The sequence below is a fragment of the Paraburkholderia phenazinium genome (assembly GCF_900100735.1).
GTDB classification, from domain to species: Bacteria; Pseudomonadota; Gammaproteobacteria; order Burkholderiales; family Burkholderiaceae; genus Paraburkholderia; species Paraburkholderia phenazinia.
Map to the genome: position 1 here is coordinate 768452 of NZ_FNCJ01000001.1, position 56458 is coordinate 824909.

General features: G+C 61.9%; 53 protein-coding genes (2 of these 53 cut by a window edge). 42 read left to right on the forward strand and 11 right to left on the reverse strand.

Annotation, left to right across the window (positions count from 1 at the left end; genetic code table 11):
- Together BLQ92_RS03465 and BLQ92_RS03470 are read left to right on the forward strand one after the other, a co-directional pair.
- A protein-coding gene (locus BLQ92_RS03465) for a mannose-1-phosphate guanylyltransferase/mannose-6-phosphate isomerase (protein WP_090681903.1) crosses the window boundary here: on the forward strand, positions 1-1066 show its 3' portion. It extends 431 nt beyond the left edge of the window; the window shows 1066 of its 1497 coding nt (coding positions 432-1497); its start codon lies off the left edge, out of view; it ends in the stop codon at positions 1064-1066.
- A gap of 331 nt (positions 1067-1397) precedes the next feature.
- Entirely contained in the window at positions 1398-2477 is a 1080-nt protein-coding gene (locus BLQ92_RS03470; protein WP_090681692.1) for a sugar transferase, read from the forward strand.
- 84 nt (positions 2478-2561) lie between these two features.
- On the opposite strand, the gene BLQ92_RS03475 is transcribed toward BLQ92_RS03470, so the two are convergent.
- Positions 2562-2837, reverse strand: coding sequence for a hypothetical protein (locus tag BLQ92_RS03475; protein ID WP_090681693.1), 276 nt, complete (start codon positions 2835-2837; stop codon positions 2562-2564).
- Positions 2838-3199: 362 nt separating this feature from the next.
- On the opposite strand from BLQ92_RS03475, the gene BLQ92_RS03480 reads away from it, so the two are divergent.
- The 10 genes from BLQ92_RS03480 (at position 3200) to BLQ92_RS03525 (ending at position 15765) form a co-directional block, all read left to right on the forward strand.
- On the forward strand, positions 3200-4309 hold the full coding sequence (locus BLQ92_RS03480) for a polysaccharide biosynthesis/export family protein (protein WP_244106124.1): 1110 nt from the start codon (positions 3200-3202) through the stop codon (positions 4307-4309).
- Positions 4309-4764, forward strand: a complete 456-nt coding sequence (locus tag BLQ92_RS03485) for an arsenate reductase/protein-tyrosine-phosphatase family protein (protein ID WP_090681695.1) — start codon at positions 4309-4311, stop codon at positions 4762-4764. Before BLQ92_RS03480 ends, BLQ92_RS03485 begins: the two co-directional genes overlap by 1 nt.
- A complete protein-coding gene (locus BLQ92_RS03490) occupies positions 4761-6977 on the forward strand; it encodes a GNVR domain-containing protein (protein ID WP_090681905.1) in 2217 nt (738 codons plus the stop codon). Before BLQ92_RS03485 ends, BLQ92_RS03490 begins: the two co-directional genes overlap by 4 nt.
- A gap of 6 nt (positions 6978-6983) precedes the next feature.
- Positions 6984-8261: a glycosyltransferase family 4 protein gene (locus tag BLQ92_RS03495; protein ID WP_090681696.1), complete on the forward strand. Its 1278-nt coding sequence runs from the start codon at positions 6984-6986 to the stop codon at positions 8259-8261.
- Complete coding sequence (locus BLQ92_RS03500) at positions 8252-9691, forward strand: O-antigen ligase family protein (protein ID WP_175772172.1); 1440 nt, start codon at positions 8252-8254, stop codon at positions 9689-9691. The genes BLQ92_RS03495 and BLQ92_RS03500 overlap by 10 nt, the downstream gene beginning before the upstream one ends.
- A complete protein-coding gene (locus tag BLQ92_RS03505) occupies positions 9688-10977 on the forward strand; it encodes an oligosaccharide flippase family protein (protein ID WP_090681698.1) in 1290 nt (429 codons plus the stop codon). The genes BLQ92_RS03500 and BLQ92_RS03505 overlap by 4 nt, the downstream gene beginning before the upstream one ends.
- A gap of 9 nt (positions 10978-10986) precedes the next feature.
- Positions 10987-11916 (forward strand): glycosyltransferase family 2 protein, encoded by a 930-nt coding sequence (locus BLQ92_RS03510; RefSeq protein WP_090681699.1) that lies wholly within the window; start codon positions 10987-10989, stop codon positions 11914-11916.
- Positions 11913-13214 (forward strand): polysaccharide pyruvyl transferase family protein, encoded by a 1302-nt coding sequence (locus BLQ92_RS03515; protein ID WP_090681701.1) that lies wholly within the window; start codon positions 11913-11915, stop codon positions 13212-13214. The genes BLQ92_RS03510 and BLQ92_RS03515 overlap by 4 nt, the downstream gene beginning before the upstream one ends.
- Positions 13211-14473: a glycosyltransferase family 4 protein gene (locus BLQ92_RS03520; RefSeq protein ID WP_090681702.1), complete on the forward strand. Its 1263-nt coding sequence runs from the start codon at positions 13211-13213 to the stop codon at positions 14471-14473. Before BLQ92_RS03515 ends, BLQ92_RS03520 begins: the two co-directional genes overlap by 4 nt.
- Before the next feature lie 98 nt (positions 14474-14571).
- Positions 14572-15765: a glycoside hydrolase 5 family protein gene (locus tag BLQ92_RS03525; protein WP_090681907.1), complete on the forward strand. Its 1194-nt coding sequence runs from the start codon at positions 14572-14574 to the stop codon at positions 15763-15765.
- Positions 15766-15909: 144 nt separating this feature from the next.
- Here the strand turns inward: BLQ92_RS03525 and BLQ92_RS03530 are convergent, their stop codons facing one another.
- A complete protein-coding gene (locus BLQ92_RS03530; protein ID WP_090681704.1) occupies positions 15910-17310 on the reverse strand; it encodes a GntP family permease in 1401 nt (466 codons plus the stop codon).
- 312 nt (positions 17311-17622) lie between these two features.
- On the opposite strand from BLQ92_RS03530, the gene BLQ92_RS03535 reads away from it, so the two are divergent.
- The 9 genes from BLQ92_RS03535 (at position 17623) to BLQ92_RS03575 (ending at position 26423) form a co-directional block, all read left to right on the forward strand.
- Positions 17623-19149, forward strand: a complete 1527-nt coding sequence (locus BLQ92_RS03535; RefSeq protein ID WP_090681705.1) for a sigma-54 interaction domain-containing protein — start codon at positions 17623-17625, stop codon at positions 19147-19149.
- Positions 19150-19233: 84 nt separating this feature from the next.
- The gene (locus tag BLQ92_RS03540) at positions 19234-19791 is read left to right on the forward strand and encodes a BON domain-containing protein (protein ID WP_425194901.1); all 558 of its coding nucleotides are present in this window, start codon (positions 19234-19236) and stop codon (positions 19789-19791) included.
- 65 nt (positions 19792-19856) lie between these two features.
- Positions 19857-20168, forward strand: a complete 312-nt coding sequence (locus tag BLQ92_RS03545; protein WP_090681707.1) for a hypothetical protein — start codon at positions 19857-19859, stop codon at positions 20166-20168.
- A gap of 561 nt (positions 20169-20729) precedes the next feature.
- Positions 20730-20957 carry a hypothetical protein gene (locus BLQ92_RS03550; RefSeq protein WP_090681708.1) on the forward strand — a complete coding sequence of 76 codons (228 nt, stop codon included), beginning with the start codon at positions 20730-20732 and terminating at the stop codon, positions 20955-20957.
- A gap of 146 nt (positions 20958-21103) precedes the next feature.
- On the forward strand, positions 21104-22303 hold the full coding sequence (locus BLQ92_RS03555) for a serine hydrolase domain-containing protein (protein ID WP_090681710.1): 1200 nt from the start codon (positions 21104-21106) through the stop codon (positions 22301-22303).
- Between the two features lie 117 nt (positions 22304-22420).
- The gene (locus BLQ92_RS03560) at positions 22421-22711 is read left to right on the forward strand and encodes an H-NS histone family protein (protein WP_090681712.1); all 291 of its coding nucleotides are present in this window, start codon (positions 22421-22423) and stop codon (positions 22709-22711) included.
- A 621-nt stretch (positions 22712-23332) separates the two neighbouring features.
- Positions 23333-23857, forward strand: coding sequence for a formaldehyde-activating enzyme (fae, locus tag BLQ92_RS03565; RefSeq protein ID WP_090681713.1), 525 nt, complete (start codon positions 23333-23335; stop codon positions 23855-23857).
- A 92-nt stretch (positions 23858-23949) separates the two neighbouring features.
- Positions 23950-24987: an aldo/keto reductase gene (locus tag BLQ92_RS03570; protein ID WP_090681715.1), complete on the forward strand. Its 1038-nt coding sequence runs from the start codon at positions 23950-23952 to the stop codon at positions 24985-24987.
- Positions 24984-26423 carry an NAD-dependent succinate-semialdehyde dehydrogenase gene (locus BLQ92_RS03575; RefSeq protein WP_090681717.1) on the forward strand — a complete coding sequence of 480 codons (1440 nt, stop codon included), beginning with the start codon at positions 24984-24986 and terminating at the stop codon, positions 26421-26423. Before BLQ92_RS03570 ends, BLQ92_RS03575 begins: the two co-directional genes overlap by 4 nt.
- A 249-nt stretch (positions 26424-26672) precedes the next feature.
- On the opposite strand, the gene BLQ92_RS03580 is transcribed toward BLQ92_RS03575, so the two are convergent.
- Positions 26673-27161 carry an alkyl sulfatase C-terminal domain-containing protein gene (locus BLQ92_RS03580; protein ID WP_341806641.1) on the reverse strand — a complete coding sequence of 163 codons (489 nt, stop codon included), beginning with the start codon at positions 27159-27161 and terminating at the stop codon, positions 26673-26675.
- A 258-nt stretch (positions 27162-27419) separates the two neighbouring features.
- On the opposite strand from BLQ92_RS03580, the gene BLQ92_RS03585 reads away from it, so the two are divergent.
- The 7 genes from BLQ92_RS03585 (at position 27420) to BLQ92_RS03615 (ending at position 36038) form a co-directional block, all read left to right on the forward strand.
- A complete protein-coding gene (locus BLQ92_RS03585; RefSeq protein WP_090681720.1) occupies positions 27420-27983 on the forward strand; it encodes a fimbrial protein in 564 nt (187 codons plus the stop codon).
- 80 nt (positions 27984-28063) lie between these two features.
- Positions 28064-28804 carry a fimbria/pilus periplasmic chaperone gene (locus tag BLQ92_RS03590; RefSeq protein WP_090681721.1) on the forward strand — a complete coding sequence of 247 codons (741 nt, stop codon included), beginning with the start codon at positions 28064-28066 and terminating at the stop codon, positions 28802-28804.
- 133 nt (positions 28805-28937) lie between these two features.
- Positions 28938-31649, forward strand: a complete 2712-nt coding sequence (locus tag BLQ92_RS03595) for a fimbria/pilus outer membrane usher protein (protein WP_090681910.1) — start codon at positions 28938-28940, stop codon at positions 31647-31649.
- A gap of 4 nt (positions 31650-31653) precedes the next feature.
- Complete coding sequence (locus BLQ92_RS39190; protein ID WP_175772173.1) at positions 31654-32781, forward strand: fimbrial protein; 1128 nt, start codon at positions 31654-31656, stop codon at positions 32779-32781.
- Positions 32781-33086, forward strand: a complete 306-nt coding sequence (locus BLQ92_RS03605) for a FimD/PapC C-terminal domain-containing protein (RefSeq protein ID WP_090681723.1) — start codon at positions 32781-32783, stop codon at positions 33084-33086. Before BLQ92_RS39190 ends, BLQ92_RS03605 begins: the two co-directional genes overlap by 1 nt.
- Before the next feature lie 59 nt (positions 33087-33145).
- On the forward strand, positions 33146-34207 hold the full coding sequence (locus tag BLQ92_RS03610; RefSeq protein WP_090681724.1) for a fimbrial protein: 1062 nt from the start codon (positions 33146-33148) through the stop codon (positions 34205-34207).
- A 229-nt stretch (positions 34208-34436) separates the two neighbouring features.
- Positions 34437-36038 (forward strand): peptide chain release factor 3, encoded by a 1602-nt coding sequence (locus tag BLQ92_RS03615; RefSeq protein ID WP_090681726.1) that lies wholly within the window; start codon positions 34437-34439, stop codon positions 36036-36038.
- A gap of 104 nt (positions 36039-36142) precedes the next feature.
- Here BLQ92_RS03615 and BLQ92_RS03620 read toward each other — a convergent pair whose 3' ends face one another.
- The gene (locus BLQ92_RS03620; protein ID WP_090681727.1) at positions 36143-36517 is read right to left on the reverse strand and encodes a hypothetical protein; all 375 of its coding nucleotides are present in this window, start codon (positions 36515-36517) and stop codon (positions 36143-36145) included.
- A gap of 173 nt (positions 36518-36690) precedes the next feature.
- Entirely contained in the window at positions 36691-37560 is an 870-nt protein-coding gene (locus BLQ92_RS03625; protein WP_090681729.1) for a LysR family transcriptional regulator, read from the reverse strand.
- Between the two features lie 449 nt (positions 37561-38009).
- On the opposite strand from BLQ92_RS03625, the gene BLQ92_RS03630 reads away from it, so the two are divergent.
- Positions 38010-40376 (forward strand): bifunctional acetate--CoA ligase family protein/GNAT family N-acetyltransferase, encoded by a 2367-nt coding sequence (locus BLQ92_RS03630; RefSeq protein ID WP_090681730.1) that lies wholly within the window; start codon positions 38010-38012, stop codon positions 40374-40376.
- On the opposite strand, the gene BLQ92_RS03635 is transcribed toward BLQ92_RS03630, so the two are convergent.
- On the reverse strand, positions 40373-41950 hold the full coding sequence (locus BLQ92_RS03635; protein WP_090681732.1) for a tetratricopeptide repeat protein: 1578 nt from the start codon (positions 41948-41950) through the stop codon (positions 40373-40375). The genes BLQ92_RS03630 and BLQ92_RS03635 overlap by 4 nt on opposite strands.
- A 290-nt stretch (positions 41951-42240) precedes the next feature.
- Between BLQ92_RS03635 and BLQ92_RS03640 the strand changes: the two genes are divergently transcribed.
- The 4 genes from BLQ92_RS03640 (at position 42241) to BLQ92_RS03655 (ending at position 44482) form a co-directional block, all read left to right on the forward strand.
- Complete coding sequence (locus BLQ92_RS03640; RefSeq protein ID WP_090681734.1) at positions 42241-42600, forward strand: hypothetical protein; 360 nt, start codon at positions 42241-42243, stop codon at positions 42598-42600.
- Between the two features lie 147 nt (positions 42601-42747).
- Entirely contained in the window at positions 42748-42981 is a 234-nt protein-coding gene (locus BLQ92_RS03645) for a hypothetical protein (protein ID WP_090681735.1), read from the forward strand.
- Positions 42982-43026: 45 nt separating this feature from the next.
- The gene (locus tag BLQ92_RS03650; RefSeq protein ID WP_244896614.1) at positions 43027-43821 is read left to right on the forward strand and encodes a peptidoglycan DD-metalloendopeptidase family protein; all 795 of its coding nucleotides are present in this window, start codon (positions 43027-43029) and stop codon (positions 43819-43821) included.
- 166 nt (positions 43822-43987) lie between these two features.
- Positions 43988-44482, forward strand: coding sequence for a septal ring lytic transglycosylase RlpA family protein (locus BLQ92_RS03655; protein ID WP_090681736.1), 495 nt, complete (start codon positions 43988-43990; stop codon positions 44480-44482).
- Positions 44483-44522: 40 nt separating this feature from the next.
- Here BLQ92_RS03655 and BLQ92_RS03660 read toward each other — a convergent pair whose 3' ends face one another.
- The 4 genes from BLQ92_RS03660 to BLQ92_RS03675 form a co-directional block, all read right to left on the reverse strand.
- Positions 44523-45065 (reverse strand): hypothetical protein, encoded by a 543-nt coding sequence (locus BLQ92_RS03660; protein ID WP_090681738.1) that lies wholly within the window; start codon positions 45063-45065, stop codon positions 44523-44525.
- Between the two features lie 173 nt (positions 45066-45238).
- Entirely contained in the window at positions 45239-45481 is a 243-nt protein-coding gene (locus BLQ92_RS03665; RefSeq protein WP_090681741.1) for a hypothetical protein, read from the reverse strand.
- Positions 45482-45585: 104 nt separating this feature from the next.
- Positions 45586-46053 (reverse strand): DUF3761 domain-containing protein, encoded by a 468-nt coding sequence (locus BLQ92_RS03670; protein ID WP_090681915.1) that lies wholly within the window; start codon positions 46051-46053, stop codon positions 45586-45588.
- A 206-nt stretch (positions 46054-46259) separates the two neighbouring features.
- Positions 46260-47045, reverse strand: coding sequence for an IclR family transcriptional regulator (locus tag BLQ92_RS03675; RefSeq protein ID WP_090681743.1), 786 nt, complete (start codon positions 47043-47045; stop codon positions 46260-46262).
- Positions 47046-47338: 293 nt separating this feature from the next.
- Here BLQ92_RS03675 and BLQ92_RS03680 point away from each other — a divergent pair, with 293 nt between their 5' ends.
- From BLQ92_RS03680 to BLQ92_RS03720, 9 genes are all read left to right on the forward strand, one after another.
- Entirely contained in the window at positions 47339-48388 is a 1050-nt protein-coding gene (locus BLQ92_RS03680; RefSeq protein WP_090681744.1) for a sugar ABC transporter substrate-binding protein, read from the forward strand.
- An 8-nt stretch (positions 48389-48396) separates the two neighbouring features.
- Positions 48397-49974 carry a sugar ABC transporter ATP-binding protein gene (locus tag BLQ92_RS03685; protein WP_244106127.1) on the forward strand — a complete coding sequence of 526 codons (1578 nt, stop codon included), beginning with the start codon at positions 48397-48399 and terminating at the stop codon, positions 49972-49974.
- Positions 49964-51007, forward strand: coding sequence for an ABC transporter permease (locus tag BLQ92_RS03690; protein WP_090681746.1), 1044 nt, complete (start codon positions 49964-49966; stop codon positions 51005-51007). Before BLQ92_RS03685 ends, BLQ92_RS03690 begins: the two co-directional genes overlap by 11 nt.
- A gap of 24 nt (positions 51008-51031) precedes the next feature.
- Complete coding sequence (locus tag BLQ92_RS03695) at positions 51032-51355, forward strand: UxaA family hydrolase (protein ID WP_090681748.1); 324 nt, start codon at positions 51032-51034, stop codon at positions 51353-51355.
- A gap of 28 nt (positions 51356-51383) precedes the next feature.
- Complete coding sequence (locus BLQ92_RS03700) at positions 51384-52706, forward strand: UxaA family hydrolase (protein ID WP_090681750.1); 1323 nt, start codon at positions 51384-51386, stop codon at positions 52704-52706.
- 148 nt (positions 52707-52854) lie between these two features.
- Positions 52855-53895, forward strand: a complete 1041-nt coding sequence (locus BLQ92_RS03705; protein ID WP_090681751.1) for an aldo/keto reductase — start codon at positions 52855-52857, stop codon at positions 53893-53895.
- A gap of 6 nt (positions 53896-53901) precedes the next feature.
- On the forward strand, positions 53902-54732 hold the full coding sequence (locus BLQ92_RS03710) for an amidohydrolase family protein (protein ID WP_090681753.1): 831 nt from the start codon (positions 53902-53904) through the stop codon (positions 54730-54732).
- Positions 54733-54755: 23 nt separating this feature from the next.
- A complete protein-coding gene (locus BLQ92_RS03715; protein ID WP_090681755.1) occupies positions 54756-55499 on the forward strand; it encodes an SDR family oxidoreductase in 744 nt (247 codons plus the stop codon).
- A 94-nt stretch (positions 55500-55593) separates the two neighbouring features.
- Complete coding sequence (locus BLQ92_RS03720) at positions 55594-56442, forward strand: ureidoglycolate lyase (protein WP_090681756.1); 849 nt, start codon at positions 55594-55596, stop codon at positions 56440-56442.
- Positions 56443-56457: 15 nt separating this feature from the next.
- Here the strand turns inward: BLQ92_RS03720 and BLQ92_RS03725 are convergent, their stop codons facing one another.
- Position 56458, reverse strand: a 1-nt sliver of a protein-coding gene (locus BLQ92_RS03725) for a PaaI family thioesterase (RefSeq protein ID WP_090681758.1). Its footprint extends 434 nt past the window's final position; a 1-nt sliver of its 435-nt coding sequence is all that appears in the window; its start codon lies off the right edge, out of view; its stop codon straddles the right edge of the window (only 1 of its three bases is visible, at position 56458).

The window sequence follows — 56458 nt, forward strand, 5'->3', positions numbered from 1 at the left end:
TCGTCACGCGCTAGGCGCCGCGACCCGCTACGCGGCGCAAGGCAACATCGCGACGCTGGGCGTGGTGCCGACGCATGCGGAAACCGCTTACGGATACCTCAAGCTCGGTGAGCCGATGAGCGGTGCATTCGGCGGCTTCAGACTCGACGGCTTTGTTGAGAAGCCCGGCATCGAGCTAGCGCAACGCTATGTCTCCAGCGGCACGCATTGGTGGAACAGCGGGATCTATGTGGTCCGGGCAACGACCTGGCTGGCCGCGATTGGCGAACTTCAGCCGGCAATCTTCGCTGCGTGCAAGCACGCGGTCGAAGGCCTGGAGATGGATGGGGAATTCTGCAGGCTCGACGCGGCCGCATTTGCTGCCTCGCCCGCCGATTCGATTGACTACGCCGTCATGGAGAAGATCGGCAATCTGACGAAGGAAGTTTCCACCGTCGTGATCCCGCTCGATGCAGGCTGGTCCGATGTCGGATCCTGGGATTCCGTGGCGAATGCGCTTCCCAAAGACGAAGCGGGCAATGGGGGCCGTGGTCAGGTCGTGCTGGAGCGGACGTCATCCACCTTCGTTCACGCCGAAGGGCGACTGGTTGCCTGCGTGGGGACGCGTGACCTCGTTGTGGTCGAGACCTCGGACGCCGTGCTGGTGGTGGCGAGGGACGCCGTGCAGCATGTCAAGGGGCTCGTTGCGCAACTGAAGGCAAAGCAATGTCCGCAGGCGGACGCGCATCGCAAGGTTCATCGACCGTGGGGCACGTACGAGTCGGTGGACAACGGTGAGCGCTACCAGGTCAAACGGATCGTCGTCCGTCCGGGCGCTTCACTGTCCCTGCAGATGCATCACCACCGCGCAGAACACTGGATCGTCGTACGCGGCACGGCGCTCGTCACGCGGGGCGAAGAAACATTCTTGTTGAGCGAGAACGAATCGACTTACATCCCGCTTGGCGTCAAGCATCGACTTGAAAACCCGGGAAAGCTTTCTCTTGAGCTGATCGAAATCCAGTCCGGTTCGTATCTCGGTGAAGACGACATTCAGCGTTTCGAAGACCACTACGGTCGTTCATGAGGTGTCGCTGGCCTGTTCGTTGCTTACCAGTTAGCAGATTAAACAGCGAGCAGTTGCATCGAAACGCGAGATAGCGCTGAAACCGGCGTCAGGTGGTGTTTCTGGCGGACCCGGCAGTTGCTCGGGGCGATGCAGTGGAACGTGACGGGTCATGCGCGTTACGTAACGCTCAGCCGGGCGGAATGTGGGAGGCGGCACGATGGCGACGCTCGATCGCCCGGTGTGCCGCCGTATAACCGCAGAGCAGAACGATTCATCAAAAAATGCACTTGCAGATAAGCACTACTAAGTTAGCGATCAATTGTCTTGCAATTGAGGACGGGGGTTAAAAATGTCGGGGATCATCACACGCCTGCTGGATGGCGCTCTCATTGTGCTGGGCGCCTTGGGGGCGCTTCATCTCAACGTTGCAAATACCGAGAGGCTGCTGGGCTTCGACGGCTCGCTCGTGGCGTTCGCCGTCGCGCTGGCCCTGTCGGTCTTTCCTGCCTGCGGTACCTATCGGCCGTCGCGCACACAGTCGCTTTTGAACGTGATGAGCCGGACGATTCTCGCCTGGCTGCTGGTGCAGGCCTGCGGCTATGTGCTCCTCTACGTCCTGCATCGTGCGCATCTCGTTTCGCGCCTGTGGTTCCTCTACTGGACCATTACCAGCGGACTCGGTTTGCTGATTGCCCGCACGCTCGCCCTCGGCGTGCTCACGTTGTTCTGGCGTATTGGCAAGCGCGCGCACCGCGCCGCCTTGCAGGGTATCGGCGCACACACCGCCTCGCTCACAGACGATTCGACGGCCGCGGGTTCTGTGCGGCGCGCCGTGAAGCGCGGCTTCGACGTGGTCTGCGCCGTGTCGCTGCTGGTTGCTCTGGCGCCGCTGTTTGCGTTCGTTGCCGTGCTGGTGCGGCGCGACGGTGGCGCGATTACTTTCGGGCACGAGCGCATCGGCCAGCACGGGCGGAAATTCCGCTGTTTGAAATTCAGAACGATGGTGGTGAATGCCGACATCGTACTGAAGGAATTGCTCGCCAACGACCCGGAGGCCCGTGCGGAGTGGGCACGAGACTTCAAGTTGAAAAACGACGTTCGCGTGACCGCTATCGGCCGTTTCCTCCGGCGCACGAGTCTCGACGAATTGCCGCAGCTCTGGAATGTCCTGCGCGGTGACATGAGTCTCGTTGGCCCACGTCCGGTAGTGGAGCAGGAGCTCGAACGATACGGCAACGACGTTCGCTACTACCTGATGGCGAAGCCGGGAATCACCGGTCTATGGCAGGTCAGCGGACGCAACGATATCGACTACGCAAAGCGTGTGTCGCTCGATGTGTCGTATGTGCAGCGCTGGTCGCTTTCGCAGGATGTGGCGATTCTTGTGAAGACGATCGGTGTGGTGATGCGGCGTGAAGGGGCCTACTAGATCTTTGGCACGGGCAGGCGCGATGCACCCGTCCTGTCGGGCAAGCGCTAACCGTTAGATCGGCATAAGCCGACCCTGGCAGGACTAACGAGCGGTGTTCGAATCGGGCGACTCCGGGCTTGTGTAGCGCTGCTTGTTGCTCCATCCGTCGTACTGGTAGGGGTCGTTGGCATTCTCTGCTGCCGTGCTTTTGCTGTCGCTGTGTTGTGTGCTGAAGCGGGCGAGCTTCTGGCGGTTGGTGAGCTGTTTGCCGGAACTCACCGCATACGGATCGCGTGGTTTGGCGGCGACGCTTGAAGCGGCATTGGCGTGATCGGCCGCGCTAGCCGGATCCGCTGCGCTGGCGGGATGGGGCGTCATGGCTTCGATCTGGGAGCGAGCCTCGGTATGACTGGCAGGGGCCGGATAAGAGGCCGAATTAGCGCCGACGGCTTGTGGGGATTGTGCAGTGGCAGTGACAGCAGTGAACGATAAGAGGGCGCTCAGGCGAACAAGTGTTCTCATGTCGAGGCGAAGAAGTTAGGGCTACGGAAGAGCCGGAAAGCCATCGAAATAGTGGTGACCGGAACAGAGTTAAAAGGCGGGATCAACAGCTTTTTTGTTGAAGTCCTGCCCCAGATACTAGTGGGCCAGATGCGATGTTACGTAAACAATACGAATTGCGAAAGATGGGTCTTGTGCTGCTAGCAATGGTCCTCTCGGGCTGTGCGTTCGCACCCGGTATGACCTTTAAGGCAACTGGCGGGGATGGGCGGGCCGCCGCGGCACTCTCTCACGACACCTCCGGCAAAGCGGCGAGCACCGCCGCAAGCCCTGATGCGGCCGCCGCGAACGATGCACCGCCCGCCGGCGCAATGGTGGAAATCAGCAATGACTTGATTGCGGACCAGCGGGCAGCCGAAGTGCCGGGTATCCCGAAGGATGTGCAGGACCTGTTTGCCAAAGCAGGCCCCTATACCCTTGGCCCCGCTGACGTGCTGAGCATCATCGTATGGGATCACCCGGAGCTCAATATGCCCGTGGTCAGTACCCCCGCCGGGATTGACACGTCGGGCTCGAACGCGGTGGTTTCGGGGTACACGGTCGATTCAAACGGCTTTGTGCAATTCGCGTACGTCGGCGCCCTCAAGCTCAGCGGCTTGACGGAAATGGAGGCGCGCGATTTGCTGGCGAAGCAACTTGCGCGATACATACGCAACCCTCAAGTGACGTTACGCATTGAGGCCTACCGCAGCAAGCGTATCTATCTTGACGGGGAGGTTCGCATCCCGGGATTGCAAGTGATGAACGACCTCCCCATGACGCTGCCTGAAGCGATCAACCGTGCGGGGGGCTTCACACCGCAAGGCGACCGTTCCGTAGTGGCCGTGACGCGTGGCGACAAGACGGTAGTGGTCAACCTTGCAAGCATGATCGAGCAGGGCATCAATCCCGACAACATCATCCTGCGTGACGGCGATCTCGTGCGGGTCTTCTCCCAGAACGACAGCAAGGTATTCGTGCTCGGTGAAGTGGGGCATACCGCCACCCTCACTTTGAACAATGGGCGTCTAACGCTCAATGAAGCGCTAGGCGACGCCGGCGGGATCAGCCCCTACTCGGGCGATGCGGGCCAGGTGTACGTGGTACGCAGCCCGAAATCAGGCAAGCCAACGGTGTTTCATCTGGATGCAACGTCACCAGCGGCGATGGCGCTCGCGAATAACTTCGAATTGCAGGCGAACGATGTGGTGTTCGTCGACGCCTCATCCCTAGTGCGCTGGAGCCGGGTGGTCGGCATGTTCTTGCCGAGCGCCCAGACCCTGGCTACCGGCCGGAGCATAGCTTACTGATGAATACCATCCTGGTGATTTGTACCGCGAACGTCTGCCGCAGCCCGATGGCCGAGGCCCTTTTCAAGCAGGCACTCCCCAGTCTCCGGGTGCTCTCCGCGGGGATTGACGCCGTACCGGGGATGCGTGCGGATCCTCGTGTGGTCGCGTTGCTGGAGTCCGAGGGGCTCTATGTGGGGGAGCACCGGTCCCAGCAACTTTTCTCGTGGATGATCGAAGCGGCCTATCCGGTGCTCGTGATGAGCGAGCGCCAAAAGCGCGTTGTCGAGCACCGGCATCCGGCTGCGCGTGGCCGGGTGTTCCGCCTGCTGGAAGAGTGCGACATCAGCGACCCGTACAAGAAGGGGGCTGAGGCCTATCGAGTCACGCACAGCAACATTTGCGAAGGAGTCGAGCGCTGGTCATGGCATCTGTCACGTCTTGAGGCCGAAGCGAAGTCAGGGGTATGCGCATGAACCAACTCAATGGGCCGATCGACTACGTGGACGCGGATGAGCGACCACCGGAGCATCTCGGCAAATACCTGGACGCGTTGTTCGACAACCGAAAGCTGATCGCTGCGGTGACCGGATGTGTTTTGCTGATCGGCATCGCGTACGCCGTGCTTGCAGAACCGGTCTATCGGGCTGATATCCTGATCCAGGTCGAGGAAAATCCGAGTTCGACGAAGAATCTGTTCGGTGATGCGTCGTCGATGTTCGATGTAAAGACCGCAGCATCCGCCGAAATCGAAGTGCTTCGTTCGCGCACGGTGGTCAGCCGGGCGGTGGACAATCTCGGCCTGTTCATTCACGCGTCGCCGCGCTACGTTCCGGTGATCGGGCGCTGGATCAGCGACCATTCTGAGGGTTTGTCGACGCCGTGGCCCTTTGGTTATGTATGGGGTAAGGAGCGTATCGACGTGCCGGTGTTCGAGGTTCCGGCGGATCTCTATGAACGTAAATTCACCGTGACCAAGGGGGCCGGGCGCGACTACGAACTCGTCTACGGCGATATCAAGCTGCGTGGCGAGATTGGGCAAACACTGAAAGCAACGACATCATTCGGCCCGCTTGAGTTGCTGGTGCAAAACATCCAGGGGAATCCGGGCGCGACCTTCGAGTTGCGCAGGTATTCGCGCCTCTTGACGATCGAGAAATTGCAAGAGGACCTGACGATTGCGGAAAAGGGCAAGCAATCGGATGTGATCGGCGCGACGCTTGACGGCACCGATCCCAGGCGGACCAGCGACATCCTGAACGCGATCGGGACTGAGTATGTGCGGCAGAATGTGCAGCGCAAGTCGGAGGAGGCGGAGCACTCCATTCACTTCCTCGAAGGGCAATTGCCGGAACTGAAAGCGCAACTGGAGACATCAGAGAACCGCTTCAATACCTATCGTGCGAGTCACGGCACGATCGATCTGGGTGAGGAGGCAACCTCCTTGCTGCAGCGTTCGGTGGAGGCGCAATCCAGGCGCGCGGATCTCGAGCAGAAGCGCGAGGATCTGCTTGCGCGCTATACCGCAGAGCATCCCGCCGTACTCTCGGTTGACGCACAGTTGCAGACGGCACAGACGGAAATCGATCGTATCGAGGGCGAGACGCGTGCCTTGCCGCCTCTCGAACAGGGCGTGTTGCGCCTGCAACGCGACGTGCAGGTCGACACCGATCTATACACGAGCCTGCTCAACACAGAGGAGCAGTTGCGGCTCGTCAAGGCGGGTAAGGTCGGCAATGTACGGCTAGTCGATGCGGCCGCGATGCCAGAGGAACCCACCAGACCGAAACGAGCGCTCGTCATTGCCGGGTCGCTGCTCTTGGGTCTTTTTATTGGCGTGGCTTGGGCGTTGACGCGGCGCAAGCTCTTTGACGCCATTGACGATCCGCACGAGATCGAGCGACGCACGGGCCTGCCTGTCTACGCAACCGTGCCGCACAGTCGGAATGAGGAACTGCTGACGCGTTCGCGCCGGGCGTCGCCCTCAAAAGCTTTGATTCTGGCGGGCTCGGCGAATGCCGATCCGGCGATTGAAAGCCTGCGCAGCTTCCGCACGGCGCTCGAATTCACGATGCACGAAGCGCGCAACCGCTTCGTGCTGATCACCGGACCGACTCCGGGCATTGGCAAGTCGTTCATCTCGCTCAACCTGGCGGCTGTGGTTGGCGCATCCGGCAAGCGTGTGCTGCTGGTCGATGCCGATCTGCGCAAGGGGTTCTTGCATCGACACATTGGCGTCGAACGCGGGCTGGGCTTATCGGATCTCGTCTTGGGCACGCATCGCGCAGACGAGGTGGTGCGGGCGAATGTGTTGCCCGGGGTCGACTTCATCTCGCGGGGTAGCTATGTGCCGAATCCGAGCGAGGTGCTGTCACATGCCAATCTGCATGTGTTGTTCACACGTCTGGCGGCAGGTTACGACGTGGTGCTGTGCGATGCGCCGCCGATCCTGCCGGTTGCCGAAACCACAGAACTGGCGCGTTTGGCCGGGACGATGTTTCTTGTTGCACGACAAGGTGTGACGGGTATCGGCGAAATACGGGAGTCCGTGCGCAGGCTTTCGCAGATCGGTGTGGAGATTCGCGGTGTCATCTTCAACGGCCTGCGACTGCGGCCAGGGCGGTACGGTTACGGCTATGGGCGGTATCGGTATTCGAGTTACAGCTACGAACCCTACGCTCAGGACTGACACGTTATGGACACGATAGAAGATCAGGTGGGTTCGTGCGCCGACCCGCCGCAGCCTTGTGGCAAGCACCGCCGTCGGGACTTTGGCCGCGTAGCCGTCGTGCACGACTGGCTGACCACCTACGCCGGCTCCGAGAAGGTGCTCGCGCAGATTTTGCAGATATGGCCGGACGCCGACCTGTTCACGGTGGTCGATTTCCTGACAGACGAAGATCGCGACAAGCTGCTCGGCAAACGCGCGACGACCTCGTTCATACAGCGCTTGCCGCGTGCGCGAACGGCATACCGCACCTACCTGCCGTTGATGCCGCTCGCGATCGAGCAGCTCGATGTGTCCGGCTACGACCTGGTGATCTCGTCGAGCCATGCGGTTGCCAAGGGAATTCTCACCGGACCGGACCAGTTGCACGTCAGCTACGTGCATTCGCCGATCCGCTACGCGTGGGATCTGCAGCACCGCTACCTGAGCGAATCAAGGTTGACGTCAGGCCTGAAGGGCGGGATCGCGCGCGTGCTGCTGCATTACATCCGCATCTGGGACCAGCGCACGGCGCATGGGGTCGATGCGTTCATCGCGAACTCCAGCTTTATCGCGCGGCGCATCCGTAAGGCCTACGGGTACGATGCGACCGTCGTCTATCCGCCCGTCGACATTCGGAGTTTCGCGCTGCATACGCAAAAGGAAGATTTTTACCTGACCGCGTCGCGTATGGTGCCCTACAAACGCGTGCCGCTTATCGTCGAGGCGTTCGCGAACATGCCGGAGCGCAGGCTCGTCGTGATCGGCGACGGGCCGGACTTCGAACGGGTGAAGGCCGTTGCGACGCCTAACGTCACGCTGCTCGGCTACCAGTCGGATATCGAGCTGATTGATTACATGCAGCGCGCCAAGGCCTTCGTGTTTGCCGCCGAAGAGGATTTCGGCATCACACCGGTCGAGGCCCAGGCATGCGGGACGCCCGTGATCGCATACGGGCGCGGTGGCTCGCTAGAGACGGTGGTCGGGTCCGACGATGCGCGCACACGTACAGGTTTGTTCTTTGCACAGCAGTCTGTCGCCGACGTGATCGATGCGGTGGCGCGTTTTGAGGCGATGGGCGCGTTCGATCCGCTCGTGTGCCGCGCGAACGCTCTGCGCTTCACGGCCGAGCGTTTTCGCGACGAACTGCTGGACGTCGTAGCGAAGGCGGTCGGGCACCGGGTGTCGAATGAGTTGCCGCACACGGCGGCAAGTAGCGTTGCTGCTGCGGGCAGCGCCAGACGGAGTGAGACGTCATGGATCTGAGCCTGGCTGGTGGCATCATCATCGGGCTCGGGGTGTTGGCACTCTTGCTGCCTTATCAATGGGCGATCTACGTGATGGTGGCAAGCACCCTGTTCGGCGCGACCGAGGCAGTGGCGTTTGGTGGCATCGGCGTGTTGCCGGCGAGCCTGTTCATGGTGTTTTTCATCGCGCGAAGCATCGTGCGCGAGGATTCGCGTGCCATCTGGGCCAGCATCCGCATCGGCTCGCCCGGATTCTGGCTGCTGTTGCTGGTGGGCTACGGGTGCGTATCGGCCATGGTATTCCCCCGCGTTCTGTCGGACTCGACGTTCGTGTACGCGATCGATCGTTCCGCTACCGCTAGCGCTACCACGCAACTCACGTTGCAACCGCTCGGGCCGGTGTCCGGCAATCTTAGCCAATCCGTCTACCTGGCCGGAGAGTGCTTCCTGTACATCGCCGCATCGATGACGTTGTGGCGCCGGGGCGCGAGCCGGACGATCGCCGATGCGTTCCTGTTCCTGGCAGTGTTGAACGTCATGGCGGCAAGCATCGACCTGCTAAGCGGTGCCGCGGGCATCGATCTGCTGGATGCGATCAAGACGGCGCAGTACACGATCATGGACGATGCCACGATTGGCGGCGTGCGGCGCATCAGCGGCACGTTCTCCGAGTCGTCCGCGTTTGCCGGTTTTTCGTTGCCTCTGTTCGCATTCACCGCAAATCTCTGGTTGCTCGGGTATCGCCGCAAGCTGTGCGGGTTGCTGGCGGCGCTGACGGCCGGCTTCGTACTGTTGTCGACCTCGAGCACCGGGTACGTCGGATTGGCTGCTTATCTGATCGTTTTTATGGTCAGTCGGTCTGGTTCGATCGTGCGCGCCAGCCGGGCAAGAAAGTTTCAGGTGATCGCAATAGCGAGCCTCTTGATGGTGCTCGTCGCTGGCGTGCTGGTGGCGATCGATTCGCCGGTCGTCACAACCGTATCCGACGTGATCGACCGTACCCTGACGAACAAGATGGACAGCGATTCCGGCATTGAGCGCAGTGCATGGAACCTGCAGGCGCTGGTGAATTTCGTCGACACGTTCGGACTGGGCGTCGGACTCGGCAGCGCCCGCGCGTCCAGTTTCATCGCTGTGACGCTCGGCAATCTCGGTCTGCCTGGTGCTGTGCTGTTTGGTCTGTTCTTTTATCGGATCATCGATCGCCGGGCGCGCGCTTCGACCTGGGCATCGGATCGGATCGTCAGCTTTGCTGCCGCGCAGGCGGTGTGCGCCTCGCTGATAGGCGCGACCCTGTCCGGGACCGTGGTCGATCTCGGACCTTGCACGTATCTGCTTGCGGCAGTTGCATTCGGCACACTCGATGTCCGGCGCGCACCGGTTTTGACACGGGTGAAGCATCTCGGCGCAGGCAGTCGCGCCATGGACGGGCGGGGGGCAGCGTCGTGAAAGGTCCGTCTTCGCGCACCCAACTGGCGGCGGTCTACCTCGCGTATGCGTTCCGTTACCTCTATCCACTGGTTATGTTGCCCTACTACGGGCGGGTGCTCGGTCCGAACGGGTACGGAATCGTACTGGCGGGCGCGTCCCTGTCGAATTCGCTGTGGCTTTTCGTGGGCTTCGGCTTTCCGACGGTCGGATCCCGCGACACCGTGCATGCACGGGATTCCGCGGAGCGGGCGGAGATTCTGAAAGCCCACGTGACAGCGAGGCTACTACTTTGCGTGCCGGCGATGATCGCCGGGTTGGTCGCCATCTACCTTTCGTTGACGTTCCGCAGCCGTCCGCTGACCGGGGCGATCGTGATAGCGATGGGCTTGACGGCGGCATTCAATGTCGGATGGTACCTGGTCAGCACCGGCCGTGCTTTGGCGAGCATCCGGATCGAGGTCGTTGGCTTCGTCCTGTCCTTCTTGCTGATCGTCGGCTTCGTGCATCACTCGTCCGATGTCAAGCGCGTATTTCCGTTGTTGCTGGCGTCGTCCGGCATCCAGCTCGCGATGGCCTACTGGCTGATCCGCAGCGAGTTCCGCGGCATCCTTGGACGCCTGCAGGACGCGGTGGATCTGATTCGCAGATCGACGACCATTTTCATCTACGGCGGCACGTCGGTGTTGCTGGCGGGGGCGTCCACCTACCTGTTGTCAACGATGGCGGGTCCAGCCGAGGTCAGCTCGTTTGGGGTTGCTGAGCGATTGATTGCGGCGGGCTTGAGCCTGATGTCGCCGGCCGCGCAGATCCTCGTGCCGAAAGTGACCTACATGATCGGCAGGGAGACATTCCGGGCGAATCGCCTGACGCGACGGATCTTCGTGTTGTTCTTTTCAGGCGCGGCAATGAGCGTGCTAGCGACCGTTTCGCTGTCGGGATGGCTCATTCCGCTAGTGTTCGGGGTTGGCTTCGAGCATAGCGTCGCGGTGTTGAATCTGATGGTATTCGTGCTGCCCGTCAGTGTTTGTACACAGGTGCTCGGCATGTATTTCCTGGTTCCGCGCAAGCTCGAACGCCTGCTTGCGCGGGCCGGGGTGCTGAGCGCGATCGTGAATCTCGCTTGCGCGGTCCCGCTCGCGAGCCATTGGGGGGCGCTCGGCATGGCGAGCGCGCGCCTGATTGGGGAACTGACCATGCTCGCCGTGCTGGTCGCCGGCATGTGGCGCGCGCAGTTGCTGGCGGAACTATTCGATATCGGCGGCAAGCTGGCCATGCCTGCCAACGACAACACCATTCCTTCCTGACGGGGATTTATGACGACCTGTGACTTTCACGCTCCCGTTATTCAACCGATCGATCGGTCGATCGGCGTCGCGCCGCGCATTTGCGTCGGCATCGCGACACGCGGCCGGCCGGCCGAGGTGGCGACGATCGTCGCGTGCCTGCGCGCCCAGGCGCTGCAGCCCGCCTCGATCGTCGTTGCCTGCACCGGTCCCGACGACATTGGCACCGTGCAAGAGGCCAACGACCTGCGCATCGTATTCGTCAAACCGGGTCTGACGCGTCAGCGCAATGCGATTCTCGACTCGATGCCGGCGGACACCGACTATGTTGTGTTCTTCGACGACGATTTCGTGCCGCACCCGGACTGGCTGCGCGAGGCTGCCGACGCGTTCCTGGCCGATCCAGCGCTCGCCTGCATCACAGGTCATGTTGTCGCGGACGGCATTCTCGGCCCCGGCCTCTCGGTCGACGATGCGCGGCGTGCGCTGGCCACCGTGCAGCCGGACCGGCACGGCTGGGTCTCCGATGGCTACAGTCCTTACGGCTGCAACATGGCGTTTCGCGCGTCGGCGGTTGCGACGTTGCGCTTCGATGAACGACTCGTGCTGTATGGCTGGCTCGAGGATCGTGACTTCGGTGCACGTGTCGCGCAGACCCGAGGCCGGCTCGTGAAGTTGGGCAGGGCGCTTGGTGTGCATCTGGGCGTGAAGCGAGGACGCATGCCAGGCCGCCGTCTCGGCTACTCGCAAGTGATGAATCCCCTCTACATGATGCACAAGGGCACGATGTCGCGCGGCGAAGCATGTCTGCAGATCGTGCGCAACGTCGCCGCGAACGTCTCAAAGTCGATCGCCCCGGAGACGTACATCGACAGGCGCGGCCGGCTCGCCGGCAATCTGATCGCGTTCGGCGACGTGCTGCGCGGGCGCCGCACACCGGAACGCGCGGAGCGCCTGTGAACCACGCTTACTTACCTCATCCGCCATCATGGGCGCGCGAGTCGCATGCGCCAAGCGTCGCGCTCGTCAACGTCAAGTACAGCCCGAATCTCGGCGACGGCCTGCTATCGGAATGCCTCGAGGCGGAACTGCTCAGCGTGTTGCCGGAGATCGAGATTCACGTGATCGACCTCGCCGGCCGCACCCGGTATGACCCGGGCACGCGCTCGCGCAAGCCGGTGCTGACGCTGATGCATCACAGCCCACGCGTCGTGCGCCACGCGATCGCGCAATCGCTGCTTGGCTCCAAACTGCGAATCCACCTGCGTCCGCACTGGCGCGCAGCCTTGCACGGCATCGACGCGGTGATCGTTGGCGGCGGCAATCTACTGAGCGATGCGGATCTGAATTTCCCGCTCAAGCTCGATGCGGTGATGGCAGAGGTGCGCAGCCTGGGGCTGCCGACCGCGGTATTTGGCGTCGGCGTGTCCGACAACTGGACGCCGCGTGGCGAAGCGCTATTCCGGCGTGCGTTTGGCGGGCCGGGGTTATTCCATGCGTCGGTGCGCGAGTCGCGCTCGGCCGGGATCTGGCAGCAGCGCTTGAGTCCCGCCGGGATTCGCCCGGCGCAGGTCGTGCATGACCCTGGCCATTTGGTGTCGCTGCATGTTGCGCGCAGTCGCGCGCCGGACGGGATGGGTGCATACGTTGGCCTCGGCCTCACGCATCCGATCGCACTCAAGTATCACGGCGGAACCAGGCATGTGTCCGCCGCCGCGCAGGCGAGATGGTACAGCGCGCTCGTGCGGGCCGGTTGCGTGCGCGGCTGGCGCTTCGTCGTATTTGCGAACGGCAGCCCGGAGGACGAAGCCTACCTTAGCGAACTGCGACCCGCGCTTGCCGCGGCGGGTGGGCCCGGGCAAGTCACGTTCGCGCCGCGTGCTGCGACGCCAGCGGATCTCGCGCGGCTCATCTCCTCATTCGACCTGCTGATGGCCCATCGGCTGCACGCGAACATCACGGCGTTCTCGTATGGGATCCCGCAAATCGGTTTCGCCTGGGACGTGAAACTCGAGACGTTTCTTGCCCAGGTCGGGCGGCGGCATTGTCTCTGCCGGGTGGGCGCCGACCAGGTCGAATCCGTCATCGATCTGGCTGTCCGGCAACTCGGCGAAGGTGTCGATGCGCGGATGCGTCGCACCGTGCTCGACGAAGCCCGTGCGCACGTTGCCGATCTAGCCACCGCACTGACGACGGCGGTATCGGCTTCGCAGCGCGCGGCCGATGCCGCGCCGGTCGCGGTGGAGGCCCGCTCATGACGGGGGCGCTGCCAGACCGGCTCGTCATCGTCAACGACGTGTCGATTGCGCATGGTGGGGCGACGGCGCTCGCTTTGCTCGAGGCGCGCCTGATGCGTGAACGTGGCGTCGCAGTAACGTATGCCACGGGCGACGACGCCATCAACCCCGAGTTCGAGACACGCGGCATCGAGACCGTCGGGCTCGGGCGAGCGCCGCTCTTGCAGGCCGGACCGGCCGCCATGCTTAGCGGCGTGTACAACCCGGACACAGTCAGGATGCTCGAAGCCTGGATCTCGCGCCACGACACGTCGGGCACCATCTACCATGTGCATGGCTGGAGTCAGATTCTGTCGCCTTCGCTGTTCACGGCGTTAGGCCGCGTGCGCGAGCGGACGGTGATCACCGCGCACGATTTTTTCCTCGTCTGCCCGAATGGGGGCTTTGCCGACTATCGCGCGGGTACGGTATGCTCGCGCGTGCCGCTCGGCGTCGCGTGCGTGACGCGGGACTGCGACAAGCGGCACTACGTACACAAGGTATGGCGTACGGTGCGTCAGGCCGTGCAGGCGCATACGCTTCGCTTCGATCCGGCCTTCCCGCGCGTGCTGATGATCCATCCGGCCATGCGTGAACCGCTCGAGCGCGGCGGCATTCCCGCGGCCTGCCTGCAGACTGTGCCGAATCCAGTCACGCCTTGGAGCGACACGCGCATCGCCGCGGAACACAACAACGAATTCGTCTTCGTCGGACGGCTCGACCCGGAGAAGGGCCCCGACCTTGCCGCGGCCGCCGCGCGGCGTGCCGGTGTGCGGCTGGTGATCATCGGCGACGGGCCGATGATGCCGGCGCTGCGTGCGGCTCACCCCGATGTCACATTCTGCGGCAGGCTCGCGCCGGAGGAGGTCGCGCGGCGTGTGCGCTCCGCGCGGGCACTGTTGATGCCGTCGCGTTATCCCGAACCATACGGGCTGGTTGCGGCGGAAGCGATGTGGAGCGGGCTGCCGGTGATTGCTTCGCAATCGGCGCTGCTGGCGACGGATATCGTCGGCTACGGGGCGGGGATGGTATGCGACCCAGCCGACGAAGCGGCGTTTGCCGAGGCGATTGCCCGCATCGCGGGGGACGACGACGCGACGCAAAAGATGAGCATCGCAGGACATACCGCGACGCGCCATTTGGGGTTGTCGCCGGATGCGTGGGCCGAGCGGCTGCTCGCGGTCTTTGCCGATTGCGGACAAACGAATAGTGGCTGCGTAAGGGCCTTTAGAAGTGCATAGGAATGGGGTGTGGCATGCGTAAGTTTGTACTTGTCCTGTGCGTCTTTTCGAGCGTCGCCGGGATTTGCCTTGGATCACCCGCCGCCGCGGATCAAACCATGAGTGCCGATCGATTTGTGGACAGCATCGCGGTCAACACGCACCTCAATTACACGGATGGCGCCTATGCCAAATTGAAGAACGTGAGGGATGATCTGGTCTGGCTCGGTGTGCGCCACGTTCGGGATGCTACGCCCGGAGGATCCGCGCCAATCTCCTCATATGCTTACCTGGCAGATTCCGGCATCAAGTTTGATTTTGTGGTTCGGGACGAGGTTGCTCATGCGCTCGCGCAGATCAAGGTGGCCGAGGCAGCGTCGCGGGGGAGCGTCGAGGCCGTCGAGGGATTTAACGAAATCAACAACTGGCCGATCGCTTATGACGGTCTCAAGGGGGACGCGGCGGGCCTGGCGGCGCAGCAGGCAATCTACGCGTTTGTGCACGGCAATGCCTCTCTGGCCACTATCCCCGTCTACGATCTTACCGGGTACGAAGTCTTGCCAGTCACCACCCGCGCCGGCTCTGCTGACTACGCTAACCAGCATGTGTATCCACAGAATGGGGAACAGCCCGGCTATACCGCAAATGGTGACGCGTGGATAGAGAGGGGGATCAAGGGTGTGGAGAAGTTTGGTCTTCCGGTGGTCATCACCGAGTTTGGCTATTTCAGCTTGCCACAGAGCGGCTGGTACCTGATCGGCGTTGATGAGGAAAGCCAGGCAAAGGGCATCCTGAACGGCTTGTTTGATAGTGCCATTTCCGGTGTATCCAGAATGTACCTCTACGAGCTTCTGGATGAAAAGGCGGATCCGCGCGGGGGCAACGCTGGCATGCACTACGGTTTGTTCGCCTTCGATAATCGGGCGAAGCCGGCCGCAACCGCGCTGCACAATCTTATTTCGATACTCAAAGCAAACGGCAACAGCGCTTCAAACCGGATCGAAAGGGACGGGTGGCGTTATACGTTATCGGACCTGCCGCCCTCTGGCAGACATGTGCTCTTGCGTAAGGCCGACGGAACCTTTGAAATCGCCTTGTGGAACGAAGTGGCGTTTTGGGACCGGGCTAGCGGAAAGCCAATGAATTCGCCTCCCGCAACGGTCCTGGTCGATCTGGGCAGCAAGGCTGCGTGCATCAACCTCTACGATCCGATGCTCGGCCCCGCTCCGATTGAAATACAGCGCAACGTGCAACAGATAAGGGTCGACGTTCCCGATCACCCCGTTTTGCTGGAAGTGGCGTTCCCGAATTAGCCGTCAGGTACACGGATGGTGCCGATCTGGCATCGACTGCGATTCCCTTCAGAAAATGAAAACGGCCCGATCGGCGTAAACCAATCGGGCCACTACGGTCAGGCTGACCATCAACGGGGCTCAGGAGTCAGCCCCAGCGTCCACTCAAACCAGCCCAGTCGTGTAATACACCGCGATCACAAAGAACACCGCCAGCGTTTTGATGATCGTTACCGCGAAGATGTCGCGATACGACTCGCGGTGCGTCAGCCCCGTCACGGCCAGCAGTGTAATCACCGCGCCGTTGTGCGGCAGCGTATCCATCCCGCCGCTTGCCATTGCTACCACCCGGTGCAGCACTTCCATCGGGATATGTGCTGCGGTAGCCGCCTTGATGAACGTATCCGACATGGCAGCGAGTGCGATACTCATGCCGCCCGATGCCGAACCGGTAATCCCCGCGAGCGAGCTGACCGACACGGCAGCGTTGACAAGCGGATTCGGAATGCTCTTGAGCGCGTCGCTTACCACCAGAAACCCCGGCAGCGCGGCGATCACGCCGCCAAAGCCATATTCCGACGCAGTATTGAGCGACGCCAGCAGCGCGCCCGAAACAGCCGCCTTGGTGCCGGTTGCGAAGCGTTCACGCATGCGGGCAAACGCGGTCAGCATGACCAGCACGATGCCGAGCAGCAATGCGCCTTCCACGGCCCAGATCCCAACCACTGCCTTGATCGAGGTCGTGACCGGTGCATGAATGCCCGGCAGCACGTCCGGCGCGACCGTGTACGACGCGCCGTACCAGTCGGGGATCAGCTTGGTCAGGGCGAAGTTCGCCACGCCCACCAGCACCAGCGGCGCCACCGCCAGCAGCGGATGCGGCAGTTGCTTCGACTCGATGCGCTCCGGCTCGTTGACGAGCGACGTGCCGTAGCCTTCGCCCTTGGCCATCGCGGCGCGGCGGCGCCATTCCAGATAAGTCAGGCCGACGATGATGATGAACACTGAGCCGATCGTGCCGAGCACCGGCGCTGCCCAAGACGTGGTCTTGAAGAAGGTGGTCGGGATGATGTTCTGGATTTGCGGCGTGCCCGGCAGCGAATCCATCGTGAAGGAGAACGCGCCCAGCGCGATCGCACCCGGCATCAGCCGCTTCGGAATATTGCTCTGGCGATACAGTTCGGCCGCGAACGGATACACCGCGAATACGACCACGAACAGCGAGACGCCACCGTAGGTGAGCAGCGCACAGACCGCGACGATCACCGCATTGGCGCGCGAGCGGCCGATATAGCGGATCGCAGCAGCGACGATCGACTCGGAGAAGCCCGACAGTTCAATGACTTTACCGAACACTGCGCCGAGCATGAAGACTGGGAAATAGAGCTTCACGAAGCCGACCATCTTCTCCATAAAGATGCCGGAGAACACGGGCGCCACCGCCGAGGGGTCGGTCAGCAACACGGCGCCGAGGGCGGCGATCGGCGCGACGAGAATCACGCTGTAGCCGCGATATGCGGCAAACATCAGAAACGCCAGAGCGGCGAGGACGATTACAAAGGACATTGAGTCTCCAGAACTTGGTTGTTCTACGTGTACGCGCGCCTGATGACGCAGCGACCCGGCCCGCGAATGCAGGTTTCGTGCCAGATGTGCCCCGCCGGTCTCCTGCCTTGCCTGTCGGGCATGGCGCCGGCGCGCGCTGCGAACGATTGTACAGAATCGTCTCAATTTCGGGATGCAAGGTGCCGAAGTGACCGTTGCATCTACCAGAAAGCCTTTATTGACAAGGCTTGCTGGCGATCTCCGCATTGAGATAAGCTTGTCTCCAAATAGAGACAAAACATACGACAAAAGATACTCTGAGACAGCGACAAGATGATGAACGACTGGGCAGGTCTGCCTGCCAACTACAGCGATGTACTGCGCCGGGCGATGGAATCGCTGTTTCGGACCTTCGAGAATTTCAGCGAGGGGACGTTCATTGTCGATGCCGACGCGCGCGTGGTGTGGATCAACAAACGCTACGCAGCCCGCTTCGGCTTTGCCGACCCGCAGCAGGCCATTGGCCGCGACTGCGAGGCGGTGATTCCCAACAGCTTGATGCGCGAGGTCGTCAAGACCGGCAAGCCGATTCTGCTCGATATCCTCGAGACAGACCGCGAGCCGCTCGTGGTCACGCGTCTGCCGCTGAAGGACGAGAGCGGCGCGACGGTGGGTGCGGTGGGCTTTGCGCTGTTCGATGAACTGAAAGCGTTGACGCCGCTCTTCTCACACTACTCGCGCCTGCAGCAGGAGTTGATCGCGACTCGCCAGTCGCTGGCGCAAGCGCGGCGGGCGAAGTACACCTTCGCGAGCTTTGTCGGCACCAGTGCGGCGAGTCTCGAGGTCAAGCGCCAGGGCCGCCGGGCGGCGCAGGTCGATTCGCCGGTGTTGCTGCTCGGCGAAACCGGCACCGGCAAGGAACTGCTGGCGCATGCGATCCACGGCGCGTCGGGGCGCGCCAACCAGCCGCTCGTCACCGTGAACGTGGCGGCGATTCCCGACACGCTGCTCGAAGTTGAATTCTTCGGCGCGGCGCCTGGCGCCTACACCGGTGCGGATCGCAAGGGCCGGGTCGGTAAGTTCGAACTCGCTAATCACGGCACGCTGTTTCTCGACGAGGTCGGCGATATGCCGCTGCCGTTGCAGGGCAAGCTGTTGCGTGTGCTGCAGGACAACGAGTTCGAGCCGCTCGGCTCGAACCGCATCGTGCGTGCCGACGTGCGCATCATCGCGGCCACCTCGGCCGATCTGCCGGCGCTGGTCGCGGCGGGGCGCTTCCGCGCGGATCTGTTCTATCGTCTCAACGTGCTGACGATCCAGGCGCCGCCGTTGCGCGAGCGGCTCGCGGATATCGAATCCCTCGCTTATGCGATGCTCGAAGACCTGTCCACGCGCGTGCATGGCGGCGCTCACTTTGAGTTGCAGGAGGACGCGTTACGCCTGCTGTGTTCGCATGCGTGGCCCGGCAATGTCCGGGAGTTGCGCAATACGCTGGAGCGGGCGGTGATGTTGTCCGATAGCGAACGCATCGATGCCGACGCGCTCGCGCCGTTCATCAGTCCGTTGCAGGGAGGCGGGCGCAGTGCGGTGACGATGCCGTTCGCCCCGGGCTCGGCGGTTTCGCCCGCCGCAGCAGCAAATGCGTTGGGCTCAACGGACGCGCGGTTTGAGGCCGCACAGCGGGGCGCAGAGGCTTCGGCACCTTCGTCGTGGGCCGAGGCGATGGCCGGCTTCGAGAAGCGCTTTCTGAGCGAGGCGCTGCGCGCCAACGGCGGACGCGTGATCGAGGCGGCCGCGCAGATCGGCATGGGGCGCGCTACGCTTTATAAGAAAATCGCGGCGTACGGTATCGAGGTTTGAGCGAGGGCGGCTGAACTGGCGGGCACGCTGAGTTGATGGCGGCGCCTTACGGCGGGTCGTCGTTCGATGCAGTCGGGAGGTGGGATGAAGCTTTGGCTTGTCGCTACGCTGCAGGTGTCGCTGCTAATGCTGAGCGTGTCGCTGCACGCGCAGGGGCAGGAACTCAAGAACTGGTACAACGATCCGTTCTTCGCGCTCTCGCAGGGTTTCGCCGATTGTCCCGTGCCGCTTGGCCCGCTGACGACCCGTGCGCAAATGGAGGACGACGCGCACTACCGGGTCGAGCGCGGCACGACCTGCTGGCTTGCGCACAAGTGCACGAAGCCGAACTCGTACCTCTACGACGCCCCGATCGCCGACGCGATCCGCGCGCATTTCGCCGATGCCCATCGGTTCGACGGCGCCAGCATATGGATCACCGTGCAGCGCCGCTTCGTCTACGCCGAAGGATGCGCGCCGCGTTCGTTCGATCGCCATGCGCTGCAACAGCAACTCGAAGCGATCCCCGATGTCGAGCAGGTCTTCATGCGGATCGGCACGGACATCCGCGGGCCGCTTCCCTACAAAACGCTTGCTGCGCCGGACGCCCCGGTGGGTGACCCAGCAAGCGGTTCCAACGACGCGCCTGCTACTCAGGAGTGACGCAGTGCAAGGCGCGCATGGCACAATCGCTGGGTCGAAGAATTAGATAGGGATCGGGGTCCTCAATGAAACGCAGCTACTCATTCTCTGCACCAACGGAACAGGCAACCCGTACGACCCGCACCCTGCGTGCGGCGCTCGGCGTGGCTGGCGGACTTGCCATGTTCGCGGCACAGGCCGGTTGCAGCAGCAGCCCGCCGCTGTTCCTGTCCGACGGGCGGCCTACCACGCTGGTTCAATGTCCGGAGGGCTCGGATTCTTGTGCACAGCAGGCGCGCGCCAGTTGTGGCGGCCAGTTCGAGACTGTGCGTCAGTCACGCGACAACGGCACGCTAAGCCTGATCTACGCCTGTCCTGTGAAGGCGAACTCGCAATAGTCGCGGTCGTCGTTTCCTTACCCGCTGTCCCTCTCCGGCAGGGGCAGCGGACGCATCGCGCCGGGCTGCCGCATCCCGCCTGAATGGACCGTGCGCTGCCGCTCCCACCTGAATCCGCGCCGAACTCCCCGATACGTTGAAATCATTCGTCGTGTCATCAATGCATTGCACGAGGCAGTCATATTGGAGATGCCTTAATTCCGCCATGACGTTGGCCTCGGAATGAGATGTCATGTTAGATTCATGAATTAGTGAATATTTATTCCTCGAACGAGCAATATCCCAAAGGTTAGCGCTGTTGTTTGCTTTCGCATTACGAGTTATTACAGGCATCGCTTTAGGGATGAACTCGCGTTGGTCCGTGCGGCGGCCAACGGACGCTCAATGCGCGTGCCTTTATCGTTCCTGCTAGAGCGCCACCGCACTCATGCTCCGGTTAAACGGTCAACGCGTTTCAAACAAAGTTAAGCAGAAAAGTTTTCCGGAAGCGGTGAAAGAAGCGCCGAGCGGCGCGTTTCATGCTGTGTAAGTCGACTAGATAAAGTATTCCCGGGGAAGGTAATGGATCACCATCAACTCGAAAAAGACATTCAGCACCTCGAACACGTGATTGCACGGATTTCCGCCACAGACCGCATTCCGTTGTCATATTGGCGTAGCCGGCTCAAATCGGTATCGGACGTGACTTTGCTTCCATCGCAAGCGAGCCGTGTCAAACGCCTCAACGATGCGCTGAGCGCACTCGAGGAGCGGGAAAAACGCGCGCTCAATTCAGCGAATCTACGGTAACGTTTAGCTGACAGCCGGATAATGTTACGTATCATTTTTACCTGATGCGATAACGCGGTCACCGGAACGTCCAGATTTTGCCGATTGTCGGCGGGCTGCCCTCACCTCGCCAACGGTGCGCATGCACCGCTCATTCAGGACTACGGATGCAAAAAGCAGGCTTTTCCCCGGCGAGACTCGCGCAATTGACGGCTGCCATGCATGCCTATGTGGAGCGCGGTGAAGTAGCGGGGGTGGTCACACTGGCGTGGCGGCACGGAGAGATAGCGCAGTTCGAGCCGTTAGGCTGGCGCGACGACGCCGAGCAACTTCCCATGCAGCGCGACACGCTGTTTCGGATCGCCTCAATGACCAAGCCGGTCACGAGCGCGGCCATCATGATGCTGATCGAACAGGACCAGCTCGCGTTGGATGCGCCGGTTGCGCAGTGGCTTCCCGAACTGGCGGCGCCGCGTGTGCTACGCGATGTCTCGGGCCCGCTCGATCAGACCGAGCCGGCGCGTGCGCCGATTACGGTGCTGGACCTGCTCACCCATCGCGCCGGCTTTGCCTACCACTTCACCGCCACGGGACCGATCGCCGAAGCGTACGAGGCCGTCTTCAACGGCGTCGAATCGCAGGCAGGCCCGGACGCCTGGCTCGCGCGAGTCGCGACGCTGCCGCTGATGTTCCAACCCGGCACGCGTTGGCATTACGGCATCGCGACGGACATCCTGGGTGTGCTGATTGAGCGCGTAAGCGGCCTGACGCTCGGCGAGTTTTTCCGCACCCGCATCTTCGAGCCGCTCAGTATGCGCGACACCGCGTTCTCCGTACCCGAGTCGCAACTAGCGCGGCTGGCGACCGCCTACGGCATCCACCCCAGCACGCGCGAGCGAGTCGTCGAGGATCGGCCGGCAACGAGCCGCTGGGCCAACCCCAAGCGTTTTCAAGGCGGCGGTGGCGGGCTCGTCTCCACCGCCGAAGACTATCTGCAGTTTGCCCGCTTGCTACTGGGGCGCGGCCGCGTCGGCGAGACCCGTCTGCTCTCGCATCGCTCAGTCGATCTGATGCGTTCAAACTTCCTGAGCCGCGATCAGCGCCGGGTGCCCGCGTTCGGACAGATTGTCTGGGCGGGCCAGGGCTTCGGACTGGGCTTGTCCATCGTCGACGATCCCGCGCAGCAGTTGCCGCTTGGTTACCGGTCCACTGGCTCGTTCGGTTGGCCAGGTGCGTACGGCACCAGTTGGTTCGCCGATCCGGTGGAAAACCTGATTGGCCTGATGCTGATTCAGCGTCGTGCGGTGGAGCCGTTTCCGATGTCGGTCGAATTCGAGCGCCGGCTGTACGATGCCATTGACGATTGATTGAGCGTCGCGTTTTCGACGCTGTTAAACCGGAAATGCATCAACAGTGCTATCCGGCACTTTTTCGATCTGATAGGGTCACACTGCAGTTATCCAACCGACTGGAGACGACCGTTTATGGCCACTTACAAGCAATTGACTGCGCAGCTCGAAAAGCTTCACAAGGAAGTCGCGCTCGCTCGGGAAAAAGAAATTGAGCAGGCGATTGCCGATATCAAGCAGAAGATTGTGGAGTACGGCATTACCGCAGAGGAACTTGGCTTCTCAAGCAAACGTTCGGGCGCAAAGAAGGCCCCGCTGCCGGCGAAGTATCGCAATCCGAAGACCGGCGAAACATGGAGCGGCCGCGGCCGTTCGCCGGGCTGGCTCAGCGGGAAGAATCGCGACCGCTTTCTGATCACCGACTAGGTCCCGGGTACGGACGGCGTGCTCGCTCGCAGCGTGCTGTCCGCGACAAGTGAAGTGGCGGTGACGTCTTTACGCACCGCCGCATTGGTCCCGAAAACTCTCACCTTTCCTCTTTGCCGCAGCCGCTGAATCCATGAGCGGCTGCGCTTTGCGTTGCGCGATCGTTGCGTGTTCCGAAACACCTCCGTGCAATGTGCATGGTTCGATCACGCGGGTCTTGCGTGTTCTCGCGGACGTTGAAGCATTATTGGTGAGACGTCTGAACGCCTTGTCTGGAAAGGGTTTGCGCGATTGACAGGCGGCTCGCGAGACGCTGTTTGTGCGTCGCCTTAGCGCATTGCTTGAATCTTTCGTGGCTCCTCAAACTAGCCCGGAGTCCAGAATTTCCGGTGCGTGCGCCATGCCGAGACCCATCACCTCTAGCGACTTTTCCACCGTTTGCGCCGCAGGTCCCGAAAACCCTCACCTTAACGGCGAAACCGTTGCCAATGCAGCGATGCGCCTAGGACAAACCCGGAGTTGAGTCCATCTCATACCCCGGATCAAAAAACATCGATTCATGGTCGCTCACCTCGAATAGCACAATCCGCTCATCCACCCAAACCCTTGACGGGATCAGACATGAGCGTATCGACAGAAAAGCAACTCTATATCGGCGAAGGCTTCGAAGGCCCGGGCGTGAACCTCGCGCACATTAACGTATTGGTCGGCCCGCGCAATGGCCCGGCCGGCCAGGCCTTTGCTACCGCGCTGTCGACGCCGTCTGCCGGTCACGCGCCGTTCGTGGTGATCGCCCGTCCGGGTATCCCGACCAAGCCCCTGACGCTGTATGTGAACAAGGCGCAGATCGAAGGCGACTTCCATGGCAACGCCACGTGGGGCGCATCGCAGGCGGGCATCGCCAAGGCGGTGGCCGAGTCGCTCGAGAACGGCACGCTGCCGCCGGAAGCGGAAAACGACTGGGTTGTCGTGTCGGCAAACTGGGTCAATCCGAAGACCGACGATCTCGATGCAGTGTTCGAGAACAACTATCGCGCTTGCAAGAACGCGATCCTCGCTGCGATAAAAGGCCTGCCGCATCGCGAAGAAGTGTTCGCCGCCGCGCGCGAGGTGTCGAACCCGTTCTACACGCCGAAGCAACGTTAAAACACCAAGCCGCTAACACGCCGCCGTTCGCGCGCCATATGAGCTGCGCAACCGCCGTCATTAGCCACCATGCAGCATAGGAGACAAACACAATGGAATTCGTTCGCCTCGGCCAATCGGGCCTGAAAGTGTCGCGCCTGTGCCTCGGCACGATGAACATGGGCACGCCGCAATGGAAGCCGTGGATCTTCGATGAAGCGCAAAGCGAGCCGATCGTGCGTCACGCGCTGGAAGCGGGCGTCAACTTTATCGACCTGGCGGATTTCTATTCGACCGGTGTGGGTGAAGAAGTGGTGGGCCGGATTTTGAAGCGCATTGCGCGCCGTGAAGAGATCGTCGTGACGACCAAGGTCGGCTACGATATGGGCACGTATCAGAATGCCGGCGGCCATTCGCGCAAGCACATCATGGACGGCATCGACGCATCGCTCACGCGTCTCGGCATGGAATACCTCGATATCTACATGCTGCACTTCTTTGACGTCAATACGCCGGTCGAAGAAACGATGGGCGCCTTGAACGATATCGTGCGGGCGGGCAAGGCACGCTATATCGGCGTCTCCACGATGTACACGTGGCAGTTCGCCAAGATCATGCAGGTCTGCGAGCGCAATGGCTGGCACAAGCCGATCAACATGCAGTTGCAATTGAATCTGGCCTACCGCGAGGAAGAGCGCGAGATGATTCCATATTGCGAGGATCAGGGCGTCGGCGTCTCGGTGTTCAGTCCGCTCGCACGCGGTCTGCTGACGAGCGATCCGAACTCGACGCGTAACCAGACCGACTTCTTCACCGCGCAAATGTACGGCGATGCGGCGTCGCGTGAAATTGCGGCATCGGTGGCGCGGGTGGCCGCGGCGCGCGGTGTGCCGGCGGCGCAGATCGCGCAGGCGTGGGTGCTCAATCATGATGGCGTGGCCAGCATGCTGGTTGGCGCGGATACACCGGCGCAATTCGACAGCGCGCTCGCGGCGCTCGACACCAAGCTCTCCGCCGACGAACTCTACGAACTCGAACGCAACTACACGCCGTGCGATCTGATCAACGATTACACGGCGGGCAAGCGCATCGCCCGCGAGCCGCGGCCGGCGCAAGGGGCGTTCGTCCAAACCTTGGATAAAGCAGCATGAGTGATTTTCTCCGTACCGGGCACTACATCAACGGCGAGTGGCATCAAGGCGCCGAGACGTATGCCGTGTTGAATCCGGCCAATGGCGAGCTGATCGCGAACGTGGCCAAGGGTGGCGCAGCGGAAACGCAGCAGGCGATTGCCGCTGCCGAACGTGCCTTCCCGGGCTGGCGTGCGTTGACCGCGAAGGAACGTGGCGCGCGAGTGAAGCGCTGGGGCGAGTTGATGCTCGAGAATCGCGACGCGCTCGCTGAACTGATGTCGCGCGAGCAGGGCAAGCCGCTTGCCGAAGCACGTGGTGAAGTGGGCTACGCGGCGAGCTTCCTGGAGTGGTTCGCTGAGGAATCGAAGCGCGCCTATGGCGATGTGATTCCTAGCCCGAATCCGAAGGCGAAGATCATTGTGACGCGTGAGCCGATTGGGGCCGTCGCGGCCATCACGCCGTGGAATTTCCCGCTGGCGATGATTACACGCAAGGCAGGTCCTGCATTGGCCGCGGGCTGCACGATGGTGCTCAAACCTTCCGAAGAAACGCCGCTGTCCGCGTTCGCACTGGCTGTGTTGGCCGAACAGGCGGGCATTCCTGCTGGCGTGTTCAATATCGTGTCTGGCGATGCGGTGGCGATTGGCGGTGCGCTGACTGCTTCGTCCGTGGTGCGCAAGCTCTCGTTCACCGGTTCGACACGTGTGGGCAAGCTGCTCGCGAAGCAATCCGCGGACACGCTCAAGAAGCTCTCGCTCGAACTCGGCGGCAATGCACCGTTCATCGTGTTTGACGATGCGGATATCGAAGCCGCCGTGCAAGGCGCGATGGCCTCAAAGTTTCGCAACACCGGGCAGACCTGTGTGTGCGTCAATCGCTTCTACGTGCAGGACGGCATCTACGATGCCTTCACCCAGGCGCTGACGAAGGCAGTGCAGAAGATGCGTGTCGGCAATGCGCTTGAAGGGGAAGTCGAACAAGGCCCGCTGATCAATGCCGCTGCGTTGAAGAAAGTAGAAACGCATGTAGCTGATGCGCTGCAGAAGGGTGCCAAGGTGCTGACGGGCGCCAGGCGTCACGCGCTTGGCGGCACGTTCTACGAGCCGACGGTGCTGATCGACGCATCGAAGTCGATGCTGATTGCTGGCGAAGAGACGTTTGGTCCGGTAGCCGCTTGTTTCCGCTTCAAGACCGAAGAAGAGGCGATCGCCGCGGCTAACGACACGCCGTTCGGTTTGTCCGCGTACTTCTACACCCGCGATCTCGGCCGGGCGTGGCGTGTGGCAGAGGCGTTGGAAAGCGGCATGGTGGCGGTCAACGAAGGGATACTCTCCACGGAAGTGGCGCCGTTCGGTGGCGTCAAGGAATCGGGTCTGGGCCGCGAAGGCTCGAAGTACGGGCTCGATGAGTATATGGAACTGAAGTACATGATGATGGGCGGCCTCGGACGCTGAGCGTCGCACTACCCGTAGCGCTGAAAAATATGGCCGAACGCCTCTGCGTTCGGCCATATTTCATGGCACTCACGATGATGAGATAGACACAATCGTCCGCATTGTGTCTTGTTCAGAAATTAACCGCTCGATTTCCTTCTACAGGAAAGGCGTTATCGAGAGCCGAACGCAGCAACTTCGTATGCGCTTCGTCTGCATCGAGAACGATCAGGTTATCGGCGAACGCAGCGTCGACGGTTGGCTGTCCATTCATAATGGCCTGCATCGTTGCTTCTGATGAAGCAAACACCACATCCCGCTAATCTTGGCTTTACCGGCCATGACCAGTTTCTCCATCGACGTATTGCCCATCATGACTTCGTTGAGATCGGTGCGTGTCGTTGTCACCGAGGCATCCGCCTTATCCGATGTTTTGCCTTTCGAATAATGAAGCGCGGAATTCTCAACACCGACCACATAACTCTCATTGGTGTCGGTCATCACGAAGTTGAAGCTAATGGACTTGCCGGCCGCACAAGCTCCATTTAAGCGAACGCCCTGGTAGTCGAGGAACATCTCCAGAGGCATGGCCTTGATGGTATCCGGACTTTGCGAGCTGCCGAATCGCATCTTGCGCACGCCGTTGCGCAGCTCCATCGCCCCGATGAGATAGAAGTTACGCCAGCTTGCCGACTCGGCCTGGTAGCCCGTCTGCTCGTAGGCATCGCTAGACCGGCCCGTTCGGCCAGTCAGAACAATCGCAGATTCGTCCTGGAGAGTCTGCGCGGCGTATCAGATTGTTCCTACTCAAATAGGAATCGTCCTAGGTACTGACCAACCCCCACTCCATATCATTAAGTTGCGCCTGAACGATAGGCCAATGGTTCGAGACAAGACCGCCTTTTCCGGCGATGAACATTGGAACGCCCAGGGGCAAATGGCGGGACGTCCTGAACACGAATTCGCCGTTGAATCGAATCAAGAAAGTTGTTTTTTTAACTCACTGGAGCAGTAACCATGAAGTCACTCATCCCCGTAATTGCAATCGCAACCGGCGGTCTGCTGGGTCTTGCATCGCTGGGCGCGCAAGCGTCGGACGGCACGATTACGTTCACGGGCAGCCTGTCGGACACCACGTGTTCGATCAATGGCAACGCGGCCGGCACACCCGCGAACATTCCGAATGTCTCGTTGCCGAAGGTTTCGGCCTCCGTGCTCGGAACGGCAGGCGCAACGGCCGGCCGGACGCAGCCGATTGTACTGGCGCTGACCGGCTGCTCGGGCACGGCGACCAAGGCGGTGGCCTTTTTCGAAAGTGGCCCGACCGTTGACCAAAGCAACGGCTACCTGAAGAACCAGGCAGCCACAAGCCCGGCTACCAACGTCGAAGTGCGTTTGCTGAACGCATCGTTCCAGCCGATCAACATCACCAGCGGTTTGAACAACGATATGGCCGCTAATGGCGCGACGATTACCGGAGGCGCTGCAACTCTCAACTACTACGGCGAGTACTACGCCACGGGTAAGGCGACGAGCGGTGCAGTAAGCACGAGCGTTAACTACACGATGCAGTACCAGTAAGCGAAAGCTAAGGCGTTCGCTCGTACGAACGCCTTTTTTACAGCCCATTTTCAAGACTATTTTTCAAAGAGGTGAATGTGATGAAGCTCGGTCGAATTGCAATAGGAGTTGGATTGGCCTGTGCGCTGCTGGCGGGCAACGCAAATGCAAGCGTAACGATTGGCGGTACGCGTGTGGTGTATCCGCTGGACCAGCGCGAAGTCACGGTCAAGCTCGAAAACGACAGCGCCACGCCGTCCCTTGTACAGGTGTGGATCGACGACGGCCATCCGGATGCGAAGCCGGGCGAAATCAAAGTGCCGTTTGTGATTACGCCGCCGATCTTCCGTATGGACCCGAAGAAATCGCAAACGCTGCGTGTCATCTACAGCGGCGAGGCGGTGCCGACCGATCGCGAATCGGTGTACTGGCTCAACGTGCTCGACATTCCGCCCAAGGCAGACAACAAGGAGGGCGCCAATACGCTGCAGCTTGCCTATCGCACACGCATCAAGGTGTTCGTGCGGCCGCCGAAGCTGTCGGGCAAGCCGGAGGAAGCACCGGCCCAATTGAGCTGGAAGGTCACGGCTGCGCCGGACGGCAAAGGCGAAGCCCTGAGCGTATCGAATCCGACGCCGTACTACGTGTCGTTTAGCGAAGTCGATGTCGAAAGCGGCGGTCACACCTACAAGAACGAACGGGGCGGCATGGTGGCGCCCCACGCGACCGAGGTGATGCCCGTCGCGCAGATGAATGCAGTAGCTGCGGGCGCGAAGATCCACTACACGGCAATCAGCGATTACGGCGGCGCCATGGCTGGCGACGCGACGCTCGGCAGATAGGCCTCAGTAGTTCGCCGGCCGGGCGGCCGCCTTCCGCCCATTGACAACCCTTTCCTGAACACAGTGTGCGTTGCACAGGCAACGCATAGGGATGACGCACGCCTGTTACCGGACATTAGAAGTCAGCCAGATCATGAAACCTTCACCTCGTCTTCAGTCGCATGCTCGCACCAGCGCTCTATCTGGTCCGTTCGGCCTGAACCCCGTCACCGCAGTTGTACTGTCGGTTTTCGCGGTGGTGGGCGGCGTCCAGCCGGCGAGCGTGAGTGCTTCCGAGAGCGACACGGTTCCCGCAGCGGTGCAGTTCGATTCGACGTTCCTGCGCACCGACCCGAACGAGACCGTGGATGTTGCGCGTTTCGCGCGTGGCAACGCGGTATCTCCGGGTGTGTACTCGGTTGACGTGTGGCTGAACGATATCCGCATTGCCCGGCAGGATGTCCGCTTTGTGGCGGTACCGGCGAGTGATACGGCACGTCCTTGCTTTAGTCGTCAGGTGCTCGAGGGCTTCGGGGTCGACTTTGCCAAGGTCGGCGTGGACGCCGGTGCTAAGCCGGAGGCCGGCAAGGCGAGCGATGCGACTGCCGCAGCGCAGGCCGACAAGGCAGCCGGTGCTGCCGCCGATAGCAACGAGTGCATTGACCTGAGCGCTAGCGTGCCGGACGCGACTGTCGACTTCGATTTTTCGGAGCAGAAGCTCACGCTGACTGTGCCGCAGAAGTACATGCGCAACGCTGCGCGCGGCTATGTGCCGTCGGAGATGTGGCAACAGGGCGTGAACGCGGGCTTCGTGAGCTACAACGCAAATACGTATCACACCAGCGGTGCTGGCATCAATTCGACTCAGAGCTATCTGGGGCTTGATGCGGGTGTGAACATCGGCGGATGGCATTTCCGCCATCAGTCGTCGGTGACCTCGACGGCGGGCGAAGGCACTCAATTCGATGACATCGCCACCTACGTCCAGCACGACGTGACGAAGCTCAAGTCGCAGGTGACGTTGGGTGATGCCAACACCACGGGCGATGTGTTCGACAGCGTCGCTTTTCGCGGCGTACAGATCGCGACAGACGACCGCATGCTGCCCGAATCGATGCGTGGCTATGCGCCTGTGGTGCGTGGTACGGCGCAATCGAACGCGCGCGTGACGATTCGCCAGAACGGACAGATCATTTACGAAACCACGGTGTCGCCGGGGCCGTTCGAGATCAAGGACCTGTATGCGACCGGCTACGGCGGCAACCTCGACGTGACCGTGACCGAAGCGGATGGACACACCCAAAGCTTTACTGTGCCGTACGCCTCGGTTGCGCAGTCATTGCGGCCGGGCACCACGCGGTTCTCGGCGACGGCTGGGCAATTGCGTAACGATACGCTCGAAACGAAACCCACTTTTGCGCAGTTCACACTGCAGCGCGGTCTCACCAACACGGTGACAGCCTACGGCGGCGCCGTGGTTGCTAACGGCTACGTGGCCGCCGACATTGGCGCCGCGCTCAACACAAAGTACGGCGCCTTCTCGGCAGACATTACCGGCGCTCAGACGCAGGTGCCAGGGCAAAGCACGATGCGCGGCACCAGCTTACGCATTGGCTACAGCAAGTTTATCGATTCGACGGACACGAACATTTCGGTGGCGGCGTACCGCTATTCGACCGCGGGCTTCCTCAATCTGTCGGATGCCGCGTCGGTGCGCGATGCAGCCTTGCATGGCGGCGACATCAACTCGGTCGACCGGCAGCGCAACCGGCTGCAAATAACAGTCAACCAGAACTTCAAGGATCACGGCACCGTGTTTCTGAGCGCGTCGTCGCAGAAGTACTGGAATCGCAGCGGTAGCGATACGTTCTATCAGGCCGGCTACACCAACGGCTTCAAGTACGGCACCTACAGCATTACGGCGGGACGTACACGCAACTCCGACGGCTCGATGGAGAATCTGTACATGGTTAGCACGACGATACCGCTCGGCCATAGCCAGCATGCGCCGTTGATGTCGACCAACCTGTCGAGCTCGGGTGGCGCGATGAACATGCAGGCTAATGTCAGTGGCTCGCTCGGCGACAACAACCAGTACTCGTATAACGCCTATGGCACATACAACAGCGCCAGCAGCGGGGCCTCGTCCAACGCGGGTGTCAGCGGTACCTGGCGTGCCCCCTATGCGCAGATGACTGCGTCGGCCAGTTCGGGCTCGGGTACGAACCAGGTGTCAGCGGGCATCAGTGGGACGGTGGTCGCGCATCCGGGCGGTGTGACGTTCTCGCAGACCGTGGGCGATACGTTCGGCATTGTCGAGGCGCCGGGAGCCGAAGGGGCCAGTGTGTCGAGCGCGCCGGGTGTGAAGGTCAACAGTCGCGGTTATGCGGTGGTGCCGTACCTGACACCGTATGGCATGAACACGGTGGATATCGATCCGAAGGGCACCTCGACCGATGTCGAGTTTGAATCGACTTCGGAGCAGGCGGTGCCGCGGTTAGGTTCGGTAGTGATGCTCAAGTACAAGACGGTGAGCGGACGGGCGGCATTGATTCGTGCTCCTCAATTAGGCGACAAGGCGTTGCCGTTTGGTGTCGATGTGGTGGACCAGGACGGCAAGACGGTTGGCGTTGTGGCGCAGGACAGCCGCATCTTCGCACGCGGCCTGGAAGACAAGGGTTCGTTGTTCGTGAAGTGGGGCGAAGCGGGCTCAGAGCAGTGCCGGATTGATTATGTGTTGCCGAAGTCGTCGGGTAAGTCGGCTGCGGCGTACCAGTCGTTCGAAGGACATTGCGTGGGTGGTGGTGAAACGGATCCTGCAGATATCGTTTCGAGCGAAGCAGTGTCCAGTCAATCGCAGAGGTGAAGAAATGATGTGTGATCAGAAATTGGTATTGAATGAGTCTTGCCCCAAAGATATCCGCGAACAGCAAATCGACATTCAGGTCAGCAAGCGCCTCGGCGATTCCCCGTTGACCCGATTCCTCGTGCGTGTTGCGCTGGTTCTGTTTGCAGGGCTGGTCTCCGCATCTGCGCATGCGGATATCACATGCAATTCTCTAACCGCCCTTGGCCAGACGCTTGTGGCCGGATCGATTTCCGTCCCTGCAAACACGCCAGTCGGAACCGTAGTAAGCACACTTGCACCGATCGACTATACGATGCAATGCAAATTCGCCAATAGCGGTAGCAACCCGAACGAAACGAGCGCCACGAATACGGCCAATTTCACGACGACCACGCCGCTGGTACTAGGAACAGACGTCTATCAGACAAATGTCACCGGCATCGGAGTTCGTTACATCTTCAATTCGTCGGCGTGCAATGCCGCGAACGTCACCATTGCCAATGGGGCGGCGGCCGTTACCTGTCCTTTCAGCGGTCCCGTTGGTGGCGCTTATGTGCCAGCGCCGATGACCGTAACCGTTCAGCTCGTCGTCACCGGCCCGATTTCTGGCGGGATTTCGAACCTTACGACTGCCGCGGTGGTCGGGCTCGCGTTCGTTTCCTCGGATAATCCCAAATCTTGGCCGGCGCCAAACCTTTATACAGGGACCGCAACAGGCACCCTCACCCAGGCGACGTGTTCAGTCCAACCGACTCCTCCCGTTTCACTTCCCAACATCGGCACGGGCGCACTTGCCAGCGTTGGTACAACTGCGGGAGCGCGGGCATTTTCTCTTTCACTTAGCTGTACATCCGGCGCGAAGGTCTATATCACGCTCACTGACAGCGTCAATCAGGCGAACCGGAGCAATACGCTTCAGCTTACGGCCGACTCGACGGCGAAAGGCGTTGGGGTGCAGGTGTTGAATGGCAGCTCGCCGGTATCGTTCGGCGCGGACTCCGCCGTCGTGGGCAATACGAATCAATGGTTAATTGGTAGTTCGCCAAACGGAACGCTACAGGTGCCGTTGACTGCGCGATATATCAGCACTGGCACAGTCTCGGCCGGATCGGTCAAGGCGCTAGCCACTTTTACGATGGCTTACCAGTAATGAGTGACGCGATATTAAAGCAAGCCTCGCCGGTGCTCAGTTCGGTCGTGATGCTGAAGGCTGAAACGACAAACGGGCGCGCAGCACTGATTCACGCGCTGCAACCCGGTGACAACGCGCTGCCGTTCGGTGTGGATGTGGTGAATGGCTCGGGTATCACCGTCGGTGTCGTTGTGACGGGTAGCTGGATTCTTGCTCGCGGGCTGGAGGATAAGGGATCGTTGTTTGTGAAGTGGGGCGAGGCTGGGGCCGAGCAGTGTCGGATCGATTATGTGCTTCCGAGGCAGATGAACGCAGAACGTTGATTTAGCCTGGCCGGTTTCCTCAGCCCGTGCATTACAAGAAGTCTGCTGGCGATCGGACTATGAAAGAATTATTCAAAGTTTTCTGTGCCAAAGTATGCTTCGATAACTTAAAAGGTTTGGAATGCCTTATGTTGGCACGGGGAATCCTGATGGTCATCGCGTGTGTGCTTTGCATGGGTACGCCGGTTCCGGCGAACGCAACGTGCTCATTTTCGAGCGGTGGCTTTAATGTTGGAAACGTTGATTTTGGCAGCGTGACGGTGCCCGCAAACATGGCGGTGGGGACTGTCATTGTGTCGAAGTCTGCCCAGTATTACGACAATATCAACCCGGGGCAGCAGTTCTGGTGTGGAGCCAATGTGCCTACCACGTTGTCTTTCCAGATGTCGGGTACTGGCGCGGCCGGAGTATACGCCACTAATATCCCGGGCATTGGCATTAAAATTTTGACGCTCGCGAATACTGGATACGGTATTCCATCGGGAACTATGCCTGTTGTATGGACCTGGACCGCACCCTCTCCTTACTACTTCCAGAATATGCGTTTCACGATGCAGCTCATCGTAACGGGGCCAGTTGACCTGAGCGCCACACCTGCACTCTCCTATAACGTCAATCCCTGGTTAGTCATTCAGCCTACGGATGGTAGTGCGGCCCCGCTTGCGGTGTCGGGGCTTGCGGTAACGGCGACGATAGTCCCGCGCAGTTGTAGTGTGACTACACCTTCTGTCGAGCAACCATTGCCTACCGTCTCTCCAGGTAGTTTGGCCTTGGGACCGGCTGGACAGACGTCGTTCAACCTCGGCGTCAACTGCCCTTCGGGGGCCAAGGTTTATGTGACGCTGACCGATGCGTCGAATGTTTCCAGCAGGTCGACCACCTTGGGACTGACACCAGACTCAACGGCGACGGGCATTGGCTTGCAGATTCTTAAAGGAACGACGCCGATTGCCTACGGCCCCGACTCTCCGGTAGCGGGAAATATGAATCAATGGTCGGCAGGTACGGCCGCCGGTGGGACGATGAATATTCCATTGACCGTGCAATACATACGAACGACGGGGCCTTCGACCCCGGGTACAGTAAAGGGTGTGGCCACCTTCACCATGTCCTATCAATAGCTCTGCGCAAGCGCCCCGCTGTTTGCCGGAAGCGCCTGGACGGGTGCCACGTCCAGGCGCTTCATCCGCCCCCGAATCCCCATTTCCCTTACGCCCGTCCCCATGACGTGTATCATTCGTTCCCTGCGCTGTTCTGTGCCGGCAATTCCCGTATTCTGAAACGCCCGTTCGCAACCGGGTTGTGATGCGGTGGAGTTGCCCGAACCCCTATTCGTGACCGCCCGTACCGATGTCAGTCTCCGAACTCAAACGCCGCCGCACGTTCGCGGTTATTTCCCACCCGGACGCGGGCAAGACCACGCTCACGGAAAAGCTGCTGCTGTTTTCGGGCGCGATTCAGATCGCCGGTACCGTGAAGGGCCGCAAAAGTAATCGGTACGCGACCTCCGACTGGATGGAGATCGAAAAGCAGCGTGGCATTTCGGTGGCCAGCTCGGTGATGCAGTTCGAGTACGGCGACGCCGTCATCAACCTGCTCGACACCCCGGGCCACGAGGACTTCTCCGAAGACACCTACCGCGTACTGACGGCGGTCGACGCTGCCGTGATGGTAATCGACGGCGCCAACGGCGTCGAACCGCAGACGCTGAAGCTGCTCGAAGTCTGCCGCAGCCGCAAGACGCCGATCGTCACCTTCATTAACAAGCTCGACCGTGAAGTGCGCGAGCCGCTCGAACTGCTCGATGAGATCGAACAGCATCTGGGCGTCGCGGCGATTCCGTTCACCTGGCCGATCGGCATGGGCAAGGAATTCCAGGGTGTCTATGACATCCAGCATGATCAGGTGCGTTTGTTCCGCGCCGGCCAGGATAAGGCGGGCGGCGAGGTCGAAACGCTGCAAGCGCTTAGCAACGAAGACGGCGAACGCCGTTTCGGCCATAGCTGGGTCAAGGCGAAAGAAGAAATCGACCTGATTACTGGCGCGTCGCCGGATTTCGACCGCGAGCAGTTTCTCGCCGGTCAGCAATCGCCGGTGCTGTTCGGCTCGGCCATCAACAACTTCGGCGTGAAGGAAATTCTGGACGCGCTGGTCGATCTGGCGCCGCCGCCGTCGGCACGCATGGCCGTGCAGCGGTCGGTAGAGCCGGATGAGCCGAAATTCACCGGTGTCGTGTTCAAGGTGCAGGCGAACATGGACCTGGCGCACCGCGACCGCGTGGCGTTCATCCGCGTCTGCTCAGGGCATTTCGAACGGGGCATGGCGTTGAAGGTGACCCGCTCGAACAAGACGTTCCGCGCGAATAACGTGGTGACGTTTCTGTCGCAGCGCCGCGAGACGGTGAGTGAAGCATATCCGGGGGATATCATCGGCATCCCGAACCACGGCACGCTGAGCCTTGGCGATACGCTGACGGAAGGCGAAACGCTGCAGTTTGTCGGTCTGCCGTTCTTCGCGCCGGAAATTTTCCAGACAGTTGAAGTCGTGGATCCGATGCGCGCCAAGCAACTCGGCGAAGCGTTGAAGCAACTCGGCGAAGAGGGTGCGATTCAAGTGTTCCGGCCGGTTGGCGGTGGCTTGATGATTCTGGGTGCGGTTGGACAACTGCAGTTTGAAGTCGTGTCACACCGTCTCTCGACTGAGTACAAGGTCGATGTACGGATGGCGCCGGCGCGCTACCGGATGTCGCGTTGGGTGACGTGCGACGACGCGGCCGAACTGCGTCGCTTCAACGATGCTTATGCTGCGCGGATCGCGCTTGATGCATCCAATGCACCGACGTATCTCGCGTCGCATATCTCCGAGATCGAAGTCGCGCAGAAGGCGTGGCCGAAGATCGTCTTCAATGAGTTGCGCGAGCATTCGGGCGCGCCGTTCAAGAAGGCGATGTAAGCAGCGCGTTTGCTGTGGAGAATTGATAGACTTGTTAGTGGCCCTCGCGTGGGCCACTAATGCAAATAAAGGCCCATATGTGGGCCTTTATGCGTTAACGGAGGTCAGTGTCTCGTCATCGTAGACGGCGCGAGAATTGTAACCTCGGAATCGGCATCCGCTTCCACGTGTTCGTAGTGCGCGCGGCGTAGTTCCCGCTTCAATATCTGCCCGTTGCGCAAGCCCTGGAAAAATTCAGCGTCGAGCCGTGCATTGGCTTCGGCGCTAGCCGCGATCTCTTCGAACGCGAACAGCAGCTTGGCGCGCCTTGCCGGCGACGAATTGCATTGTTCGATCGCACGGGCCAGTGAGGCGAGCTTGGCGAACTGCTCAACAGTTCGCTGTGCTGCGGTGGCCGCCTTCTCGAGGATGCTATCGAGCAGTTGATCGCTGGCGGGAACTTCCAGCGCTTGGGGCAGAGGAGATTTGTCTTCGGTCATGATTCGGCAGTCGTTGATGAGGTTCTGCGCGCCACTGCACACGTCAGGCCGTCAAACCCTGATACCGTCATCTAAATGGCAACGAAAGTATAGAGCATCGCAGAGGTGCAGCTTTTTTGATATGAACCCGCAAGCATGCCCGCTCCGTCTTGAAAACAATCGACGCCGCTTTCTCACCCCATCTTCAAAACCTCTTCCCGCAGCCACCCCGCAAACGCCTGCACATGCTCAAGCGCTGCATGCCGTTGCGCGATATCGAGCCAATACCCAAACGGCCCGCTCACCTCGATCTCGGAAATACGCGCAAGGCTGCCATCCGTCAGTTCCTCGACGATCATGTTGCGGTCGACGATCGCCAAACCCGCGCCTTTGCGCGCCGCATGAATCGCCTGCTCAAGATTCGAAAACTCGATTCCGTTTTCCGCGTAATGCGCCGGCAGGCCGGCGGTCGCCAGCCAGTTCGGCCACAGATCGAGCCGCGTCTCGTTATGCAGCACATGCAGCGCGGGCAGTCGCTCAAGCAACGTATCAAGCGAGCGTCCGAGCAGATGCGGCGCACCCACCAGCGTATGGCGCTCGGTCATCAGCAACTCGGAATGCGCGTCCGGCAGCACGTCGCGGCCGAAGCGGATGTTGCAATGGCAATCCTCGCTTGGCTCGGTACGGATGGACAGTTCGACATCGGGCAGTTCCACCGCCAGCGAGCCGAGCCGCGGCGAGAACCACTGAGTCGCGAAGGTGGGCGGCACGGACAGCACGAGGCGGCGTCGCCCTTTGGCAGTGGTGATCTGGCGCGTGCCGCGCTCGATCGTATCGAACGCCTCGGACACGCACGGCAGCAACTGCAAACCCGCCGCCGTCAGCCGGATGCCCTTGTGGTCGCGCTCGAACAGCTTTGCGCCGAGCGACTCCTCCAGTATCTTGATCTGGCGGCTCACCGCGCCCTGCGTCACGCATAGCGCGCTCGCCGCGCGGTTGAAGCTCAAATGACGTGCTGTCTCTTCGAAGAAGCGCAACGCAATCAGCGATGGCAAGCGCCGCATACCTTCACCTTCTGTCTTTTCTGGTCGTCCGGTGGTGCGCCGGGTTGGCGCGTCCTGCCGTCCGCAATGGTTGTCATCGTTCTGCGATCGCCGCGGGCGTCTCGTCTCCAGAGCGGCCCCGCGGCAATCGTGCTGCAATTGGCATGTCCGCCGGCCCGTCTCCCGGACCGCGTGCCGCCTCGCCGCATCTTACTGCGTTTGGGGTACGACCGATGCCGCGCGACGGCGCGTCGTCTCCAACACGCTTCATGGCGCGGATTGTCGCATTTCGGCTCGCATGTTGAGCGGGTGCGAGCAACAAAAGGTGCTCGTCCGGGAACAGGTCAAACGGCGTGCGGTGCCAAGAGGTTTTCCTGATCTGACGCGCTGCACAACGGGCCGAGATCGCCTATTCTGAGGGGGACGCGCGTTCCTCCTAAACGCGCCCCCTTCGACTCGCGGAGAGTCCCGTGACCGTTCGCAATCTCGATGCCCTGTTCCGACCCAAATCCGTCGCGGTGATCGGCGCTTCGCGTCGGCCGCGCAGCACCGGCGCCCTGGTATGGGCGAGCGTGGTGGGAGGGGGCTTCGATGGGCCGCTGTGGCCGGTGAATCCGAAGTACGACGCGCTCGACGGCCATCTGGTGGTGGCGGACGCCGGTGACCTGCCCGAGGCTCCCACGGTGGCGCTGATCTGCACGCCTCCCGCGACATGGCCGGGCATCATCCACAAACTCGGTGGTCTGGGCACGCGAGCCGCCATCATCGTGGGGGAAGTGCATTGCGACGAAGACCGCACCGCGCTTAGGCATGCCCTATCGGCGGCGCGACCGCATCTGTTGCGAATTGTCGGTCCCGGGAGCCTTGGGGTGGTGTCGCCTGCGCTGCGGGCGCATCTGGGGGCTCCCTCGTGCCTGGTGAAGGCGGGCGGGGTGGCGTGGGTGTCGCAGTCCAATGCCCTGACGAATGCGGTGCTGGGTTGGGCGCACGCGCGTGGCTTGGGCTTCTCGCACGCGGTGGCGCTCGGCGGCGAGGCGGATGTGGACGCCGGCGACGTGCTCGACTACCTGGCGAGCGACCCCGGCACGCGCGCCATCCTGCTCGAGCTCGACACGGTGCGCGCGGCCCGTAAATTCATGTCGGCGGCGCGGGCGGCGGCGCGCAACAAGCCGGTTCTGGCCCTGCGCTCGGGCCGTGCCGATCCCGCCGACGGTTTGTACACGGCGGCATTCCGGCGTGCGGGGTTGGTGCGCGTCGATTCGCTCGACGACCTGCTCGACGAAATCGAAACGCTTGGGGTAGGCCGCGTCGCGGCCGGGGCGACGGCGACGCTGATCACCAGCGACCGCGGCGTCGCGACGCTCGCCTGCGATGCGTTCGCGGCGGCGGGCGACACCCTCGCGCAGTGGCCTGCAGAAACCACGGAGGCGGTCGCCAACGCGCTACCGCGAGCGGTCGCAGGCAACCCGCTGCTGCTTGGCGACGACGCGAAGGCCGAGCATTTCGGCACGGCCTTGCAGGTCCTCGCGCAGCATCGCGCGACCGGCACGGCGTTCGTCGTGCATGCGTCGACCCATAACGCGCCGGTTGGCGAGGTCGCGCAGGCGCTGATCGCAAATCAGAAGTTTGCATATCGTGGGCTGCTGGCGTGTTTCTTCGGTGGGGTGGACGCGGCGACGCGCGATGCGTTGCACGCCCAGGGCATCCCGGTCCATACAACGCCGCAGCGCCTTGCGCGGGCGTTCGCCCGTCTGGTCGATTACCGGTTGGGGCGCGAGTTGTTGATGCAGACGCCTGAGGGACTGCCGGCGCAGATTCCCGCTGAGATCGACGCCGCCCAGGCGCAAGCGCGTGCGGCCTTGGCGGCGGGCGAGGACACGCTTACCGAAGAACATGCGGCGAGCCTGCTGGCGCATTTCGGGCTGCACGTCGAGCCTCGGGAGGCAAACCAGGACAAGATCGTCGACATCGACGTCGAGTTGCACGACGACGACAACTTCGGTCCAGTGTTCCGCTTCACGACGCCATCGGCGGATGGCGTGTCGGCGCCGCTGCGCGTCTTCGGCTTACCGCCGCTCAACCCGATGCTGGCGCGCGATATGGTGACCCGCTCGCCGTACGCTCGAGTCGCCGCGCCCGAGCCGGTGCTGGCGGCTTTCACGGCGCTCTCGCAAGTGGTATGCGACGTGCGCGAGATCGTCGGGTTAAAGCTCGCGCTGAGGGTGTTCCGCGAGCACACCTCAGTGGTGGCGCCGACGATCCAGCTCGGCGCCAAGCGCAGTCGGCTTGCGATCATGCCGTATCCGCGTCGCTATGAGGAAACGCTCGACTGGCACGGCTTGCGCATCACCGTGCGGCCCATCCGCCCCGAGGATGAGGCGGCCCATCACGACTTCGTCGAAGCGATGACACCCGACGACCTGCGTCTGCGGTTCTTCGGCGCGGTTGGCAGCTTCGATCACTCGCAGCTCGCGCGGATGACGCAGATCGACTACGACCGGGAGATGGCGTTGATCGCAACGGTCCCGTGCGATGAGGGCTTTACGCGGACGCTGGGGGTAGTGCGCGCCGTGGCAGACCCGGATAACGAAACCGCGGAGTTTGCGGTGGCGATTCGCTCGGATCAGAAGGGGCGACGGCTCGGCAAGCTGCTGATGGAGAAGATCATCGCGTATGCGCGTTCGCGCGGCACCCATTGGCTGGTGGGGGAAGCGCTGCGAGAGAATGGTCCAATGATCGCGCTGGCGAAGGCGTGTGGTTTTACCGTGACGCCGACCGAAGATCCCGGCGTGGTGGGGTTCAGGATGCCGCTGGATGAGGCGGAAGCGGTGGTTTAACGGGCGGCCCGTCCGTCCTGCGGCACGAATCGCTCCTGCAAGGCCGCAGCGACCCGCGTCAGTACCTCGTCCCAGTCGCCCCGCTTTCGTTGGGTGAAGAGACGCACGGTGGGATACCACGGGCTGTCATCCCGGTCGCGCAACCAGCGCCAGCAACCCGCGAAACGGTTCAGCAGCCAGACTGGCTTGCCCATCGCCGCGGCCAGATGTGCCACTGAGGTATCGACGGAGATCACCAGGTCGAGATTTTCGATCAGCGCGGCGGTATCCGCGAAGTCCATGACTTCACCCATCCAGTCTGTCAGATTCGCCCGCATGGCCCCGTTGGGACGCTTCGTCGCGTCCTCAGTCTTCTGCAAACTGACCCAACGGATGTGTGGCAAAGCGAGCAAGGGCGCGATTTGCTCGGGCGTCAGGCTGCGCATTTTGTCTTCCATCATGCCCGAATGGCCGCCGGCCCAGATCACGCCGACGCGCGGCAGTTCGGGGTTGGGTAATGCAGCCAGTTTTGCACGCCACGAGGCAGCGCCTTTGGGATCGGCATAGAGATACGGCATTGCGGCGGGGATGGTGTCCAGACGGGTGCCGAACGCCATAGGTAGCGACATCAAAGGGCAGTGCCAGTCCCAGTCGTCGAGGTCGGCAGTCTCGGCATCGACCAGCACGAGGCCAGGCCAGCGCATGCACAACGACTGTTCGTACAGACGCCGCAAGGCTGGCCGGCAAACGTAACCGACTCGCGAAAAGCGCTCGAGTGCCAACGGCAAGTAGCGCACAAACTGGAGACTGTCGCCGTGGCCTTGCTCAGAGATGACAAGCAAGCGCGAGCCGGTCGCGCTTTCTCTCTGCGCGTGGCGCGCCGCGTCTGGATCTTCGCCTTTCCATTGCGGCAGCGGGATTTGCGGACGTGCCCTCGGCGCGGGACGCCCTTCCGGGCTGATGAAGTTGGCCCAGCGCTCTTCGAACCAGGGCCATGCTTCTTCATAACGTCCCGCTGCCAGCAAGACCGGGCCAAGATGGGCGTGCGCGCTGCGATCGTCTGGCGCCAGCACCATGGCGCGTCGCAGGTGCCACTCGGCCTCGTCCAGCTCGCCCAGAACTCTGGCGACCACACCCATGTTGGCGTGCGCCTGTGCGTGATCTGGTTCGAGTTCGAGGAGCTTGCCATAGCTGAGGGCTGCTTCGTCGATGAGTCCCTGTGCGAACAGCGCCGCTCCTTCGTAGTAGTGCAACGTGGTCGAGTCGGGCTGAAGCGCAAGCCCTTGCCGGGCTGTTTGCGTTGCGCTAGTGAGCGCGTTCAACTTGAGTTGAACAAGGCACAGCGTGGTGTAGAAATCGGGATGGGCCAGCACCTCGATCGCGCGCTCAATCCAGATTTGCGCAACCTTCAACTGATTCAAATCGAGCGCTAACAGGCCCCGTAGGTAACGGGCGCCGGCACGCCCCGGATCGTGGGCCAGGATTCGCTCGACCAGTGCTTGCGCTGTCGCGATATCACCAGCCCCACGAGCTGCGTCAGCCTCGATGTACCAGGTTTGAATGTCGGCAGACGAGATGGAGGATGGGGTGGGCATGATTGGCGGGCGAGGGCGTGTGCGTTTTGTTGGGCGCCAATTATCCGCGCTGCGGAGCGGCTCGTCTGTAGGGCAATTCCGATAGGTTTTGCCTGAAAATCCGGGCTGTTGCCGCGGGTGCGATCGGTTTAAGCGGCGGCTTCTGACGCCGTGCCTTTGAGAATCCTCTGAGTGTAGGGAAGGGTCATTGCCGATATATTTTTGGGTTTCCTTTAGCGATCCGAAGCGGGGCCGACGCGCCGCGTATTCATGACATCGACGCATCGAGTACGCCCGTACGTCGTGAGCGCGTGTCCACCGCTGACCAGCCCAAAAACATTCTGACCGATATTCAAATGGATAACCTCGCCGTCTCCGACCACTTCATCAAGTCACTGCTATTCGCATTTTTCTTCAGCGCCGTGGCGATCTTCGTGCTTCAAATGACGGGTCTCATCGACCCGGACCACATCATAGGCCGCGAAGGTGTCGCATGGCTTGTCGCGACTACTGTTTGCACACTCGAACCAGTTCTGCGTCACCAAGGCATCCTGAAGGGTGGCATCGAAAGCAGCATCGCTGAATTCACCAAAGCCAGCGCGCTCGGACGTCTGATCGGCGCACCGGCAGGTTGTGCGTTTGCTTGGGCGATGACGATTGTCGGGTCGTAAGCTTCGTTTTTGTGCAGAGTTGCAAAATGTCGTCAAGGATTCCAAATTAAACCGTGAATGAGTCAACGGCTTATTCGAGAAGCCGTTAAACACACGACCGCTACCAGGTCGCTACTCAATCACGGCTTTATTCACGGAGTACAGACGATGAACAAGCAGATCACCATTGCCGCCTTCGCAGGGCTGTTTTCGCTGGGTGCGTTCGCACAGGCATCCGCACCCGCTGCTGCGCCCGCACAGGAGCAGACCGCTGCTCCGGCCGACGCAGCGTCCACTGTCAAGCATCACCACAAGCATCACAAGAATCATAAGCACCATGCGTCGGCAACCGCCGAGGCGTCGGCGGCTGTGCCCGCCTCCGAGCCGGTCATGAAGCCGTAAATGGCTCTGCGGTCCGCGTCCGGGCTTCGCTAATCGGGGAACACCATGTATCTGCGCGCTCAATCTCGCTGGCGGCTTCTGCTGCTTTGCGCCACGCTGACACCGTTCACTGGGTGCGTGAGCACGCATCGCCCGGTTGCTTCGGACGAGGCCGCCACGTCGAGCGCCGTTTCCATGCCGAGCATCGCTTCTGCTCCGCTGGAAGCGGAAGCACCGCTACCGCTGGCTGTTGAAGCGGGCTCTTACTGCGTCAACGCCGGCGACACATTGGATAGCATTGCGAAGTCGTTCGGGCGCGCTCCGGCGTCGGTTGCGCGCTGGAACAAGATGTCGGTGACCGACGCGGTTTCCGTGGGGCAGGTGCTGCGCGTGGCGCCGCCGGCGAGCGGTGCGTCTAAACCCGCTGTAGGAGCGGTCAGCAAACCTGCAACAGCAGCGAAGCCAAGCGCGGCTTCGACTGCTGTCGAGACCAGTCGCTTCAAATGGCCCGCCCCAGGTCCGGTCAACGCGAAATTCGCCACAGGCCGTTCCAAGGGTGTCGAACTAGGCGGCCGTCTGGGGGAGCCGGTCAAGGCCGCCGAAGGGGGGCGGGTGGTGTACGCGGGAGCGCGCATCAAGGCCTATGGCCGCCTGATCGTCATCAAGCACGATAGCCATTTCGTCACCGCCTACGGCAATAACCGCAAGTTGCTAGTCACGGAAGGCGCCATCGTCAAACAAGGGCAGACCATCGCAGAGATGGGCGCGGACACCAGCGGCAATGCCTCGCTCAAGTTCGAAGTCCGCAAGGATGGCAAGCCGGTCGATCCGTTGGCCTATCTGCCAAAACGGCCCGGCTAATCGCCCGCTCCTGACCGCGACCCCAACGGCTGCTCGCCTTATTACCTGATCGTCGCGCGTCGCAGCGGCGCGCCCGACCTCATCTCATCAGACATCTCTTTTGAATAAGTATCGCTTCTTTCAGAATCTTGGAATTCTGTTGTCCTTAGCGTTGCTGGCGGGCTGTATGCAGCCGCTAGATATTGCCGGGCAGGCTAGCCACGAGTCGCCACGTAACGAACGCACTAGAACAGATATCGCCATGAAGCCGCTCGAGACGGAAGGCTCGCCTCTTGTACCCAGGCCATCGGAGCAGTTGAGCCCGAAGGCCGAGACAGTGCCTTTGCAGGCGGATAGTGGCGACGCGTCGTCCTTCTGGCAATCCGGCTTGGCGTCCTACTATGCAAACAGGTTCCAGGGTAAGCGGACTGCAAGCGGCGAGCGCTACGACTTGCACGCGTTGACTGCAGCACATAGAACGTTGCCGCTGGGTTCCTATGTGCGCGTGACCGCTGTGTCGAGTGCGCGCTCGGTCATCGTGCGGATCAACGACCGGGGACCTTATACGCACGGTCGAGTGATCGACCTGTCATATGCCGCGGCGGCGGCGCTTGATCTGCCACGCACCGGCACCCTGCCTGTCACGATCGAGAGCGTGACAAAGCAGGAGGCCGGTACGTAGTGCTGGTTGACGGGGCTATGTGAGAGAGTGAACGGCGCGCTTAGGCCGGCAGCTTGGCTGCCGCTTCGTCGACCAGGCTGCGAGTCACCGACAACTCTTCGAGCCATGCCTCTGCATAGACAGCGCCGGTTTCGCGTTCGAGGCGTGCGATGGTGGCCGCGCAACGATTCGCGTCTTTCGGCGTCGCGATGAAGTCCTTTACCGATTGACCCGCCTTGAACGCGTCGAACAGCGGCACGCGGATATCGTCCGGCAACGCGCGCGTCCACTGGTACGGCTTGCCGTTGTATGTGAACGACGGCGGCAGCACGCGCTCCTTCTTCGCGGCCGGAATCAGACCGTAGGTGCGCGCGGCTTCGCCGATCTGCTCCGGCGAAAACAGCTCGTCCGGGCTGATGTCGAATTGCTGGATATAGGCTTCCATCGCCTGCATGGCTGCAGCGCGGTCGTCGCGCTTCTGCTGTGCACGGGCCACGATGTCGCGCAGTTCGTCGGCTTCTTCGGTGGTGATCGTGAAGCTCGCCTGCTTCTGCTGGAGTTCGGAAAAACGCTGGAATTCGGAATCGGTCAGAAGTTTCGCCATGAGGTATCGATAGCGCGCGCAGGTGATTGCCCACGCGGCGACATTTTTGAGAGGGTCGCCATTCTAAACCATGCGGACGAGGTGGGCGTCCAGCGAGTCCAGGCGGAAGGGTGGACGGTTGGCGCGCGCTCGGCGCGCCCCTTATGCCCATGAGGCGTTGCGCCGCCTCACCCTTATTGGATCGGAGCGTTCTGCGCCCGGGCGGCCGCTTGTTCCTCAGCGAGCTTTTTGTTCTTCGCCAGATGGCGACCGACGATACATCCACCCACTGCACCGACGACTGCATGATGACCCGCATAGTGGCCCGCGACGCCGCCGACCACGGCGCCCTTCAGGCAGCCCGCCGCGGAAGCCGAACCGGCAAAACCCGCCAGCGCAAGCGCCAGCAAAACGAGAGAACAAAACGATTTCTTCATGGGATAGCTAGCGGGAAGATCTGAAGCGTGAGGCGGGGGGTAAGACACCTCATCCTGCGTCCGGCGCCAACGGGCGCGAACGCAGGATGGTCGGCGGTGATGCTTTACTGGCAAGCCTTGCCGGCGTCAGGGCGGTAGCCCTTGGCCTTCGCGTCGGCTTCGCTCATGTACGAGCCGTGCTTGGTTGTGCCGTAGTACTTGTCGCCTTGGCAGTGGTAGACCTTGGTGCTGGTGTTGACCCACACCTGGCCGGGACCGCCGCCGGGTGCTACTGCCTTGGCGCTGCTGGCCGCTGCCGGCGCCTTGGCGGGTGCTGCGGCAGGCGTTGCAGCCGGTGCCGATGCTGCTGCGGCCGGAGCGGATGCCGCACCTGCAGCGGTCGATGCGCCGTACCACGTCTTGACACCCTTATGACCCTTGCAGGCACCCTTCTTCGTCGCGCCTGAGTAGAACGAGCCGTCCTTGCAGAGGCCCGTCGTACCGGCCGGTGCGCTGGCGGGAACCTGCGCATAGCTCGCCGTTGCTGCGAGCAGGCCGGCCACTGCGGCCATGGAGAGAATGAGCTTTTTCATCGTATTGATCCTATGGACCTGCCGCGGCGAGGCCGCGTTCATCGGTGGACGCAAACCAAACGGCAACCTGGGAGGCCGTGCGGCTCGCGATTCTTGTGCGCGCAAGATGCGCGCCCCTGATAAACGCGCCAGACCCCGGTTCGGCTGACGAGCCGACCATCTCGAATTGTCAAATATTGCAATCCCGGACCCGCGGACGTCGGCGGCTAGCTTGCACCCTCGTGAAACATGGACAACGCCTCCACGGTTTCGCGCAGCAGCGCGGTCGCGGCTTCCAGCGTCGGCGCGACGTATTCGTCGATGCGTTTGAGATACGGGCAGGTCATCACGGCAATCGCCTGTCCGGACGGTCCGAGGAGCGGGAAGGTCAGATCGGTGACCCCGAAGGTCTGCTGGCTGTCTTTCTGCGAATACCCCTTCTTCCGAATCTGCTCGCAGGTCTGCTCCAGCGCCTCGCGGTCGATGGTGACTTCGCCTTTCACCTTGGTATGTTCGGCAAGCATGTAGGCGCGCTGCTCCGCGCTTTGAAACGCCAGCATGACGCGGCCCGAGCCGGTATCGATCAAGCCCACCCGCGAGCCCAGCCGCACCGACATGCCCCATGTGCCCGGTCCGTCGACCTGCGCAATCACCAGCAGGTTGCCGCGGTCGTAGACCACGAGGTGACACGACTGTTCGGCCGTATCCGCGAAACGCTGCATCAGCGGTAGCGCCTCGGAGATCAACCGGTTCATCGGCGGGTGCCGGTGCGCCAGCGCGTAAAGCTTCAGGCTCAGCGAATAGCGATCGCCCGCGGCTGAGCGCACTACATATTGACGCGCCACCAGCCGCTCGAGCATCCGGTACATCTCACTGGCGTTGCGCCCGAGCAGCTTGGTGATCTCGGCGCGCGTCAGCCCCTCTTTCTGCTCGGCGAGCAGTTCGAGGATATCCAGACCTTTGTCCAGCGCTGGCGCGCGGTATCGGTCATCGTCTTTTTCTTCGGCATCCATCATGAGTGGGTTCCCAATGTGCAGCGCTCATTGTTATCCGGCGCGTGAGTGTAGAGCGTAGCGGGTGAACGCGGCCAGGGAAAACACGGACGGTTGCAGCAGTGCATATTGCTTGACTTCGAAAAGTTCGTATATGAATAATACGTTCATTGGTGAATTGACACGCGCCAATATTCATAAGAAAGCGCAGGACGACGTTCCGGTTCCTCGGGGAGCACGGTTCAGGTAGTTCAATAACGCATGGGATCGGAGTAAGCGCTAAAGCGCCAACTCCGATCGACAGGAGACAAGCAATGACTTTCGTAAAGGGGTCGTCTGCGACCCGTCGCTGCATTCAGCGCGCGCTATCGGTGGGGGTTGCCGCCGCATGCGTGGCCGGCCTCGTGACGAGCGGCTCTGCCCGCGCCGCCGAAACCGGCAAGATCGGCCTCGATCTGCCGCTTCTCACTTCGCCGTTCTGGCAGTCGTACAACAACTACCTGCCGGTGTATGCGAAGCAGATGGGCCTCGATATCCTCGCGCCCGTCAATTCCAACGGTGACCCTGCGCAGCAGATCACCGACATGAACAACATCCTCAACCTCGGTGCGAAGGGCATCGTGGTGGGGCCGCTGGATTCGGCCGCGATCAGCCGCGCGCTTGATTCTGCCTCCACGAAGGATGTGCCGGTGGTGGCCGTGGACGTCGCGCCGACGCAAGGCAAGGTGGCGATGGTGGTGCGCGCCGACAACCATGCGTATGGCGAGATGGCCTGCAAGTACATCGGCGAGCACGTGAAGTCCGGCAAGGTCGTGCAGATCATGGGCGATCTGGCGTCGGTGAACGGGCGTGACCGTTCGGAAGCGTTCCGCGCCTGCCTGAAGCACTATCCGACGCTCTCGCTGCTGGAGATCCCGGCGGCGTGGAAGGGCGATGTCGCGGCGACCGCGCTGGACAGCCTGCTGACGGCGAACCCGGACGTGAAGGCGATCTATATGCAAGCGGGCGGGGTTTATCTGTCGCCGACGCTGCAGACGCTGCGCCGCAAGCAGATGCTGTTCCCGGTGGGCGATCCGAAACACGTGGTGATCGTCAGCAACGACGGCATTCCGCAGGAATTCGACGCGATTCGCAAGGGCGAGATCGACGCCACTGTGTCGCAGCCGGCTGACCTGTACGCGAAGTATGGCCTTTATTACATCAAGGCCGCGCTCGCTGGGCAGACCTTCAAACCGGGCCCGACCGATCACGGCAGCACGATCATCCAGATCGCGCCGGGCATGCTGGAAGACCAGTTGCCTGCGCCGCTCGTGACGAAGGCGAATGTCGACGACAAGAATCTGTGGGGCAACACCGTCAAATGAGCGAGTCCATGCACACGCCTGGCGATGCGGCAGCCCCTGCAGTGGTCCCACCCCTCACGGGAGCTTCCTTCGGGGCGCAGGGACTTTCCCCGGTGGTTGAAGCGCAGGAGGTCACCAAGCGCTTCGGCTCCTACGCCGCATTGAACGACGTGAGCATCCGCGTGATGCCCGGCGAGTCGCATGCACTCGTCGGGCGTAACGGGGCCGGCAAATCGACATTGGTGTCGATTCTCACCGGCCTGCGCAAGCCGGACACCGGCGAGGTGCGTTTCGGCGGCGTCGCCGCGCCGTCGCTCGCGGACCGTGACGCATGGCGCGAACGGGTGGCCTGCGTCTATCAACATTCCACCATCATCCGCGATCTCACCGTCGCGGAGAATCTGTTCATCAATCGCCAGCCTGAACGGCGCGGCATGATCGACTGGCAGGCCATGCGCCGCGATGCGCGCGAGCTGCTCGATCACTGGAAGATCGACGTGCGCGAAAACGCGCGTGCCGGCAACCTGAGCGTCGAGGCGCGGCAGTTGGTGGAGATTGCGCGGGCGCTGTCGTATGGCGCGCGCTTCATCATTCTCGACGAACCGACCGCCCAACTCGACGGCGATGAAATCAAACGGCTGTTTCGCCGCATCACGGAGTTGCAGCGTGAAGGCGTGACGTTTCTGTTTATCTCGCACCACCTGCAGGAGGTGTACGAGATCTGCCAGGCGGTGACGGTGCTGCGCGATGCGCGGCATATCGTCAGCGCGCCGGTATCCGAGTTGCCGCGCGAGCAGTTGATCGAAGCGATGACCGGCGAGCGTGGCGGCCTTGCGGTTGCGGACGCCGCTGCACGTGCGCCGCTGCCGGCCGATACGACAGTGGCGCTGGAAGTCGCCGGTTTGGGCGGCGCGGACTATCAGGACGTGTCGTTCGCCGTCAAACGCGGCGAGGTAATCGGCTTGACGGGCGCGACCAGCAGCGGCCGAACCAGCGTTGCGGAAGCAATTGCGGGCCTGCGCTCACCAACACGCGGCGATATTCGCGTAGCCGGTAAATCCTTGCCATCTGGCGATGTGCCGGCAGCGTTGGCAGCCGGGATCGGTTGCGTGCCGAAAGACCGGCATCACGAAGGCTTAGTGCTGACGCAGTCGGTGGCGGAAAACGCGTCGATGACGATCACGCGTCTGCTCGGCAAGTTTGGCCTCACGTCCCCTGCGAAGAAGAACGCGTTCGGCCAGAAGATGATCGACGCGCTCGGTATCGTGGCGCCCGGTCCCGAACACGTCGTATCAGGACTGTCCGGCGGCAACCAGCAAAAGGTCGTGATGGCGCGCGCGCTGGCGACCGATCCGAACGTGCTCGTGCTGATCGACCCCACGGCCGGCGTCGACGTTAAATCAAAAGAGGCGCTGCTGTCCGTCGTTGACCGCGTGCGCGAAGAAGGCAAGGCGGTGCTCGTCGTCTCCGGCGAACTCGACGACCTGCGCACCTGTGACCGTGTGCTGGTCATGTTCCGTGGCCGCGTCGCGGCCGAATTTCCAGCGGGTTGGCAGGACCACGACCTGATCGCATCCGTTGAAGGAGTCAGTCTCCATGAAGAATAGTGTGCCAAGCGCTGCATTCGGCGCGGCTCAAGGACCGGCTGGCGCGCCCGCTCCAGGCGGCCGCAAGGTACGGATCGAATTCGCCCGGTTGCGCGATCTCGCGTTGCTGCCCGCGCTGGCGCTCTTGCTCGTGATCGGCGCGTTTGTGAGCCCGAGCTTTCTGACCAAAGCGAATCTGATCAGCGTGCTCGGCGCTTCGGCGGCGCTTGCACTGGTCGTGCTTGCGGAATCGCTGATCGTGCTGACCGGCAAGTTCGACCTGTCGCTCGAATCGACGGTGGGGATTGCACCCGCGGTCGGCGCGATGCTCGTGATGCCGGCGGCGTCGGCGGGTTTCGGCTGGCAATGGCCGGCTGCGGCAGGCTTGCTGGCGATCCTCGTGGTCGGCGCGGTGATCGGGTTCATCAACGGCTTTCTGGTGGTCCGCTTACGGCTGAACGCGTTCATCGTCACGCTCGCCATGCTGATCGTGCTGCGCGGCATGCTGGTGGGCGCAACGAAGGGCGGCACGCTGTTCGATATGCCGCCGTCGTTCTTCACGCTCGCCACGACGATCGTGCTTGGCCTGCCGCTGTCGGTGTGGCTTGCTGCGGTGGCATTCGCGGTGGCCGCTTTTATGCTGCGCTACCATCGGATTGGGCGCGCCCTCTACGCAATTGGCGGCAATCCGGAAGCGGCGCGCGCCGCCGGGATTCGCGTCGAACGCATTACGTGGGGCGTATTTGTGCTCGGTAGCGTGCTGGCGTCGATTGGCGGCTTGATCGTGACGGGCTACGTGGGTGCGATCAATGCGAACCAGGGTAACGGCATGATCTTTACGGTGTTCGCGGCGGCGGTGATCGGCGGCATTTCGCTCGATGGTGGCAAGGGCACGATGCTTGGCGCGCTGTCCGGTGTGTTGCTGCTCGGCGTGGTGCAAAACCTGCTGACGCTGGCACAAGTACCGTCGTTCTGGATTCAGGCCATCTACGGCGCGATCATTCTTGGCTCGCTGATGGTGGCGCGTCTCGCGAGCGGCGAAGGCCAGAACTGACCCGCACGTTCACGGAGATCTATCTTGAGCAGCCCACCGAACACCGATGTCCGCCTGATCCTGCTGAGCCCGCAGGACAACTGCCTGATTGCGGCGGCGCGGCTCGAAGCCGGCACTGAGTTGGAGATCGAAGGCGAGCGGGTCACGCTCGCCAAGACCATCGATCTCGGCCACAAGGTTGCGCGCGGCGCGCTGGCGAAGGACGACAAAGTGCTGCGCTACGGCGCGGTCATCGGCCATGTGACCGAAGCCGTTGCGCGTGGCGAGCATCTGCATACCCACAACCTCGAAAGCGATTACCTGCCGACGTACACCCACGACGCAGGCCACGAATTCGTGCATCATTGACGCGGTGTGATACCGCGCTGGAACGATCATGACTGACACTTCCGCAGCAACGGTTTCCTCATTGACCGGGCCGCAGCCGATGCTACAAGGCTACCTGCGCAGCGACGGCCGCAAGGGTATCCGCAACGTGGTCGCGGTCGCGTATCTCGTCGAATGCGCGCATCACGTTGCGCGGGAAATCGTCACACAGTTTCGTGAGCCGCTGGATGCTTTCGATGATCCAACGGTCGAGCGTGACCCGGCCGTGCACCTGATTGGTTTTCCCGGCTGCTATCCAAATAGCTACGCGGAAAAGATGCTCAAGCAGCTCACCACCCATCCGAATGTGGGCGCCGTGCTGTTCGTGTCGCTCGGCTGCGAGAGTATGAACAAGCACTACCTCGTAGACGTGGTGCGGGCAACCGGCCGACCGGTCGAAGTCCTGACGATCCAGGAAAAAGGCGGTACGCGCAGCACGATTCAATACGGCGTCGACTGGGTGCGCGGCGCGCGCCAGCAATTGGCGGCGCAACAACGCGTGCCGATGGGGCTCGACGAACTGGTGATCGGCACGATCTGCGGCGGCTCGGACGGCACCAGCGGCATCACCGCGAATCCCGCGGTGGGCCGCGCGTTCGATCACTTTATCGAGGCCGGTGCGAGCTGCATTTTCGAAGAGACCGGCGAACTGGTCGGCTGCGAGTTCCATATGAAAACCCGCGCGGCGCGGCCGGAACTGGGCGATGAGATCGTCGCGTGCGTCGCCAAGGCGGCGCGCTATTACTCGATTCTCGGTCACGGCAGTTTTGCTGTGGGCAATGCGGATGGCGGTCTGACGACGCAGGAAGAGAAGTCGCTCGGAGCGTATGCGAAGAGCGGAGCGTCGCCGATTGCCGGCATCATCAAACCGGGTGACGTCCCTCCGACCGGCGGGCTCTATCTGCTCGACGTCGTGCCGGATGGCGAACCGCGCTTCGGCTTTCCCAACATTAGCGACAATGCGGAAATTGGCGAGCTGATCGCCTGCGGCGCGCATGTGATCCTGTTCACAACCGGGCGCGGCTCGGTGGTGGGTTCGGCGATCTCGCCAGTGATCAAGGTGTGCGCGAATCCTGCCACCTATCGCAACCTCGCCGGCGACATGGATGTCGATGCCGGCCGGATTCTCGAAGGCCGCGGCACGCTGGAAGAAGTGGGCCGCGAAGTGTTCGAACAAACGGTGGCCGTGGCGCAAGGCGCAGCATCGAAGTCCGAGACGCTTGGCCACCAGGAGTTTATTCTGACGTATAAGAGCTTCGAACCGGTTGGCCCGGCGTGCTTGCCGTCGAGCGCGGTGCCGGCGCATCGGGTGGTCGAGATCGCACAGCATTGACCGGGGCCGTGGCGCGAGGGCGCTGCGGCACTGCAACACTCTGGCACGGGCGGCGTCAGACCGCTCGGCGAATGGCGCTTGCGTCGTCGGCTACGCTGAACGTATGGGCCCGTCGCACGTCACCGCATGAATTCTTGGAGACTCCAGCATGACAGGCGCAGTTGATTCAAAGGTCGCAAAGCTTCGCCCGCTCGGCCGGCGCGGGCTGCAGGTGACGGGGCTGGGGCTCGGCACCGCGCCGCTTGGTGGGCTCTATCACGATCTGTCGGACGAAGAAGCGTTCAATACGGTCGCCGCCGCGTGGGACGCGGGGGTGCGCTTCTTCGATACCGCGCCACACTACGGTCATACGAAGGCCGAACATCGGCTAGGCGATGCACTACGCCGCTATCCCCGCGACCAATACGTGCTCTCCACCAAAGCCGGCCGCCGGTTTGTGCCACGCACCACGCCGTACGACGGCAGTGAAGGCTGGCAAAACCCATTGCCGTTCCAGGCGATCTACGATTACACCCACGACGGCATCCTGCGGTCGTTCGAGGACAGCCAGCAGCGCCTGGGCATCGTCGAGATCGACATCCTGCTGATTCACGATATTGGCCGCGTGACGCACGGCGATAAGAATCCGTTCTACTGGCAGCAACTGACCGAAGGCGGCGGTTTTCGCGCGCTCGACGAATTGCGCTCATCTGGCCTCGTCAAGGCAGTGGGTCTTGGCGTCAACGAAGGCGCGGCGATTCTGGAGGTGTTGGCCGAGTTCGATATCGACTGCGCGTTGCTGGCCGGTCGCTATACACTGCTGGAGCAGGCCACGCTCGACGACCTGCTGCCCGCGTGCGAAGCGCGCGGCGTCGGCATCATGCTAGGCGGGGCGTTCAACTCGGGCATCCTGGCGCGCGGTGTGCGAGGGGATCTCAAGTTCAACTACGGCGCCGCGCCGCAAGAAGTGATCGAACGCGTGGCCAGGCTGGAGGCCGTATGCCGCGTGCACGATGTACCGCTGGCCGCGGCGGCGTTGCAGTTTCCCTATGCCCATCCGGCCATTGCAACGGTGCTGACCGGTGCGCGCAGTGCTGAAGAGTTGCGCCAGAACGCCGCCTCGTTCGAACGCCCGATTCCCGCTGAACTATGGACGGCATTGCGCGATAGAGGTCTGCTGGATCTGCGAGCGCCCGTGCCGGAGGATTGACCGATCATGCACATCGATGCCCACCAGCACTACTGGGACCCGGCTCGCGGCGATTACGGCTGGCTTACCCCGGAACTGAAAACGCTATACCGGACCTTCGGCCCCGCGGACCTGGCTCCGCTGCGCGAGCGGGCAGGCGTGCAACGGACGGTGGTGGTGCAGGCGGCGTCGACCGTCGAGGAAACCCGCTATTTGCTGGATCTAGCGCGCGATGAACCGTCGATTGCAGGTGTGGTGGGATGGGTGCCGATGCTGCTGCGCGATGCCCCCGCCTTGATCGCCGAACTCGCACGCGATCCGAAATTCAAGGGCCTGCGGCCGATGCTGCAGGATCTGCCCGACGATACCTGGATCGCCAATCCCGACTTGACGCCCGCCGTCGAAGCGTTGATCGAGCTCGATCTGGCCTTCGATGCGCTGATCTACACGCGTCACGTCGACGCCTTCGAAACCTTCGCAACGCGCTTTCCCAAACTGCGCATCGTTGTCGATCACGGGGCGAAACCGCCCATCCGTGATGGGATGCGCGGCTGGCAGAGCTGGGCGGACGGCATCACGCGCCTCGCGCGCCTGCCGCATGTGCATTGCAAGCTGTCGGGACTCGCCACCGAGGCCTCGCTTGACTGGACTGAGGCGACCTTGCAGCCGTACGTCGATCATCTGCTGCAGTCGTTCGGCCCGTCCCGTCTGATGTGGGGCAGCGACTGGCCGGTGCTGAACCTGAACGGTGACTATCTGCTGTGGCATTCGGTAGCCAATACCCTGCTCGCCGGACTGTCCGATGTGGAGCGCGAAGCGGTGTTCGGCGCCAACGCTACTGCGTTCTACCGTTTGTGAAAACCACTCAACAGGAGACATAGATGACCCAAAGACTGGCCGGGAAGACGGCCCTGATTACTGCCGCCGGACAAGGTATCGGTCTCGCCACCGCAGAGCTGTTCGCACGTGAAGGGGCGCGGGTGATTGCGACCGATATCAAGATCGATTCGCTCGCCGGCAAGCCCGTCGAGGCGCGCAAGCTCGACGTGCGCGACAGCGCCGCGATCAACGCGCTCGCCGCCGAACTGGGCGCGATCGATGTGCTGTTCAACTGTGCCGGCTTTGTTCACGCCGGTTCGATTCTCGAAGCCACGGAAGAAGACTGGGACTTCGCCTTCGATCTGAACGCGAAAGCGATGTACCGCACAATCCGCGCGTTCCTGCCCGGCATGCTCGAAAAGGGCGGCGGTTCGATCATCAATATGTCGTCGGCGGCGTCGAGCGTGAAGGGCGTGCCGAACCGCTTCGTGTACAGCGCCTCGAAAGCGGCCGTGATCGGTTTGACCAAGGCCGTCGCTGCAGACTTCATCACACGTGGTGTACGCTGTAACGCGATCTGCCCGGGCACGGTGGCTTCGCCATCGCTCGAACAGCGGATTGCGGCGCAAGCTCAGGCGCAAGGCGCAACTATTGACGCGGTGCAGGCGGCTTTCGTCGCCCGCCAGCCAATGGGCCGTATCGGCAAGCCGGAAGAGATCGCGGCGCTGGCGCTGTATCTCGCCTCCGACGAGTCGGCCTTCACCACGGGCCATGCGCACGTGATCGATGGCGGCTGGTCGAACTAGGCAGCCGCATGCGGCTCGCTGGCGGGGCGTCTGCCGGCAGCAAGCCGCGCCGGTTTTTTTACTGAACACTCTGGATAGATAGGGACGTGCAACGATGAAACTGCTTCGTTATGGACCGAAAGGTCAGGAAAAGCCCGGCTTGATCGACGCGCAAGGCAAGATTCGCGATCTGTCGAATGTAGTGGCCGATATCAACGGCGACACGCTGACGGATGCTGCGCTCGCTAAACTGCGCGCCGTCGATCCGGCTTCGTTGCCCTTGGTCGAAGGCAATCCGCGCCTTGGGCCGTGCGTCGGCAAGATCGGCAAGTTCATCTGCATCGGTTTGAACTACGCGGACCACGCGGCAGAGTCGAATTTGCCGGTGCCCACCGAGCCGGTGGTGTTCAACAAGTGGAATAGCGCAGTCAGTGGCCCGAACGACGACATCGAGATTCCGCGCGGCTCGAAGAAGACCGACTGGGAAGTCGAACTGGGCGTGGTGATCGGCAAGCCTGCCAAGTACATCGACGAAGCCAACGCGCTCGACTACGTGGCCGGTTACTGCGTGATCAACGACGTCTCCGAGCGCGAATGGCAGATCGAGCGCGGCGGCACGTGGGACAAGGGCAAGGGCTTCGATACCTTCGGCCCGGTCGGCCCATGGGTGGTTACGCGCGATGAAGTGGCCGATCCGCAGAACCTGAACCTGTGGCTTGAGGTGGACGGCCATCGTTATCAGAATGGCTCGACCAAGACGATGGTGTTCACCGTTGCGAAACTCGTGTCGTATCTGTCGCAGTGCATGAGCCTGCAACCGGGCGACGTGATTTCGACCGGTACGCCGCCGGGCGTCGGCATGGGTGTAAAGCCGAATCCGGTGTATCTGAAGCCGGGTCAGACAGTTCGCCTCGGTATCGAAGGCCTCGGCGAGCAGCAGCAGAAGACTTACGCTGCGGAGTAATGCCTCAATTGGGCCT

What these genes read in the sequence shown, in the direction of transcription:
- BLQ92_RS03470 (WP_090681692.1), top strand. Translation starts at nt 1,398, where the DNA reads ATGTCGGGGATCATCACACGCCTGCTGGATGGCGCTCTCATTGTGCTG.
- BLQ92_RS03475 (WP_090681693.1), bottom strand. Translation starts at nt 2,837, where the DNA reads ATGACGCCCCATCCCGCCAGCGCAGCGGATCCGGCTAGCGCGGCCGAT.
- BLQ92_RS03480 (WP_244106124.1), top strand. Translation starts at nt 3,200, where the DNA reads ATGACCTTTAAGGCAACTGGCGGGGATGGGCGGGCCGCCGCGGCACTC.
- BLQ92_RS03485 (WP_090681695.1), top strand. Translation starts at nt 4,309, where the DNA reads ATGAATACCATCCTGGTGATTTGTACCGCGAACGTCTGCCGCAGCCCG.
- BLQ92_RS03490 (WP_090681905.1), top strand. Translation starts at nt 4,761, where the DNA reads ATGAACCAACTCAATGGGCCGATCGACTACGTGGACGCGGATGAGCGA.
- BLQ92_RS03495 (WP_090681696.1), top strand. Translation starts at nt 6,984, where the DNA reads ATGGACACGATAGAAGATCAGGTGGGTTCGTGCGCCGACCCGCCGCAG.
- BLQ92_RS03500 (WP_175772172.1), top strand. Translation starts at nt 8,252, where the DNA reads ATGGATCTGAGCCTGGCTGGTGGCATCATCATCGGGCTCGGGGTGTTG.
- BLQ92_RS03510 (WP_090681699.1), top strand. Translation starts at nt 10,987, where the DNA reads ATGACGACCTGTGACTTTCACGCTCCCGTTATTCAACCGATCGATCGG.
- BLQ92_RS03520 (WP_090681702.1), top strand. Translation starts at nt 13,211, where the DNA reads ATGACGGGGGCGCTGCCAGACCGGCTCGTCATCGTCAACGACGTGTCG.
- BLQ92_RS03525 (WP_090681907.1), top strand. Translation starts at nt 14,572, where the DNA reads ATGAGTGCCGATCGATTTGTGGACAGCATCGCGGTCAACACGCACCTC.
- BLQ92_RS03530 (WP_090681704.1), bottom strand. Translation starts at nt 17,310, where the DNA reads ATGTCCTTTGTAATCGTCCTCGCCGCTCTGGCGTTTCTGATGTTTGCC.
- BLQ92_RS03535 (WP_090681705.1), top strand. Translation starts at nt 17,623, where the DNA reads ATGATGAACGACTGGGCAGGTCTGCCTGCCAACTACAGCGATGTACTG.
- BLQ92_RS03540 (WP_425194901.1), top strand. Translation starts at nt 19,234, where the DNA reads ATGAAGCTTTGGCTTGTCGCTACGCTGCAGGTGTCGCTGCTAATGCTG.
- BLQ92_RS03545 (WP_090681707.1), top strand. Translation starts at nt 19,857, where the DNA reads ATGAAACGCAGCTACTCATTCTCTGCACCAACGGAACAGGCAACCCGT.
- BLQ92_RS03550 (WP_090681708.1), top strand. Translation starts at nt 20,730, where the DNA reads ATGGATCACCATCAACTCGAAAAAGACATTCAGCACCTCGAACACGTG.
- BLQ92_RS03555 (WP_090681710.1), top strand. Translation starts at nt 21,104, where the DNA reads ATGCAAAAAGCAGGCTTTTCCCCGGCGAGACTCGCGCAATTGACGGCT.
- BLQ92_RS03560 (WP_090681712.1), top strand. Translation starts at nt 22,421, where the DNA reads ATGGCCACTTACAAGCAATTGACTGCGCAGCTCGAAAAGCTTCACAAG.
- fae (WP_090681713.1), top strand. Translation starts at nt 23,333, where the DNA reads ATGAGCGTATCGACAGAAAAGCAACTCTATATCGGCGAAGGCTTCGAA.
- BLQ92_RS03570 (WP_090681715.1), top strand. Translation starts at nt 23,950, where the DNA reads ATGGAATTCGTTCGCCTCGGCCAATCGGGCCTGAAAGTGTCGCGCCTG.
- BLQ92_RS03575 (WP_090681717.1), top strand. Translation starts at nt 24,984, where the DNA reads ATGAGTGATTTTCTCCGTACCGGGCACTACATCAACGGCGAGTGGCAT.
- BLQ92_RS03585 (WP_090681720.1), top strand. Translation starts at nt 27,420, where the DNA reads ATGAAGTCACTCATCCCCGTAATTGCAATCGCAACCGGCGGTCTGCTG.
- BLQ92_RS03590 (WP_090681721.1), top strand. Translation starts at nt 28,064, where the DNA reads ATGAAGCTCGGTCGAATTGCAATAGGAGTTGGATTGGCCTGTGCGCTG.
- BLQ92_RS03595 (WP_090681910.1), top strand. Translation starts at nt 28,938, where the DNA reads ATGAAACCTTCACCTCGTCTTCAGTCGCATGCTCGCACCAGCGCTCTA.
- BLQ92_RS39190 (WP_175772173.1), top strand. Translation starts at nt 31,654, where the DNA reads ATGATGTGTGATCAGAAATTGGTATTGAATGAGTCTTGCCCCAAAGAT.
- BLQ92_RS03605 (WP_090681723.1), top strand. Translation starts at nt 32,781, where the DNA reads ATGAGTGACGCGATATTAAAGCAAGCCTCGCCGGTGCTCAGTTCGGTC.
- BLQ92_RS03610 (WP_090681724.1), top strand. Translation starts at nt 33,146, where the DNA reads ATGAAAGAATTATTCAAAGTTTTCTGTGCCAAAGTATGCTTCGATAAC.
- BLQ92_RS03615 (WP_090681726.1), top strand. Translation starts at nt 34,437, where the DNA reads ATGTCAGTCTCCGAACTCAAACGCCGCCGCACGTTCGCGGTTATTTCC.
- BLQ92_RS03620 (WP_090681727.1), bottom strand. Translation starts at nt 36,517, where the DNA reads ATGACCGAAGACAAATCTCCTCTGCCCCAAGCGCTGGAAGTTCCCGCC.
- BLQ92_RS03625 (WP_090681729.1), bottom strand. Translation starts at nt 37,560, where the DNA reads ATGCGGCGCTTGCCATCGCTGATTGCGTTGCGCTTCTTCGAAGAGACA.
- BLQ92_RS03635 (WP_090681732.1), bottom strand. Translation starts at nt 41,950, where the DNA reads ATGCCCACCCCATCCTCCATCTCGTCTGCCGACATTCAAACCTGGTAC.
- BLQ92_RS03645 (WP_090681735.1), top strand. Translation starts at nt 42,748, where the DNA reads ATGAACAAGCAGATCACCATTGCCGCCTTCGCAGGGCTGTTTTCGCTG.
- BLQ92_RS03650 (WP_244896614.1), top strand. Translation starts at nt 43,027, where the DNA reads ATGTATCTGCGCGCTCAATCTCGCTGGCGGCTTCTGCTGCTTTGCGCC.
- BLQ92_RS03655 (WP_090681736.1), top strand. Translation starts at nt 43,988, where the DNA reads ATGCAGCCGCTAGATATTGCCGGGCAGGCTAGCCACGAGTCGCCACGT.
- BLQ92_RS03660 (WP_090681738.1), bottom strand. Translation starts at nt 45,065, where the DNA reads ATGGCGAAACTTCTGACCGATTCCGAATTCCAGCGTTTTTCCGAACTC.
- BLQ92_RS03665 (WP_090681741.1), bottom strand. Translation starts at nt 45,481, where the DNA reads ATGAAGAAATCGTTTTGTTCTCTCGTTTTGCTGGCGCTTGCGCTGGCG.
- BLQ92_RS03670 (WP_090681915.1), bottom strand. Translation starts at nt 46,053, where the DNA reads ATGAAAAAGCTCATTCTCTCCATGGCCGCAGTGGCCGGCCTGCTCGCA.
- BLQ92_RS03675 (WP_090681743.1), bottom strand. Translation starts at nt 47,045, where the DNA reads ATGGATGCCGAAGAAAAAGACGATGACCGATACCGCGCGCCAGCGCTG.
- BLQ92_RS03680 (WP_090681744.1), top strand. Translation starts at nt 47,339, where the DNA reads ATGACTTTCGTAAAGGGGTCGTCTGCGACCCGTCGCTGCATTCAGCGC.
- BLQ92_RS03685 (WP_244106127.1), top strand. Translation starts at nt 48,397, where the DNA reads ATGCACACGCCTGGCGATGCGGCAGCCCCTGCAGTGGTCCCACCCCTC.
- BLQ92_RS03690 (WP_090681746.1), top strand. Translation starts at nt 49,964, where the DNA reads ATGAAGAATAGTGTGCCAAGCGCTGCATTCGGCGCGGCTCAAGGACCG.
- BLQ92_RS03700 (WP_090681750.1), top strand. Translation starts at nt 51,384, where the DNA reads ATGACTGACACTTCCGCAGCAACGGTTTCCTCATTGACCGGGCCGCAG.
- BLQ92_RS03705 (WP_090681751.1), top strand. Translation starts at nt 52,855, where the DNA reads ATGACAGGCGCAGTTGATTCAAAGGTCGCAAAGCTTCGCCCGCTCGGC.
- BLQ92_RS03710 (WP_090681753.1), top strand. Translation starts at nt 53,902, where the DNA reads ATGCACATCGATGCCCACCAGCACTACTGGGACCCGGCTCGCGGCGAT.
- BLQ92_RS03715 (WP_090681755.1), top strand. Translation starts at nt 54,756, where the DNA reads ATGACCCAAAGACTGGCCGGGAAGACGGCCCTGATTACTGCCGCCGGA.
- BLQ92_RS03720 (WP_090681756.1), top strand. Translation starts at nt 55,594, where the DNA reads ATGAAACTGCTTCGTTATGGACCGAAAGGTCAGGAAAAGCCCGGCTTG.